The 40,731-nt window shown below is 42.4% G+C and carries 41 protein-coding genes (1 of these 41 cut by a window edge); 27 read left to right on the top strand and 14 right to left on the bottom strand.

The window, feature by feature from the left end:
* Nucleotides 1-12 precede the first annotated feature (12 nt).
* Nucleotides 13-198, bottom strand: a complete 186-nt coding sequence (locus AC4HAF_RS04115; protein WP_027976047.1) for a 4-oxalocrotonate tautomerase — start codon at nt 196-198, stop codon at nt 13-15.
* A 332-nt stretch (nt 199-530) separates the two neighbouring features.
* Here AC4HAF_RS04115 and AC4HAF_RS04110 point away from each other — a divergent pair, with 332 nt between their 5' ends.
* The 9 genes from AC4HAF_RS04110 (at nt 531) to AC4HAF_RS04070 (ending at nt 10,170) form a co-directional block, all read left to right on the top strand.
* The gene (locus AC4HAF_RS04110) at nt 531-1,112 is read left to right on the top strand and encodes a thymidine kinase (protein WP_491096785.1); all 582 of its coding nucleotides are present in this window, start codon (nt 531-533) and stop codon (nt 1,110-1,112) included.
* A gap of 219 nt (nt 1,113-1,331) precedes the next feature.
* Nucleotides 1,332-2,411: a peptide chain release factor 1 gene (gene prfA / locus AC4HAF_RS04105; RefSeq protein ID WP_491090404.1), complete on the top strand. Its 1,080-nt coding sequence runs from the start codon at nt 1,332-1,334 to the stop codon at nt 2,409-2,411.
* On the top strand, nt 2,411-3,241 hold the full coding sequence (gene prmC / locus AC4HAF_RS04100) for a peptide chain release factor N(5)-glutamine methyltransferase (protein WP_491096780.1): 831 nt from the start codon (nt 2,411-2,413) through the stop codon (nt 3,239-3,241). Before prfA ends, prmC begins: the two co-directional genes overlap by 1 nt.
* A complete protein-coding gene (locus AC4HAF_RS04095; protein WP_491096784.1) occupies nt 3,234-3,824 on the top strand; it encodes an L-threonylcarbamoyladenylate synthase in 591 nt (196 codons plus the stop codon). The genes prmC and AC4HAF_RS04095 overlap by 8 nt, the downstream gene beginning before the upstream one ends.
* Nucleotides 3,825-3,833: 9 nt before the next feature.
* Nucleotides 3,834-5,096 carry a serine hydroxymethyltransferase gene (gene glyA / locus AC4HAF_RS04090; RefSeq protein WP_491096779.1) on the top strand — a complete coding sequence of 421 codons (1,263 nt, stop codon included), beginning with the start codon at nt 3,834-3,836 and terminating at the stop codon, nt 5,094-5,096.
* Entirely contained in the window at nt 5,093-6,070 is a 978-nt protein-coding gene (locus AC4HAF_RS04085; RefSeq protein ID WP_491096778.1) for a nucleoid-associated protein, read from the top strand. The genes glyA and AC4HAF_RS04085 overlap by 4 nt, the downstream gene beginning before the upstream one ends.
* A 1-nt stretch (nt 6,071) precedes the next feature.
* Complete coding sequence (locus tag AC4HAF_RS04080; RefSeq protein ID WP_491096777.1) at nt 6,072-6,677, top strand: lysozyme family protein; 606 nt, start codon at nt 6,072-6,074, stop codon at nt 6,675-6,677.
* A 17-nt stretch (nt 6,678-6,694) separates the two neighbouring features.
* Entirely contained in the window at nt 6,695-8,428 is a 1,734-nt protein-coding gene (locus tag AC4HAF_RS04075) for an ABC transporter ATP-binding protein (protein WP_491096776.1), read from the top strand.
* Nucleotides 8,425-10,170: an ABC transporter ATP-binding protein gene (locus AC4HAF_RS04070; RefSeq protein WP_491096775.1), complete on the top strand. Its 1,746-nt coding sequence runs from the start codon at nt 8,425-8,427 to the stop codon at nt 10,168-10,170. Before AC4HAF_RS04075 ends, AC4HAF_RS04070 begins: the two co-directional genes overlap by 4 nt.
* A 60-nt stretch (nt 10,171-10,230) precedes the next feature.
* Here the strand turns inward: AC4HAF_RS04070 and AC4HAF_RS04065 are convergent, their stop codons facing one another.
* The 4 genes from AC4HAF_RS04065 to AC4HAF_RS04050 form a co-directional block, all read right to left on the bottom strand.
* Nucleotides 10,231-11,946, bottom strand: a complete 1,716-nt coding sequence (locus AC4HAF_RS04065) for a phospho-sugar mutase (protein ID WP_491096774.1) — start codon at nt 11,944-11,946, stop codon at nt 10,231-10,233.
* A 94-nt stretch (nt 11,947-12,040) separates the two neighbouring features.
* A complete protein-coding gene (locus tag AC4HAF_RS04060) occupies nt 12,041-12,613 on the bottom strand; it encodes an ECF transporter S component (protein ID WP_491096773.1) in 573 nt (190 codons plus the stop codon).
* A 75-nt stretch (nt 12,614-12,688) separates the two neighbouring features.
* Entirely contained in the window at nt 12,689-13,228 is a 540-nt protein-coding gene (coaC, locus tag AC4HAF_RS04055) for a phosphopantothenoylcysteine decarboxylase (RefSeq protein ID WP_491096772.1), read from the bottom strand.
* Nucleotides 13,221-13,907, bottom strand: coding sequence for a phosphopantothenate--cysteine ligase (locus AC4HAF_RS04050; RefSeq protein ID WP_491096771.1), 687 nt, complete (start codon nt 13,905-13,907; stop codon nt 13,221-13,223). Before AC4HAF_RS04050 ends, coaC begins: the two co-directional genes overlap by 8 nt.
* A 197-nt stretch (nt 13,908-14,104) precedes the next feature.
* Between AC4HAF_RS04050 and AC4HAF_RS04045 the strand changes: the two genes are divergently transcribed.
* The 3 genes from AC4HAF_RS04045 (at nt 14,105) to AC4HAF_RS04035 (ending at nt 18,108) form a co-directional block, all read left to right on the top strand.
* Nucleotides 14,105-15,775, top strand: coding sequence for a formate--tetrahydrofolate ligase (locus AC4HAF_RS04045; RefSeq protein ID WP_491096770.1), 1,671 nt, complete (start codon nt 14,105-14,107; stop codon nt 15,773-15,775).
* A gap of 189 nt (nt 15,776-15,964) precedes the next feature.
* Nucleotides 15,965-16,810, top strand: a complete 846-nt coding sequence (locus AC4HAF_RS04040) for an alpha/beta hydrolase (RefSeq protein ID WP_491096769.1) — start codon at nt 15,965-15,967, stop codon at nt 16,808-16,810.
* A 182-nt stretch (nt 16,811-16,992) separates the two neighbouring features.
* Complete coding sequence (locus AC4HAF_RS04035; RefSeq protein ID WP_491096768.1) at nt 16,993-18,108, top strand: 5-methyltetrahydropteroyltriglutamate--homocysteine S-methyltransferase; 1,116 nt, start codon at nt 16,993-16,995, stop codon at nt 18,106-18,108.
* 398 nt (nt 18,109-18,506) lie between these two features.
* On the opposite strand, the gene guaA is transcribed toward AC4HAF_RS04035, so the two are convergent.
* Nucleotides 18,507-20,060 carry a glutamine-hydrolyzing GMP synthase gene (guaA, locus tag AC4HAF_RS04030; RefSeq protein ID WP_491096767.1) on the bottom strand — a complete coding sequence of 518 codons (1,554 nt, stop codon included), beginning with the start codon at nt 20,058-20,060 and terminating at the stop codon, nt 18,507-18,509.
* Between the two features lie 199 nt (nt 20,061-20,259).
* Here guaA and AC4HAF_RS04025 point away from each other — a divergent pair, with 199 nt between their 5' ends.
* From AC4HAF_RS04025 to radC, 9 genes are all read left to right on the top strand, one after another.
* Entirely contained in the window at nt 20,260-20,958 is a 699-nt protein-coding gene (locus tag AC4HAF_RS04025) for a GntR family transcriptional regulator (RefSeq protein WP_491096766.1), read from the top strand.
* Between the two features lie 10 nt (nt 20,959-20,968).
* The gene (locus tag AC4HAF_RS04020; RefSeq protein ID WP_491096765.1) at nt 20,969-21,601 is read left to right on the top strand and encodes a GntR family transcriptional regulator; all 633 of its coding nucleotides are present in this window, start codon (nt 20,969-20,971) and stop codon (nt 21,599-21,601) included.
* A 122-nt stretch (nt 21,602-21,723) separates the two neighbouring features.
* Complete coding sequence (locus tag AC4HAF_RS04015; RefSeq protein WP_491090427.1) at nt 21,724-22,926, top strand: quaternary amine ABC transporter ATP-binding protein; 1,203 nt, start codon at nt 21,724-21,726, stop codon at nt 22,924-22,926.
* 2 nt (nt 22,927-22,928) lie between these two features.
* Nucleotides 22,929-24,659 carry an ABC transporter permease/substrate binding protein gene (locus AC4HAF_RS04010; protein ID WP_491096764.1) on the top strand — a complete coding sequence of 577 codons (1,731 nt, stop codon included), beginning with the start codon at nt 22,929-22,931 and terminating at the stop codon, nt 24,657-24,659.
* A 159-nt stretch (nt 24,660-24,818) separates the two neighbouring features.
* Nucleotides 24,819-25,151: a putative DNA-binding protein gene (locus AC4HAF_RS04005; protein ID WP_057490846.1), complete on the top strand. Its 333-nt coding sequence runs from the start codon at nt 24,819-24,821 to the stop codon at nt 25,149-25,151.
* A gap of 35 nt (nt 25,152-25,186) precedes the next feature.
* Complete coding sequence (ffh, locus tag AC4HAF_RS04000; RefSeq protein ID WP_491096763.1) at nt 25,187-26,734, top strand: signal recognition particle protein; 1,548 nt, start codon at nt 25,187-25,189, stop codon at nt 26,732-26,734.
* 134 nt (nt 26,735-26,868) lie between these two features.
* Entirely contained in the window at nt 26,869-27,555 is a 687-nt protein-coding gene (locus AC4HAF_RS03995; RefSeq protein ID WP_491096762.1) for a SatD family protein, read from the top strand.
* Nucleotides 27,542-28,273 carry a DUF3307 domain-containing protein gene (locus tag AC4HAF_RS03990; RefSeq protein WP_491096761.1) on the top strand — a complete coding sequence of 244 codons (732 nt, stop codon included), beginning with the start codon at nt 27,542-27,544 and terminating at the stop codon, nt 28,271-28,273. The genes AC4HAF_RS03995 and AC4HAF_RS03990 overlap by 14 nt, the downstream gene beginning before the upstream one ends.
* A gap of 96 nt (nt 28,274-28,369) precedes the next feature.
* Complete coding sequence (gene radC / locus AC4HAF_RS03985) at nt 28,370-29,050, top strand: RadC family protein (protein WP_491090433.1); 681 nt, start codon at nt 28,370-28,372, stop codon at nt 29,048-29,050.
* Here the strand turns inward: radC and AC4HAF_RS03980 are convergent.
* The 6 genes from AC4HAF_RS03980 to AC4HAF_RS03955 form a co-directional block, all read right to left on the bottom strand.
* Nucleotides 29,047-29,748 carry a gamma-glutamyl-gamma-aminobutyrate hydrolase family protein gene (locus AC4HAF_RS03980; protein WP_491096760.1) on the bottom strand — a complete coding sequence of 234 codons (702 nt, stop codon included), beginning with the start codon at nt 29,746-29,748 and terminating at the stop codon, nt 29,047-29,049. The two genes, radC and AC4HAF_RS03980, sit on opposite strands and share 4 nt — an antisense overlap.
* A gap of 17 nt (nt 29,749-29,765) precedes the next feature.
* The gene (locus AC4HAF_RS03975; protein ID WP_491090435.1) at nt 29,766-30,419 is read right to left on the bottom strand and encodes a redox-sensing transcriptional repressor Rex; all 654 of its coding nucleotides are present in this window, start codon (nt 30,417-30,419) and stop codon (nt 29,766-29,768) included.
* 234 nt (nt 30,420-30,653) lie between these two features.
* Complete coding sequence (locus AC4HAF_RS03970; protein ID WP_491090437.1) at nt 30,654-31,001, bottom strand: DUF1831 domain-containing protein; 348 nt, start codon at nt 30,999-31,001, stop codon at nt 30,654-30,656.
* A 1-nt stretch (nt 31,002) separates the two neighbouring features.
* Nucleotides 31,003-32,118, bottom strand: a complete 1,116-nt coding sequence (locus AC4HAF_RS03965; RefSeq protein ID WP_491096759.1) for a cysteine desulfurase family protein — start codon at nt 32,116-32,118, stop codon at nt 31,003-31,005.
* A gap of 2 nt (nt 32,119-32,120) precedes the next feature.
* Complete coding sequence (locus tag AC4HAF_RS03960) at nt 32,121-33,101, bottom strand: ribose-phosphate diphosphokinase (RefSeq protein WP_491090441.1); 981 nt, start codon at nt 33,099-33,101, stop codon at nt 32,121-32,123.
* Between the two features lie 91 nt (nt 33,102-33,192).
* On the bottom strand, nt 33,193-33,762 hold the full coding sequence (locus AC4HAF_RS03955) for a CYTH domain-containing protein (protein WP_491096758.1): 570 nt from the start codon (nt 33,760-33,762) through the stop codon (nt 33,193-33,195).
* A gap of 101 nt (nt 33,763-33,863) precedes the next feature.
* Here AC4HAF_RS03955 and yjbM point away from each other — a divergent pair, with 101 nt between their 5' ends.
* From yjbM to pta, 4 genes are read left to right on the top strand one after another with little or no spacing between them, the layout of a single operon-like run.
* Nucleotides 33,864-34,529, top strand: coding sequence for a GTP diphosphokinase (gene yjbM, locus AC4HAF_RS03950; protein WP_491090444.1), 666 nt, complete (start codon nt 33,864-33,866; stop codon nt 34,527-34,529).
* Nucleotides 34,504-35,340: an NAD kinase gene (locus AC4HAF_RS03945; protein WP_491090446.1), complete on the top strand. Its 837-nt coding sequence runs from the start codon at nt 34,504-34,506 to the stop codon at nt 35,338-35,340. Before yjbM ends, AC4HAF_RS03945 begins: the two co-directional genes overlap by 26 nt.
* A complete protein-coding gene (locus AC4HAF_RS03940) occupies nt 35,337-36,227 on the top strand; it encodes an RluA family pseudouridine synthase (RefSeq protein ID WP_491096757.1) in 891 nt (296 codons plus the stop codon). Before AC4HAF_RS03945 ends, AC4HAF_RS03940 begins: the two co-directional genes overlap by 4 nt.
* A 12-nt stretch (nt 36,228-36,239) precedes the next feature.
* The gene (gene pta / locus AC4HAF_RS03935) at nt 36,240-37,232 is read left to right on the top strand and encodes a phosphate acetyltransferase (protein WP_491096756.1); all 993 of its coding nucleotides are present in this window, start codon (nt 36,240-36,242) and stop codon (nt 37,230-37,232) included.
* 113 nt (nt 37,233-37,345) lie between these two features.
* On the opposite strand, the gene AC4HAF_RS03930 is transcribed toward pta, so the two are convergent.
* Entirely contained in the window at nt 37,346-38,956 is a 1,611-nt protein-coding gene (locus AC4HAF_RS03930) for an ABC transporter permease (RefSeq protein ID WP_491096755.1), read from the bottom strand.
* On the bottom strand, nt 38,953-39,699 hold the full coding sequence (locus AC4HAF_RS03925) for an ABC transporter ATP-binding protein (protein WP_491096754.1): 747 nt from the start codon (nt 39,697-39,699) through the stop codon (nt 38,953-38,955). Before AC4HAF_RS03925 ends, AC4HAF_RS03930 begins: the two co-directional genes overlap by 4 nt.
* A 159-nt stretch (nt 39,700-39,858) precedes the next feature.
* Here AC4HAF_RS03925 and AC4HAF_RS03920 point away from each other — a divergent pair, with 159 nt between their 5' ends.
* Complete coding sequence (locus AC4HAF_RS03920) at nt 39,859-40,617, top strand: SDR family oxidoreductase (protein WP_491096753.1); 759 nt, start codon at nt 39,859-39,861, stop codon at nt 40,615-40,617.
* Between the two features lie 20 nt (nt 40,618-40,637).
* Nucleotides 40,638-40,731 carry the start of a glycosyltransferase family 8 protein gene (locus tag AC4HAF_RS03915; RefSeq protein WP_491096752.1) on the top strand. 749 nt of this gene lie beyond the right edge of the window, so only the first 94 of its 843 coding nucleotides appear in the window; it begins with the start codon at nt 40,638-40,640; the stop codon falls past the right edge of the window.

Below are 40,731 nucleotides of genomic sequence, written 5' to 3'. Positions count from 1 at the left end.
TTAAGCGGGTGCTTAACTCTTTTTCTTCATCTCACCATGCGGGTAGTAGGTGCCTTCCGGCATATCATTTATAAAGACATGGATAGCTTCTTTAGGCGCTTTGGCAACACGGGAAACAACCTCGGTTACCTCACGGGCAAGTTCAATTTTTTGTTCTTCTGTGCGGCCTTCAAATAAATCAATTTTAACAAATGGCATAAGTTTTCTCCTTTATTTAAGATACAAAGGGCGTTAAGAAATCCGTATAAAAATAGGAAACGGACGCTGTGTCGCTAAGACACAAGGACGTTTATCTTTTTTACTAGGATTTTAGCCCGTGTTCAATTACTAAGATACAAAGGGCGTAAAGAAATCCGTATAAAAATAGGAAACGGACGCTGTGTTCAGTTAAGAATGGATACCTTTATTTTAACATAATTTTAAGAAATGGGCTGCCCCTAATTCTCTTTTTATTTGTGAAAACTCAGTGCGCCTTTTTTGCTTTTATGGTAAAATAGATGAGATATTAGTATGAGATGAGGTTGAAAATCTTGGCGCAGTTGTATTATAAATACGGGACCATGAATTCAGGAAAAACGATTGAAATTTTGAAAGTTGCTCATAATTATGAAGAGCAGGGTAAGCCCGTTGTTATAATGACCAGCAGTCTTGATACGCGCGATGAATTCGGTGTTGTCTCAAGCAGAATCGGCATGCGGCGCAAAGCAATTCCGATAACAGAGGACATGGATATTTTTGCCTATATTGACAGTCTGAAAGACAACCCCTACTGTATTTTGATCGATGAATGCCAGTTTTTAAGCAAAAAAAATGTCTATGATTTGGCTAAAATTGTTGATGAACTGGGCGTCCCGGTAATGGCTTTCGGTCTGAAGAATGATTTTCAGAATCATTTGTTTGAAGGCTCGCGCGAACTGCTGCTGATGGCAGATAAGATAGAAGAAATTAAGACAATCTGTCAGTTTTGTTCCAAAAAAGCTACAATGGTGCTGAGAACTCAGGACGGTAAGCCTGTTTATGAGGGTGAACAGATTCAGATTGGCGGCAACGAAACCTATATTCCTGTTTGCAGAAAGCATTATTTTCACCCGGTTACAGGTGATGGCTGCTAAAGCAGCTCAGCACCTGACGCCATTCCCTATGGGGCAATGCCTAAACCGTGCATTAGGCTGAAGCGAAACAAAAATTATCACTTGTCTCTTTTCAGCCGTCCACCCGGTTACAGGTGATGGCTGCTGAAGCAGCTCAGCACTTGATCATTTCTTGTCTTATGGAATACTGATGTGATAAACGATTATTTATGATGTTGAAAAGGAGAACTGTTTAAGAAGATGAATATTTACGACCAACTGCAGGCTGTTGAAGATCGTTACGAAGAGCTGGGGGAATTGCTGAGTGACCCGGATGTTGTCAGTGATACCAAGCGTTTTATGGAACTCTCCCGAGAAGAGGCATCTACTCGGGAAACTGTAGCGGTTTATCGTGAATACAAGCAAATTATTCAAAATATTGCTGATGCAGAAGAGATGATTAAAGATGCAGGCGGCGATCCTGAGCTTGAAGAAATGGCTAAAGAGGAGCTGAAAGAGTCCAAGGCCGCTAAGGAAGACTATGAAGAAAAACTCAAAATCCTCCTTTTGCCCAAAGATCCTAATGATGATAAAAATATTATTTTGGAAATCCGCGGGGCTGCAGGCGGTGATGAAGCTGCGCTTTTTGCCGGTGACCTGCTGAATATGTATCAGAAATATGCAGAAAGTCAGGGCTGGAAGTTTGAGGTCATGGAGGCTTCAATGAATGGTGTCGGCGGAATCAAAGAAGTCGTTGCCATGGTGTCCGGACAGTCTGTGTATTCTAAATTAAAATATGAATCCGGCGCTCACCGGGTTCAGCGGGTTCCTGTTACAGAAAGTCAAGGGCGTGTACACACTTCAACAGCAACAGTTCTTGTTATGCCTGAAGTGGAAGAAGTGGAATATGAAATTGACCCCAAAGATCTGCGTGTGGACATCTACCATGCTTCCGGTGCCGGCGGTCAGAATGTCAATAAGGTGGCAACAGCCGTTCGGATTATCCACCTGCCGACCAATATTAAGGTTGAAATGCAGGAGGAGCGGACCCAGCAAAAAAACCGTGACAAGGCCATGAAAATTATCCGTGCCCGCGTGGCAGACCATTTTGCTCAGATTGCTCAGGATGAGCAAGATGCCGAACGTAAATCTACAGTCGGTACAGGAGACCGCTCTGAGCGCATCAGGACCTATAATTTCCCGCAAAATCGTGTAACCGACCATCGAATCGGTCTGACCCTGCAAAAGTTAGATACCATTTTAGCCGGGAAATTAGATGAAGTAATTGATGCCTTGGTCCTTTATGACCAAACACAAAAACTGGAAGAGCTGGGCAACTAATGAACTACGCTCAGGCTTTTGCTCAGTATGAAGCGGACTTAATAGCTGTCGGTGAGGAAAAAGAAGCTCTGGCCTATGTTTTTAACGATTGGAAGCATTGGAGCAAACTGGATTTTATCCTCCATCAGTCTCAGGAAATACCAGACGCTGATCTCAGACAATTAGAGAGAATTGCAGAGCTTTTAAAGCAGCACCTACCTGCTCAGTACATCACTAAAAAAGCCTACTTTGCGGATTTGACACTGACTGTTGATGAACGTGTGCTCATCCCACGTCCTGAAACCGAGGAGCTGGTTAATGTGATTTTGAATGAAAATCAAGATAAACCGATATCTGTTTTGGATATTGGGACAGGCAGCGGGGCTATTGCTATTGCACTTGCCAAAGCCAGAGAAAACTGGCGGGTGAGTGCCGCTGATATTTCCGAAGAAGCTTTGATGCTGGCTCGGAATAATGCCAAAATCAATCAGACAAAAGTAAATTTTCTGCATTCAGATGTTTTTAGTCAGATTTCAGATAAATACGATATGATTGTGTCCAATCCGCCTTACATAGCATTTGAAGATAAGGATGAAGTTGGACAAAATGTCCTGCTGCACGAGCCGCACTTAGCACTGTTTGCTGACAATGATGGCTTAGCTGTTTATCAAAAGATTGCTGAAAGTGCCGGAAAACACTTGAAAACGAGAGGCAAGATTTATTTGGAAATCGGCTATAAACAAGGGCAGTCTGTCTCTAGGATCTTTCAGGCGCATTTTCCTGATAAGCGTGTCCGGCTGTTACAAGATGTGTTTGGCAGGGATAGAATGGTTGTGATTGATGATGGATAAGATTGAGCAAGCTCTTCTGGATGGACAGGCAGTTATCCTGCCAACAGAAACGGTTTACGGTCTGTTTGCCAGAGCTCTGGATCCCAAGGCCGTTGCAAATGTTTATGCTCTTAAAAAGCGCCCGCCGGAAAAGGCTATGAATCTGAATGTCTCATCTTTAGAGGAGATTCTGGCCTTTTCCAAGGAGCCTCCTGCGTATCTGAAAGAGCTCTATGAGGCCTTTTTGCCGGGACCTCTGACAATTATTCTAAAGGCTAATGAAAAAGTACCTGTTTGGGTCAATTCAGGTCTTCCAACAGTTGGCTTCAGAGTTCCCAGCCATCCTTTAACGCTGGCCTATATTAAGAAAACAGGTCCCTTGATTGGTCCTTCTGCCAATCTGTCCGGTCGAAATAGCGGTTCAGTTTACAAGGAGATTCAATCAACTTTTTCAAATCAGCTGTTAGGTGTTCAGGATGACAAGGCTATTGGAAAAGTCGATTCGACGATTTTAGATATTTCAGGTCCGACCGCTAAAATTTTACGTCAAGGAAATATCACACAGGCCGATATTGAGGCCCGTGTAAATGCTATTCAATTTTAAGGAGAAAAAATGATTTTTGATAACGACAATTATGAAGCGTATGATGCAGAAGTATGGGAAGCCATTCATGCAGAAGAAAAGCGACAGCAAAATAATATTGAACTGATTGCTTCTGAAAATGTGGTTTCCAAGGCTGTCATGAAAGCACAGGGCTCCATTTTAACGAATAAATATGCGGAAGGCTATCCGGGCCGCCGCTATTATGGCGGGACAGAATATGTTGATGTAGCTGAGGGTTTGGCTATTGAGCGGGCTAAAAAATTATTTGGTGCTCAATTTGCCAATGTTCAGCCGCATTCCGGCAGTCAGGCCAATGCTGCAGCCTATATGGCTCTTATTAAACCCGGTGATACTGTCATGGGGCTTGACTTAGCAGCCGGCGGACACTTGACACACGGATCCCCTGTCAGCTTTTCCGGTCAAACCTATAATTTTGTCGCTTACAATGTTGACCCTGAAACAGAAGTGTTGGATTATGACCAAATTTTAGAGCAGGCCAAAGAAGTTCAGCCCAAACTGATTGTTGCGGGGGCGTCTGCTTATTCACGTGTTATTGATTTTGCTAAATTCCGCGAGATTGCGGATCAAGTCGGAGCCAAACTCATGGTTGATATGGCACATATTGCGGGTCTGGTCGCAGCAGGTCTGCATCCCAGCCCTGTACCTTATGCCCATGTGACAACAACGACTACTCACAAGACGCTTCGCGGACCGCGCGGCGGCCTTGTTTTGACTAATGACGAGGATCTGGCTAAAAAGATCAATTCTGCTATTTTCCCTGGTTTGCAGGGAGGTCCTTTAGAGCATATCGTTGCTGCCAAGGCCATCACTTTCAAGGAAAATATGGATCCAGCCTTTAAAGTTTATGCGCAAAATATTTTGGAGAACTGCCAGGCTATGGTTGAAGTTTTCAATGCGCATGATAAGTTCCGTGTTATTTCAGGAGCCAGTGAAAATCATCTCTTCCTTGTTGATGTCACACAGGTCGTTGAAAACGGCAAAGTGGCGCAGAATATTTTGGACGATGTTCACATCACCTTAAATAAAAACTCTATTCCATTTGAAAAACTGTCGCCTTTTAAAACGTCAGGTATCCGTATCGGAACAGCAGCGGTAACAGCGCGCGGCTTTGGTCCTAAAGAATGCCGCAAGGTTGCAGAGCTTATTGTCAAGACCCTTGAAAATACCGATAACGAAACTGTCTTGGAAGAAGTCCGCCGGGAAGTGAAAGTGCTGACTGATGCCTTCCCGCTGTATGAGAGTCTGGCATGATGGATTTGTATCTAAAGAAGATAGCCATTCACCAATTCACGCCGGATGATCCAGAGCTTGTTTTTGCGGATAAACTTTTGACCATCACACCTAACTTAGATGAGTATTTTCGAAAGAAATTAAGCAGGGTCTTTTCAGATGAAGCTAAGCGGGGAAAATTTGACGCTGACAATGTTTTTCTCAGCTATCTGGGTGATGATTTTTTAGAGAGCTCAAAGAAAATAGCACAGCTGTGGAAAGAAGAATTTGTCATCAGTGACAATCAAAAAACCAATGATTTGATTTTTATACAGTTTGACAAAGAAGGAAGGGAGCATTTTGCCTTCTTGCGCGTCGCCTTAAAAGAAAGCCTGACGCATATTACAGATGGCAGCGACAGCCCTATCCGCTTAACGCAAAACAATCTGCCGGGCGCTGCTCAAGCGCCTGATGAAGCTCTTATCATCAATCAGCAAAACAAACAGTACTACCTCATTGAAAAGCGCATCAAGCACAACGGCTCCTTTGCCAATTATTTTTCTGAAAACCTGCTTCAGGTTGAGCCTGAACAGTCGGTTAAAAAATCCATCAAAATGATGGAAAAGACAGCACAAAAGGTAGCTGATGATTTCAATCAGGATGATTTTGCTTTTCAATCGAAAATGAAATCAGCTATCTATAAAAACTTAGAAGAAGATCAGGAGCTGTCGCCGGAAAAATTAGCTGATCAGCTCTTTGACAGTAATCTGACAGCCCGGCTCACCTTTGTTGATGAACTGAAAGACACGATTCCCCAGCCCATTAAAGTGGCTGATATTGACCATTCCCGCCAGATAAAAAAATTAGAAAGTCAAAAGCTGTCGCTCTCAAACGGGATTGAGCTTTTGGTGCCTAACAGTGTCTATCAGGATGCCGAAGCGGTTGAATTTATTCAAAATCAAAACGGAACCTATTCTATTTTGATCAAAAATATTGAAGATATACAAAGTAAGTAATATGAAAAAAAAACTACTGAAAATCATTCTTTTAGGTCTTTTGCTGTTTATCGGCTATCAGGCTTTTACGATCTATCAGAATGTCAAAAACGTTCTTGCTTATCGTCCTATGGTTCGGGAAATCTTGGACGAAAATGATACGAGAACCAATGAAAATTTGGTGCTGGCCATGATCTATACAGAAACCAAAGGACAAGAAGATGATCTGATGCAGTCCAGTGAAAGTTCAACCGGCATCGCCAACACTATTACAGACAGCCGTGAAAGCGTCAAACAGGGAGTAACCGTCTTGTCGGACAATTTGGAAGAAGCCCAAAAGAAAAAAACAGATGCCTGGACAGCTGTTCAAGCCTATAATTTTGGGAAGAACTATATTGCCTATGTGGCTAAAAACGGCGGTAAAAACACCATTAAACTGGCCAAACGCTACTCTAAAGATGTCGTTGCTCCGAGTCTGGGAAATAAAAGCGGAGAAACCTACCGTTACTACAATTTTGTCGCACTCTTTTACGGCGGCGGTGAACTCTATAAAGACGGCGGCAATATTTATTATGCCAAGCAGGTCAAGCTCAATCTTGCTTTGATCAAGTTTGTCAGTGCCCTTTAAAGGAAAGTGAGCTGAGGATGAAACAGTTATTGATTTATTTTAAAGGCTACCTCAAAGAAACCATTTTGGGTCCTCTTTTTAAATTGCTGGAGGCTTCTTTTGAGCTTTTGGTTCCCTTAGTTATCGCCAGAATGGTGGACAGCTACATCCCTCATAATGACAAAAATCATCTTTATTTGATGATTTTCTTCCTTGTCTTACTGGCCCTTTCCAATATTATGGTAGCTATCATTGCCCAATTTTATTCTGCCAAGGCAGCTGTGGGCTATACCAAGCAGCTCAGCCGCAGCTTATTTGAAAAAATTATGCGTCTGCCCAAGGAAAATCGGGATCAGCTGACAACTTCAAGTCTGGTAACACGGCTGGTCAGTGATACCTTTCAGATTCAGACAGGGATTAATCAGTTTTTACGCCTTTTTCTGAGAGCACCGATTATCGTTTTCGGTTCTGTTTTAATGGCCTTTTTTATCAGCCCGAGAATTACCCTTTGGTTTTTCCTCATGGTTGTTGTGCTTTTTGTATTGGTCTATTTAATGTCTGTTGTGGTAAATCCCCTGTATGACAAGATTCGGCGCTTAACGGATAAAATAGTCGGACTGACACGCGAACAATTAGAAGGCAGCCGCGTTATCCGTGCTTTTGGCCAGATAGAAGCAGAAGAACAGCATTTTCAAGAGACCAACCAAGCTTATACGGATTGGCAGATTAAGACAGGCTATATTGCAACTTTAATAACACCTTTGACCTACCTGGCAGTCAATGCAACCTTGATTGTTGTAATCTGGCAGGGACAGATAGCTATTGCAGATCATCATTTGAGCCAAGGGATGCTCATTGCCTTAGTTAATTACCTGCTGCAAATTTTAGTTGAGCTTTTGAAGCTGACTATGCTGGTTTCTTCTTTAAATCAAAGTTTTATCAGTGCCCAAAGGATTGCTCAGGTTTTTGAACAAAAGGATGAAGACATAACAGCACCTTTGCCCGTTGAGTCAGCAGATGATGCTACCCTTGTCAAGGTTAATAAAATGACTTTTTCTTATCCTCAGGCAGCCAAAGCAGCCTTAAGGGATATTTCCTTTACCATTAACAAACAGGAATTTTTCGGTATTATCGGCGGAACAGGTTCCGGCAAGTCCAGTCTGATTCAGCTCTTGCTGCGTCTTTATTCGCCTCAGCAGGGTCAGGTTGCTGTTTTTAATGACGGCAGAAGCGCTCATACCATTAAAGAGTGGCGGGATTGGATCAGTCTTGTTCCGCAAAAAGCTGAACTGTTTAAGGGAAGCATCCGTTCCAATCTGACACTCGGTCTGGATAAAAAAGTAGATGACAAGGAGCTCTGGAAGGCGCTTGATATGGCACAGGCGAGTGACTTTGTCCGCCAAAAATCAGGTCAGCTGGATGCTCAGGTAGAGGCTTTCGGCCGAAATTTTTCTGGCGGCCAGCGGCAGCGGCTGACCATTGCCCGAGCTTTGCTGCATGACAGGCCCTTGCTTATTTTAGACGATGCTACCTCAGCTCTTGATTATCTGACAGAAGCAAAGCTCCTAGCTGCCATTAAAAAAAATCTGCAGCAAACAACTTTGATTATGGTTTCTCAAAGGACCAACAGTCTTTCAAAAGCAGATCATATTTTGGTACTGGATCAAGGTGAGCAGGTGGCTCTTGCCAGCCATGAAAAGCTTCTGGAAACCAGTCCGCTTTATCAGGAGATTCACTATTCACAGCATCCAAAAGAGGAGGGGCTTCAATGAAAGCAAGAAACAACAGAGATACCCTCAAACGTTTGACAGCCGGCATGCTGCAGCAAAAACTGCTGGTTGCTGCCGCCTTGCTTGGTACCTTTGTCCAAGTAGGCTTAACCGTTTATCTGCCGGTGCTAATCGGGCAGGCAGTTGATGCTGTCGTTGCTGAAAATGTCCACGAGCTTCTGCCGATGATTCTTGGCAAAATGATTTTGGTAGTTGCTCTGAACACTTTGATTCAGTGGTTCAATCCCCTTATTTACAATCGACTGGTCTTTACCTACAGTCAAAAATTGCGGCAAGAACTGATTGAAAAGCTCTACCGCCTTCCCCTGTCTTATCTGGACAGCCACTCTGCTGGTGATCTGGTCAGCCGAATGACGACAGATGTCGAGCAGCTCTCAAACGGCCTGTTGATGGTCTTTAATCAGTTTTTTGTCGGACTTCTGACAATTTTGCTGACAATTTTGACTATGGCTGAGCTGGACCTTTTCATGATGGTTCTGGTATTGGCACTGACGCCGCTTTCTTTGTTTGTGGCTCGGTTTATTGCTCAAAAAAGTTATCGCCTTTATCAAAGTCAAACAAGAGCCAGAGGCGCTTTTACGCAGCATATTGAAGAAAGCCTGCGGCAGGAAAGTTTAATTCAGACCTTTAATGCCCAAGAACAGTTCATTGAGACCTTTACGGAGCTCAATGAGAAATATGCTAACTATTCACAGGGTGCTATTTTCTATTCGTCGACAGTCAATCCCTCAACCCGCTTTATCAATGCCCTGATTTATGCGCTGTTAGCCGGTATTGGAGCTCTGCGGATTATCAGCGGAAATTTCACCGTTGGGCAGTTAACCACTTTTTTGAATTATGTCACTCAATATACTAAGCCCTTTAATGATATTTCTTCTGTGATGTCAGAATTGCAGAGCGCTCTGGCCTGTGCTGAACGTCTGTATATGATACTGGATGAAGAAGAAGCCAGAGATGAAGGACAAAAAGAATTAGAAAGTCAGTCTGTCAAGGGAGCTATCGCCTTTGATAATATCAGTTTTGGTTACAATAGCAGGCAGACCTTGATTAAAAATTTATCTGTTAGTATTCCTCAGGGCTCCAAGGTAGCAATCGTTGGACCGACAGGAGCCGGCAAATCAACCTTGATCAACTTGCTGATGCGTTTTTATGATTTGCAAAAGGGTCAGATTCTCTTAGACGATGTGCCGATAACAGCCTACAGTAAAGCTTCTTATCGGCAGCAAATCGGTATGGTTTTGCAGGAAACATGGCTGAAAACGGCGACTGTCCTTGAAAATATCGCCTTTGGCTATCCTGAGGCCAGCAGTGAACAGGTCATTGCTGCAGCCAAAGCGGCCAATGCTGATTTCTTTATCAAGCAGCTCCCCCAAGGTTATGATACCTATCTGGCAGATGCCGGGGAGTCGCTGTCACAAGGACAGCGTCAGCTTTTGACCATAGCACGGATTTTTGTCCATATCCCTAAAATCCTGATTTTAGATGAAGCAACATCCTCTATTGACACACGTACAGAAATTTTAGTTCAAGAAGCCTTTAAAAAATTGATGAAAAATCGAACCAGCTTTATCATTGCTCACCGCTTATCAACCATCCAAAGTGCGGATCTTATCTTGGTTATGGTAGAGGGTGATATTGTTGAACAAGGTACTCACAAGGACCTGATGAAGCAGCACGGTGTCTATTATCAGATGCAGACTGCCCAAGAGCATATTAGTAATTAGTAAAAGTACCCGAGAGTTAGACTCTCAGGTACTTTTTGTTTTCGTTATAATGACTGGCAATTAGCCGATAAAAGCGTTGATTTCGTTTTCAATAGCAGCAATTTTATTTTCAGCATCTGCCAATGAGCTGCCGACAGTTGCAATATAGAACTTAATTTTTGGTTCTGTTCCTGATGGACGCACAGCAATCCAAGAATCATCTGTCAAAGTATATTTGAGCACATTGCTTGGAGGTGTTGTCAGCTTTTCAACACCGGCAGCAGTGGTTGCTGTCTGTGCTTGGAAATCTTCTGTTTTGGCAATAGCAGTTGCGTTAAATTGACTAGGACCGTTATCACGGAATTTATCCATAATCTTTTTAATTTCAGCAGCCCCGTCAACACCGGACAAAGTAACTGAAATGGTCTTTTCGGCAAAGTAGCCGTACTCCTTGTAAATTTCCTCGATACCATCAGCCAAGGTCAAACCGCGGGAGCGGTAGTAGGCAGCAATTTCCGCAACGATAAGAACAGCCTGAATTGCATCTTTGTCTCGTACAAACGGCTTGATGAGATAACCGAAGCTTTCTTCAAAACCAAACATGTAGGTATGATTGTGGTGGTCCTCAAATTCCTGAATTTTTTCAGCGATAAATTTAAAGCCGGTCAGGACATTAAACATCGTCGCACCGTAGCTTTCAGCAATTTTAGTGACTAATTCGGTTGATACGATAGACTTGCAAAGTGCAGCATTGGCAGGCAGAGTGCCGGCTGTTTTATGCGCTTCAAGGATATATTTAGCAATAATAGCACCAATTTGGTTGCCGGAGAGGTTCTTGTAAGAACCGTCGGCCTGGCGGATTTCGACGCCGAGACGGTCAGCATCCGGGTCAGTTGCAACGAGGACATCGGCATCAACCTGACGTCCGAGTTCTTCGGCCAGAGAGAAAGCTTCTTGATTTTCTGGATTTGGAGACTTGACGGTTGAAAAATCAGCATCCGGAACAGCTTGCGCCTCGACAACCTGAACGGATTCAAAACCAGCTTGAGCTAAGGCACGGCGAGCCAGCATTTCGCCTGTACCGTGAAGCGGCGTATAGACAATTTTCATATCTTTGCCGTAGTCATCAATCAATTTCTGGTTGATGTTAACATCCTTAACTTCCTTCAGGTATTCAAGGTCAACAGCTTCTCCGATAACTTCAATAAGACCGGAAGCCTTACTTGCTTCTAAGTCAGCCAACTCGATTGTGAACGGATCGTCAATAGCACGAATGAAATCGGTTAGAGCATCAGCATCAGCAGGGGGCATTTGACCGCCGTCTTCACCATAGACCTTGTAGCCGTTAAATGGTGCAGGATTATGACTGGCTGTAACCATGATACCTGCAAATGTACCTAAGTGGCGCACAGCAAAGGACAGCTCTGGTGTAGGACGCAGAGATTCAAAAACATAAGCCTTGATGCTGTGCTGAGCTAAAACCTGTGCTGATTCAAAGGCAAATTCCGGAGAAAAATGGCGAGAATCATAGGCGATAGCGACACCGCGCTTTTTAACAGCTTCACCTTTGGTCTCGATTAATTTTGCCAATCCTTCGGTTGCTTGGCGGACAACATAAATATTAATGCGATTAGTACCGGCACCAATAAGCCCGCGCATACCTGCCGTGCCAAATTCAAGATTTGTATAGAAAGCATCTTCTTTGGTTTTTTCATCCATTGCAGCCAGCTCTTCGCGAAGATAGGCAGGAAGATCAGCGTAATCGAACCATTTTTGATAAGTTTCTTGATAAGCCATAATAATGCAAAGCTCCTTTTTGAAAATTTCCGTTAAATTGTTTAACCGCTTTCATTATACCACTTTCACTAAAAAAAATCACGTTTTCACGTGATTATTTTTTCAGTTTTAGCAATCGGGGAACAATAATAACGCTCAAGGCTGCAGAGATGATTAATTCAATAATCGAGTTTGCAGAAACAATGCCGGCCAGCATCGTTTGAATGTTGCCGCCATAGACAGAAGCAAAGAAAATGAAAATTCCGGTAAGGACGAAAACAGTATTGGTCGCTGAACCGACAGCACCGGCTAAGATGAGGCCGAGCTTATTTTTCAGCAGTTTATAGACGAAATAAGGGAAAATACCGATGAGAATTCTGGGCACCAAAGCCACAATCAGAGACTTGAAATTGCCGTGTTCCACAAAAGGTGAAAAAAGATAACTGGTCGGCAGCAAAATAATACTGTTATTGACAACACTGATAAGTCCCATCAGACCGCCTAAAATAGCTCCGATGCGGGGACCGTAGACGATAGAAGCGATAATAACCGGAATATGAACAATGGTTGGTTTAATGGGAACCGGCCACAAATTAAAAATAAAGCTGGAAAGCAAGTGAATAATCAGCATTACTGCAAAAAAGATGGCAATAACGGCGATATCAGATGAACTTCTTTTTTTAGTCATAGATTCTCCTTGAAAGCATAAAGTATTTTTAGTATACAGGTTTACTGTCAATCTGACAAGCTTTTCAATGACGTCTTATAAAGTGTTTTCCGCCTTTTGGATGATGGTGTCGAGATCTGCCAGAGCACCGCGTCCGACATCACCGCAAGCCAGAAGACTGGAACGAGGTTCGATTTCTTCATAGCCGAACTGCCTAAGCATGTCCATGTTATGCTGCGTGGCAGGATCGTCATACATCTTGGTATTCATTGCAGGAGCAAAGAGTTTTGGAACCTCCTGCGGCAGAGCCAAGGCAACACTGGTCACCATATTATCAGCAAAGCCGTGGGCTAAATGAGCTATCGTATTGGCAGATGCCGGTGCCAGTAAGAATAAGTCGGCTTTTTTGGCCAGTTCAATATGATTAACAGCCTGTGGATCATTCTCTTGCATCACATCCGTATGGACAGGATTTTTTGATAAAACCTGCAGCGTTAAAGGTGTGATAAACTGAGTTGCAGCTTTTGTCATTAAAACATTGACATTGTAGCCTGATTTTGTCAGCCGGCTGGTTAAATCAGCAGCTTTATAAGCCGAGATGCTGCCGGAAACAGCCAGCAATATAGTCTTAGTCATTTTCAGTCACCTTCTCAAAAATTAAATCAGCAATTTCAGCCTTTGTCTGCGCTTTGTAAGCCGCAGTCTTATCCAAGAGATAGGCTGTGTGCCGCTCAGCTGAAATTTGAGTTAAATCATTTGCCAGAACATAATCCATTTGATTACGGTCTAGGCTGGTGCGCGCTACCTGAAAGAGCTCTTTTTTATCGACATTTACCAACAGTTTAAATCCAATTAATTTTATGGCCGGATTCCACTGTTTGACCAAACCGATAACTTTGGGAGTCTTCTTCAAAAAAAGCACCTGATAGTCTGCCTGGGATGAGATTTTGGTCTGTGTATTTTTCTTGGTCAAAAACTGCTTCAGATTGTCGGCAAGTTCGACTTCTTCCAAATCTGTCATATAAACAGGCGTATAGTCAGATACTGCCATGCTGTGAATTAGGACATCATGTGTTTTAACTAAGGGTTCCAAAGTGTCAATCAAACTGGCAACTGTGGAGACTTCCAGAATCGAAAGTCTTTCTTGTTTAGGAGGCTTTACGGCAGAAGCAGTAGTCACCAAGGTGACTTGGTGATCTGCTGCCAAAAAACGCTCTGCTATCTGTTTTCCCAGACGGCCTGTTGAGTGGTTGGTAATTCCCCTTACTTGGTCAATTTTTTCCGTTGTTCCGCCGGATGTAATCAAAATTTTCATAGTGTTATTTTACTGTAAATTTAAGATTTAGTAAATTAAAAAAGATTGTGAGAGAAATTCTGCTCAAAACCGATTGACAGCTGGAGTATTTTTTGAAATCAATATAAAATCCGAACATTATTAATTATCTATCTAAATAAAGTGCGTTTTTTATTATTCTTTGTTATAATAAAGAAAAAATATAAATGGGAGCTATCATGAAAACGGATATTGAAATCGCACAGAGTGCTGAACTTAAGCCCATCGCTGAAGTGGTTAAACCACTGGGAATTGACTTTGACGACCTCGAACTTTACGGCAAATATAAGGCTAAATTGACCTTTGACAAAATTAAAGCAGTTGAGAAAAACACGCCGGGGAAACTAATCCTGGTGACTGCTATCAACCCAACTCCAGCCGGTGAAGGGAAGTCAACTGTAACTATCGGACTTGCGGATGCTCTCAATAAAATCGGCAAAAAAGCGATGATTGCCATTCGTGAACCTTCTTTAGGGCCGGTCATGGGAATCAAGGGCGGTGCTGCCGGCGGCGGCTATGCTCAAGTCCTGCCCATGGAAGATATTAATCTGCATTTCACAGGTGATATGCATGCTATAACAACCGCTAATAACGCTTTAGCAGCATTCATTGACAACCATCTGCATCAAGGAAATGAATTGGGAATTGATCAGCGCCGCATTATTTGGAAACGCGTCCTCGACCTCAATGACCGTGCCCTGCGCCATGTGACTGTAGGATTGGGCAGTCCGGTCAACGGCATTCCGCGCGAAGATGGTTTTGACATTACGGTTGCCTCTGAAATCATGGCTATTCTTTGTCTGGCAACAGACCTTGAAAATCTTAAAAAGCGTCTGTCCAATATTATGATCGGTTACCGCTATGACAGAACACCCGTTTACGTCCGCGATCTGAAAGTGCAAGGGGCACTGGCTCTGATTCTGAAAGATGCTATCAAGCCTAATTTAGTCCAAACTATTTACGGAACGCCGGCCTTTGTTCACGGCGGCCCATTTGCCAATATCGCTCATGGCTGCAACTCTGTTCTGGCAACTGCGACAGCTCTGCGTTTGGCTGACTATACGGTAACAGAGGCCGGATTCGGTGCTGACCTTGGTGCTGAAAAATTCCTTGATATCAAAACGCCTAATCTGCCTGCAAGTCCGGATGCTGTTGTTATTGTCGCTACAATTCGCGCACTTAAAATGAATGGCGGCCTTGCTAAGGATGCTTTAAGTGAAGAAAATACAGCAGCTGTTAAAGCAGGTTTTGCCAATTTGGCCCGCCATGTTGAAAATATCCGCAAGTACGGTATTCCTGCGGTTGTAGCTATCAATGAATTTGTAACGGATACCGCAGAAGAAATTGCTCTTTTGCGGGAACTGTGCGCTGAAATTGATGTTCCTGTCGAGCTGGCAAGTGTCTGGGCCAAGGGAGCCGAAGGCGGCGTCGAGCTGGCAGAAACGATTGTCAAAACAATTGATGAGAAACCGGCTGACTATATACGTTTGTATGACAATGATTTAACCATTGAAGAAAAAATCACTAAGATTGCCCGTGAGATTTACCGGGCTGACAAGGTTGTCTTTGAAAAGAAAGCTAAAACTCAGATTGCACAAATTGTTAAAAACGGCTGGGACAAGCTGCCGATTTGCATGGCTAAAACGCAGTACAGTTTTTCTGATGACCCTAGTCTTTTAGGCGCACCGACCGGCTTTGATATCACCATTCGTGAATTAGTTCCTAAATTAGGTGCCGGATTTATTGTAGCCCTGACAGGTGATGTGATGACTATGCCGGGTCTTCCTAAAAAGCCGGCAGCGCTCAACATGGATGTCGCTGCTGACGGAACGGCGCTTGGATTGTTTTAAGGGAAAGTGGGTAACATTTCATTTAAGAAAAGCGAATTGAAATAAAATTCAGTTCGCTTTTCTTTGCCCTTTTGAAAGTATGCTGTCAATTATTTTCTTGATTTTAAAAAACTTGAAACATAATTTTCCCCTATTTTTCCGAAAAATATGATAGAATAACGGTTCAAGTTAATAAAGAAAGTACTGCAAATGAAAAAGAAACTGTTGCTTATCGGTCTGATAACAGCTTTTGCTGGGGCCTTGACCTTTTTTTACTATCAAAGCCAGGCTAATGCTCTAAATAAAGTGAATTATATTCAATCACAGACGCCGACAATTTTCTTTCATGGCTATGGAAGCAGTGCCCATGCGGAAACGCATATGGTAGAAGCTGCCAAAAGTGCCGGTGTCACAAAAACGGTTATCCTTGCCAATGTTGATCGAAAAGGAAAGGTTACTTTAGCTGGAGACATCCCTAAAAATGCTGTCAATCCGATTGTTAAGGTCAATTTTGCAGATAATCGCAACACCGATTATGCAGTTGATGGCGGCTATGCTAAAGCAGTTGTCAGTAAGCTCCAGGCTGTTTATCATTTTAAGAAAATGAACATGGTAGGGCATTCCATGGGCAATATGGCTATTCATTTTTACCTGCTGGCTAACGCTCAAAATAAAAAACTTCCTCAGCTGCAAAAACAAGTCGATATTGCCGGACATTTTGATGGTATTAGAGGCTATGAGCTGCCAGAAGGGCTGACCGTAGACAGCAAAACAGGACGTCCCAATAAGATGACCTCAGCATATCAGCGTTTGCTGAAACTGCGCAGGCGTTATCCCAAAAACCAAGTGCATGTTTTGAATCTCTACGGTGACATAGGTGATGGTTCTGATGGTTTAGTTACCAATGAGTCTTCTCGCACACTGAAATACCTCATTGCTGACCGAGCAAAATCATATAAAGAGCATCGCTTTACCGGCGAGTTAGCAAGTCACAGTAAATTACATGAAAATCCTCAATTGGATAAGCTTCTTATTGATTTCCTCTGGGGAAAATAGTTTTTTAATTACTGGAAAAGAAACGCACCAACTTGATGATTACTCTCGTTGGTGTTTTTTCATGGGGCAAGCAGGAGCACTTGCTATAGTTATTAGCTATATATCTGTATGAGAAAAATATAATTTACAACTATATAGTCCCTTGGTAAAATAGCCTTATCAAAACAAACGAGGTTAATAAAATGACGAAAAAATATTTTGAACATGTCGGTTCTTTTCTTCGCCCGGCTGAATTAAAAGAAGCCCGCCAAGCATTTGAAAGCGGAAAAATTTCCCGAGAAGAATTGACGGCCATAGAAGATCGCTTAATCACAGATTTAGTGGATAAAGAAGTCGCTGCCGGACTTGAAAAAGTGACAGATGGAGAATTTCGGCGTGCGAACTGGCATGTGGACTTTTTCTGGGGATTTGACGGTATTGAACGTTCTCAGTATGGCCAAGGGCTCTTGTTTCAAGGGGTTGAAACCAACGACGACTCGGCAGTTGTCAGTGGAAAAATCCGTTTTGTAAAAGATCACCATCCATTTATCCAGCATTATCAATTTTTAAAGAAACTGGCAGACGAACGCGGTGTAGAGGCTAAAATAACCATACCCGCTCCCGCTCAGTGTTTAGTCGAATTGCAAAGGGGTAAAAATATCGAACAAGCTTTGGCTGTCTATCCTGACCAGCAAGAACTCATTGAGGATTTAGCAACAGCTTATCATCAGGCTATCCTCGCTTTTTATGAAGAAGGTGCCCGAACTGTCCAATTAGATGACTGCACCTGGGGTATCATCATGGATGATGAGTTTTATAAGACGGTTACCAAAGGAGAAGTAGACAAGGACGCTATTCGCGAAGGCCTTCTTTACATCAATAATAAGGCTTTGGAAAATCTTCCGGATGATTTGACCATCAACACTCATATTTGCCGCGGCAATTATCAATCAACTTATGCGACCAGCGGTCCTTATACAGCTGTTGCTGAAACACTGTTTGGACGTGAAAATGCCACATCCTATTTTCTGGAATATGATACTGATCGAGCTGGCGGATTTGAACCTTTAGCAGCTTTTAAAAATCCTGATAAGGTGGCTGTACTGGGACTTATTACTACCAAAGACGGCCAATTGGAAGATAAGGAGGCTATCATCAAACGCATTCGCGAAGCTCAAAAGGTTTTGCCGCTGGACCAACTTTGGCTGGCCACACAGTGCGGCTTCGCTTCAACCCAAGAAGGTAACCTTATCACCGAACAGGATCAGTGGAAGAAGCTGGCTCTGGTAAAGGAAATTCTCGACGAAGTTTGGGGATGACAGCCTACTGCGAACTGATACATATCCGATAAGACATGAGAAGTACCCTCTGAAAAATTTTCAGAGGGTCTTTGGTTATGATTTGCAGCCATATGGTAACAACAGTCTGAATTTAGCGGATGTCAGGTTTGGGTTTGAAATCCTTATTTTAGGACTTTCCGATAATTTATCATACGAAAAATCATCAAACAGCACTTGCTAAAAAAGTTCGCAAATATATGACAAAACTGGCTAGCTATCAAGTTTTAGTGGACTAAGAGCATGTTAAAACCCCATCAGAAATAATTTTCTGATGGGGTTTTAACGGGGGACCAAATCAATTTAGTTCTATTTTCACATTTTATAACACTTAGAAATGCTGTTAAACCAACCATTTCATTTCAAATTAGTTTAGCCATTTATTCCCATTCAACCGTTGCCGGCGGTTTGCTGGTGATATCGTAAACGATGCGGTTGACGTGGTCAACTTCATTGACAATGCGAACAGAAATTTTTTGAAGAACATCCCAAGGGATACGGGCGAAGTCCGCTGTCATACCATCGATAGACGTAATAGCCCGAATGGCGATAGTATAGTCATAAGTGCGGCCGTCTCCCATAACACCGACCGAACGGACACCTGTATTGACTGTGAAATACTGCCAGATGTCTCTGCTCAAACCTGCTGCAGCAATTTCTTCGCGGAGAATAGCATCGGATTCACGGACGGTTTCTAATTTTTCTGCGGTGATTTCTCCCATGACACGGATAGCAAGACCCGGTCCCGGGAAAGGCTGGCGCCAGACAATTTCATCAGGCATACCAAGGGCAGTGCCAAGTGCCCGGACTTCATCTTTGAAGAGTGTGTTCAAAGGTTCAATCAGCTCAAACTGCATATCATCCGGCAGACCGCCGACATTGTGGTGTGATTTGATGGTTTGAGCAGTTTCGGTCCCTGATTCGATAACGTCTGTGTAGAGTGTTCCCTGAGCTAGGAAATCAACACCTTTGAGTTTGCTGGCTTCATCATCAAAGACATAGACAAATTCATTGCCGATGATTTTTCGTTTCTTTTCGGGATCTTCCACACCGGCTAAAAGGTCTAAAAAGCGGTTTGAAGCGTCAACTCGGATGATATTGAGACCGAATTTGCCGCCGAGCATTTCCATAACTTGGTCGCCTTCACCTTTGCGAAGCAAGCCGTGATCAACAAAAATACAGGTCAGCTGATCACCGATAGCCCGCTGCAAAAGAACGCCGACAACTGATGAGTCAACTCCGCCCGAAAGTCCCAAAAGAACCTTGCGGCTGCCGACTTGCTCACGGATTTTTTGAATTTCCATGTCAATGAAATTATCCATGGACCAATCTCCTTTGCCGCCGCAGATATTAAGAGCAAAATTGCGCAGGATGTCATTGCCGTAAACGGAATGACGGACTTCAGGGTGAAACTGGATGCCAAAAATTTTCTTGTCGGTATTTTCAATAGCCGCATAAGGGCAGTCTGTAGAATCACCGATAAGCTCAAATCCCTGTGGAATCTCGGTAACAGCATCGCCGTGGCTCATTAAAACAGTCTGCTCTTTAGGTGTTCCATTAAAGAGCTCTGAATCAGCTGCTAAACGAAGAAGCGACTGACCGTATTCGCTGTTTCCGGTCTGACCGGCCGGAAGGACCTTACCGCCGAGTTTATCTGTCAGCAGCTGCATGCCGTAGCAGATTCCAAGAATGGGAATGCCGAGTTCAAAAATACCTTCATCAATTCCAAAAGCGTCATCAGCATAAACAGAATTCGGTCCCCCGGATAGGATAATACCGATGGGGTTAATAGCCCGAACTTCATCAGCTGTGATTCGGTGGTTTCTCAGCTCTGAGAAGACACCGAACTCGCGGATGCGGCGGGCAATAAGCTGATTGTACTGGCTGCCGTAGTCAAGTACAATGATTTTTTGAATGTCTTTAATGTCAGTCATTGTCTCCCTTTCTTTCACTGTTTCACTAGGCCAGCTAGCAAAGACATAATCACTTTATTTTAGCACAATTTGCAGAATTTGACAGCAGATTTTCAGGAAAACCTGGCCAGAAAGCTCAGTCAGCAGTCAGGAGCTTTTGCAAAAGGTCTGTAAATTTGGTACTATAAATACAAAACCGTTTTATTGACAAGGAGAAAGGATGCTACCAGCTTATATTCGGATCCATGATCAGATTAAAAAGGAGATTGATGAAGGTCTGTGGAAAATCGGTACCCGCCTGCCCAGTGAGCGCGATCTGGCAGACCGCTTTGAAGTCAGTCGGATGACACTCAGACAGGCTATAACGCTGCTTGTTGAGGAGGGGATTTTAGAGCGCCGTGTGGGAAGCGGTACTTATGTTGCCAGCAGCCGTGTCCAAGAAAAGATGCGGGGAACAACCAGCTTTACTGAAATTGTCAAATCACAAGGCAAAACACCTTCAACGAAAGTCGTTTCCTATAAGCGGGTACACCCGAGCGAGCAGGAAATTAAATTTTTGGACGTTAAGCCCAACGCCTACGTGATTCGGATGGAGCGTGTGCGGTATGCGGACGACATTCCCGTTGTTTTTGAAGTAGCAGCGATCCCTGAAAAAATTATAAAGAATTTCAAAAAAGAAGATATTACCAAACATTTCTTTCAGACCCTGACAGATAACGGCTTTGTCATCGGTAAGAGCCAGCAGACTATTTCGGCCAGCAATGCCAGCGAAACGACTGCGGATTATCTGGCGATTTCGCGCGGTCATGCGGTTTTAAGCCTGACACAGATTTCCTTTTTTGAAGATGGCAGGCCGTTTGAGTATGTCCGCAGCCAGTATGTCGGCGATCGTTTTGAATTTTATCTAGAGAATAAGTAGAGTAAGTATAATGGCAGCAAAAGAAAAAATGGTCAGCAATCCTCGCTATCAAAAAGTAGCTATCGGAATTGCTCAACGTATTGTTGATGGTAAATTTCCTCTGGGGCAAAAATTAAAATCCCGTTCAACCCTTTCCAGCTATTTCAATGTTTCTCCTGAGACTGCCCGAAAGGCAATCAATGTACTGGCTGATTTAGATATCGTTTCAGTCAAGCAGGGAAGCGGGGTTATTGTTGTTTCCAGGGACAAGGCAATTGAATTTTTAGAGCAGTTTGAGGCCACTTCAGGCTTACGGGAAATTAAGCAGAATATTCAGGCCAGTTTAACAAGACAAAAAGAAGAGCTGGAAGCGATGAATGAGATGGTTGAAGTATTTTTATCACAGGCCAGTCTGATTCGCAAGAAATTTCCCTTTGAACCGTTTGAATTGGTTCTTGATAGTAACAGCTCTAACCTTGATAAAAGCTTAGTGGATTTGAATTTGTGGCATCAGACGGGAGCAACAGTAGTAGCTCTTAAAAGTCAAGGAGAGCTGCTTTTATCGCCGGGACCCTATGCTACCGTCAGAAAAGGCGATACTCTTTATTTTGTCGGTGATGACCGCTCTTTTTCTCGGATGAAAAATCTTTTTGACATTTTATGACACAATAATTTAATAAATATTGCAGGCGTCTGCCTGCCTTTCTCTTTGACATACTGACCATATAATTATATAATAGTGTGGTCAGTTGATTTTTGGAAATAGATTAGAAATGAGGGATATACTTGAACAAACTTGAAGTCAAGCATCTCACCAAAATTTTTGGTAAAAAGCAAAAAGCAGCGCTTGAGATGATCAAAAAACAAAAAAGCAAGACAGAAATTTTAGAACAAACAGGCGCTACAGTAGGTGTCTATGATGTCAGTTTTGATGTCAAAGAAGGTGAGGTTTTTGTCATTATGGGACTTTCCGGCTCAGGGAAGTCAACCCTGATTCGGCTTTTAAACCGCTTAATTGAACCTTCCTCAGGAGATATCTACATCAACGGCAGTGATATATCTAAGATGAATGCCGAAGAACTCCGTGAAGTCAGACGGCATACACTGAATATGGTGTTCCAAAATTTCGGACTCTTTCCTCACAAAACCATTTTAGAAAACACGGAATTTGGTTTGGAGCTGAGAGGCGTTCCTAAAGAAGAACGGGTTGAACTGGCTGAACGTGCTCTTGACAATTCGAATCTGCTGGCTTTTAAAGATCAGTATCCGAATCAGCTTTCCGGCGGTATGCAGCAGCGTGTTGGTTTAGCGCGTGCTCTGGCTAATGATCCTGAGATTCTTTTGATGGACGAAGCTTTCTCGGCTTTGGATCCGTTGATCCGTAAGGAAATGCAGGATGAACTGCTGGACTTGCAAGAAAAGGTTCAAAAGACAATTATCTTCATTACTCACGATCTGAATGAAGCGCTGAGAATCGGCGATCGTATTGCCCTGATGAAGGATGGGCAAATCATGCAGATTGGTACCGGTGAAGAAATTTTGACCAAACCGGCTAATGATTTTGTCCGCGAATTTGTTGAAGATGTTGACCGTTCTAAAGTGTTAACAGCTCAAAATATCATGATCAAACCGCTGACAACAGCTATTGAAGTTGACGGTCCTCAGGTGGCTCTGACAAGAATGCACAATGAAGAAGTCAGCATGCTGATGGCTACTGACCGCCGCCGTCAATTAGTAGGATCGGTCACTGCAGAAGCTGCTATCGAAGCAAGACGCAAAGGACTTTCTTTGGCCGATGTCGTTGACCGCGATGTGCGAACAGTTTCTAAAGATACTGTTATTACAGATATTATGCCTCTGATTTATGACTCAGCTGCACCAATCGCAGTTACGGATGATAATAACCGGCTTTTAGGTGTCATTATCAAGGGCCGTGTTATCGAAGCTCTCGCTAACACCAGAGATGATGCAGAAGGAGGGGAAGAATAGTTTTGAATGTACTTTTGATAGGAAAATTACCTGTTGCTGATTGGATTGAAGGATTCACCAACTGGCTGACACACACCTTTTCTGGTTTATTTAACTTAATCCAGTCGGTCGGGAACTTTATCATGGATGGGATTACCAATACCCTGTCATTTATTAATCCTTTGCTCTTAATTGTTTTAGTGACCGCTGCCGCCTTTTTCTTAGCTGGAAAGAAGTGGACACTGCCGTCATTTACCCTGCTCGGCCTGCTCTTTATCTATAATCAAGGCCTGTGGGGAGATTTGATCAATACGTTCACCTTAGTTCTGGTATCCAGTTTTGTTTCCATTGTTATCGGGATTCCTTTGGGAATTTGGATGGCAAAGAATGATACCGTTAAACAAGTGATCAACCCTATTTTGGACTTCATGCAGACCATGCCTGCCTTTGTTTACCTGATACCGGCTGTTGCTTTCTTTGGTATCGGTATTGTTCCGGGGGTATTTGCTTCTGTTATCTTTGCCTTGCCTCCGACTGTTCGGTTTACCAATCTTGCTATTCGCGAAATTCCGACAGAGCTGATTGAAGCAGCGGATGCTTTTGGCAGCACTCCAAGGCAAAAATTGTTCAAGGTTGAGCTGCCCTTAGCCAAAAATACAATTATGGCCGGTGTTAACCAGACGATTATGCTGGCGCTTTCCATGGTTGTTACAGGTTCTATGATCGGAGCACCCGGTCTTGGCCGCGGTGTCCTGTCTGCCCTGCAGCATGCTGACATCGGTTCAGGTTTCGTCAATGGACTGGCTTTGGTTATCTTAGCAATTATCATTGACCGCTTCAGTCAGACTGCCAACCAAAAAGTCACAGATGCTAAGAAGAAATCTTCAAAAGCAAATACTTACATTGCTGTCGCAGCTCTTGCATTATTTGTTTTTTCTGCCCTTGCCCGTGTATTTGTGCAAGGCAACTCAGCAGGTGCCGGACAGACAGTCAAGCTGACCTATGTTGAATGGGATTCAGAAGTTGCTTCTACCAACGTATTAGCTCAGGTTTTGGAAAAACAGGGGTATAAAGTAGAAATGACGCCGCTTGACAATGCTGTTATGTGGCAGTCAATCGCTAAAGGTGAAACCGATGCTACCGTCAGCGCTTGGCTGCCAAATACGCATGCAGACCAATACAAGAAGTATAAGCAGGATGTTGTTGATCTAGGATCAAATCTTAAAGGTGTTAAGCTGGGTCTTGCTGTACCAACTTATATGAAAAATGTCAACAGCATTGAAGATTTAAGCGACCAAGCCGATAAAAAAATTACAGGTATTGAGCCTGGTGCCGGTATCATGAAATCTGCTCAAAAGGCACAAAAAGCCTATAATAATCTGTCTGGCTGGGAAGTCGTGTCTTCTTCAACAGGAGCTATGACGACCAGTTTGGATCAAGCGTATAACAGTAAAAAAGAAATTGTTGTTACCGCTTGGTCGCCTCACTGGATATTTGCCAAGTATAAGTTAAAATACTTAAAGGATCCTGAAAAATCCTTCGGCAGCAGCGAAAGTATTCATTCAATTACCCGCAAGGGGCTGAAAAAGGATATGCCTGAGGTTAATAAAATTATCGACAGCTTTAATTGGTCGCAGAGCGATATGGAATCGGTCATGCTCGATATCAGTAACGGTACTTCTCCTGAGAAAGCTGCTAAAAAATGGATAAAAAATCATCCTAAAAAAGTTGCTTCTTGGACAGACAGTAAATAAAATGATTTGCCGTATATAAAAATATAATGAGGTTAGGAATGAACTGCAGCCTCGATCGTTAGATTTTCTGTCTGACTTTTGAGGCGTCGTTCGGCTCTAATCTCATTTTATTTTCTTCACCGGATGATTTTAGGGCTCAAATATGATAAAATAAAGCTTATGGAAATTGAAAAAACCAATCGTATGAATGCCCTTTTTGAGTTTTATGCAGCGCTGCTGACAGATAAGCAGATGAACTACATTGAGCTCTATTACGCTGATGATTACAGTCTGGCTGAAATTGCCGAAGAATTCAAGGTCAGCCGCCAGGCAGTCTACGATAATATTAAGCGGACTGAAAAAATTTTAGAGGATTACGAGATGAAACTGCATATGTATTCTGATTATATTGTTCGCAGTGAAATTTTTGATGATCTTTTGGATAAGTATCCCGAGGACGCTTATCTGCAGGAAAAAATTTCTGTTCTCATCAGTATTGACAATCGAGATTAATGTTCTAGTATTTCCAATAATAAGGAGAAAAATAAATGGCTTTTGAAAGTTTAACAGAACGCCTGCAAGGTGTTTTTAAAAATCTACGCGGCAAGAGAAAACTCTCAGAAAAAGATGTTCAGGAAGTCACCAAAGAAATCCGTCTGGCCCTTCTTGAAGCTGACGTTGCTCTTCCGGTTGTAAAAGATTTTATCAAGCGTGTGCGTGAGCGTGCTATCGGACATGAAGTCATCGATACATTAGATCCGTCGCAGCAAATTATCAAAATTGTTGACGAAGAGCTGACGGCAATTTTGGGGTCTGAAACAGCTGAACTTGAAAAATCCCCTAAGATTCCGACAATCATTATGATGGCCGGACTTCAAGGGGCAGGTAAGACCACCTTTGCCGGAAAACTGGCTAATAAGCTGGTCAAAGAAGAAAATGCCCGGCCGCTGATGATTGCTGCTGATATTTACCGGCCGGCTGCCATTGACCAATTAAAAACGCTCGGGCAGCAAATTAATGTACCTGTTTTTGAAATGGGAACAGATCACACGGCAGTTGAGATTGTAAGGGAAGGTCTGGCTCAGGCTAAAGAAAATCGCAATGACTATGTCTTAATTGATACAGCAGGGCGGCTGCAAATTGATGAAAAGCTTATGGCTGAACTGAGAGATGTCAAAGCCTTGGCCGATCCCAATGAAATTCTCTTAGTTGTCGACAGTATGATCGGGCAGGAAGCTGCCAATGTAGCTCGAGAGTTTAACAATCAGCTGGAAATAACCGGTCTTGTTCTGACTAAGATTGACGGCGATACACGCGGCGGTGCAGCGCTTTCTATCCGGCAAATTACCGGCAAACCGATTAAATTTACAGGTACCGGAGAAAAGATTACTGACATTGAAACCTTCCATCCGGATCGGATGTCTTCGCGTATTCTGGGTATGGGAGACCTTCTGACCCTGATCGAAAAGGCCAGTCAGGACTATGACGAGCAAAAATCAGCAGAACTTGCTGAAAAAATGCGCGAAAACACCTTTGATTTCAATGATTTCATTGATCAGTTAGACCAAGTGCAAAATATGGGGCCGATGGAAGATATTCTTAAAATGATTCCGGGAATGGCTAATAATCCTGCACTTGCTAATGTTAAGGTTGATGAGCGTGATATTGCCAGAAAACGAGCTATGGTATCATCAATGACTCCTGCTGAACGTGAAAATCCGGATCTTTTGAATCCCAGCCGGCGGCGGCGGATTGCAGCAGGATCGGGCAACACCTTTGTTGATGTTAACAAGTTTATCAAAGACTTCAATCAGGCCAAAAAAATGATGCAGGGCGTTTTGTCTGGCGATATGAATAAAATGATGAAGCAAATGGGTCTTAATCCTAATAATATGCCTAAAAATATGGATGCATCTGCCCTTGACGGAATGATGGGGCAGGGCGGAATGCCTGATATGTCAGCTCTCGGCGGCAACATGGATATGGGTCAGATGTTTGGCGGTGGCTTCAAAGGCAAAGTCGGAGAATTTGCCATGAAGCAATCTATGAAAAAGATGGCTAAAAAAATGAAGAAGGCCAAGAAAAGAAGAAGATAGCAGTCACAAGGATTCTTGCCATTTGATAGTGTCTTTGCCGGAATTGTCACTGAGACAGACATTTTATAAAATTTCCGTTATAATAGACATTTTATAAAATTTCCGTTATAATAGACATTATAAGGAGGAATAAAATGACCCATATTGCGATTATTGGAGATATTATTGCTTCGCGAGAAATAAAAGATCGGCCTGAAAGTCAAGAAAAACTTCAGGAAATTTTAAATCAGATCAATTCCCGCTATCAAGCTGTGCTGGAATCTCCCTTTACCATAACGACAGGGGATGAATTTCAAGCTTTGCTGTGCCCCAATACACAGATTTTCCAGATTATTGATGATATTGCGATGGGGTTTCAGCCCTACCAAATCAGGTTTGGAATTGGAGCGGGCAGTATGCTGACAGCTGTTAATCCTAAGCAAAGCATCGGTTCGGACGGTCCTGCCTACTGGCATGCCAGAGCTGCCATTGATTATATCCATGATAAGAACGACTATGGCAGCAATCATTTGGCGGTAGCTCTGGATGATACCTTTGCTGCCCGGCAAATCAATGCTGTCTTAGCTGCCTGTGAATTTATTAAGTCAAAATGGACGGCTACTCAGGCTGAGCTGCTTATCGGTCTGCTGCGCAAAGGAATTTATGAAGAAAAGTTTTCTCACAAGGAGATGGCCGAGCTGCTTCAGTTAAGCCCGAGCAGTTTTAACAAACGTCTCAAATCCGGCGGTTTAAAAATTTACCTGAGAAATAAAAAAGCAGCTGTCGATTTATTGCTAAGTGCTATTGAAACTAAAGGAGAAGCGGCAGATGATTCATTTTAATCTTGTATCTCACTTTCTGTCGCATAACCCTATGCTGACAGTGTTCCTCATTGCCCATTTTTTAGCTGATTTTCAATGGCAAAGCCAAAAAATGGCAGATTTGAAGTCTTATGATTGGCGGTATTTGTGTAAGCATCTTTGCATTGTTGCTCTGCCTTTGATTGTTATCAGTCTTTGTGTCCCGCACGCTTTTGCTATGGCACTGCTGGTTTTTGCCAGCCATGCGGTGATTGACAGTGCTAAATTTTTGTTCTATCCTTTTTACCATAAGCGGCAGTTGGATAAGGCTGCTTTTCTTCTTGATCAGGCGATGCATCTTTTGGCGATTACCACGATTTATCTGTTTAGTGAACCGATCACTGTTGAATGGGTAAGCGATATGCAGCACGGTCTTAAGCTGATTTTGTTTGTGGTTCTTATTACCAAACCGATTAATATCATCTTTAAGCTGTTTTTCAGCAAGTATCAGGTAAAAAATACCAATGATGATGAAACCATTACAGGAGCAGGGGCAACCATCGGTTTGTTGGAACGTTTGATTATGGGAATATTTCTTCTATTTGGCCAGTTTGCCTCTATCGGTCTGGTTTTTACGGCCAAGTCAATTGCCCGTTATGATAAAATTTCTAAAAATCAGGCTTTTGCAGAATACTATCTCATAGGCTCCCTCTTCAGTATTATCAGTGTTTTGGCAGTCTATGCCCTTTGCCTAATATGATTAAATGGCTTCTACCGGGTACCGGTAGAAGCCTCTTTGATTTTTACTGAGAAAATATAGGAACAAATACGAATAGTAGTAGTGGAGGGTAAATGAATGTACAGTATAGAATTTACAAAAGAAGCTCTGCTGCCGCGGGAGCGCCTACTGACTTATGGTCCTGAAAGCCTCAGCAATCAGGAGCTGTTGGCGATTATACTAAGGACCGGTAACAGAAAAGACCATGTTTTAAATTTGTCCAACAACATTTTAGAGCGTTTGGACAGCATAGCTGATTTTCGCACCTTATCAATTGAGGAACTGCAGACGATTGCAGGTATCAGTCAGTTGAAGTCAATAGAAATCAAGGCCATTCTGGAATTTTCGAAGAGAATTAATCAATCAGAATATAGTTTTAAAGAACGCATTTTAAGCAGCGAACGCTTAGCAAAAGTCATGATGGCCGAACTGGGCGATAAAAGACAGGAACATCTGGTTGCCATTTATCTTGATACACAGAACCGTATTATCAAAAAGAAAATCATTTTTATCGGCAGCGTCAGGCGTTCTGTTGCCGAACCCAGGGAAATTCTGCACTATGCCTGCAAAAGTATGGCAACCTCGCTTATCGTTGTCCATAACCATCCTTCAGGTTCAACCTATCCCAGTGAAAATGACTTGGCGTTTACAGAAAAAATAAAACGATCCTGTGATGATTTAGGAATCGTTTTTTTGGATCATATTATAGTCGGGAAGAAGGAATATTACAGTTTCCGTGAAGAGACGGATCTTATTTAAAGTTCATTAACGACGTAGTCAAAAAGTTTTTGATCTTCTTCTCGTGACTCAAACAACAGTTCAGGGTGCCATTGAACCCCCAAAAAATTAATATCGGGATTAGTAGATGTTACTGCTTCAATAGTGTCATCAGCAGGATCATAGGCAATGACTTCTAAGTCATCGGCCAGCCGTTTGATGCTCTGATGATGAAAGGAATTAATAGAGGCAGAAGTACCGTAAATTTTTTCCAAGGCAGTATCAGCCTTTATCAGCATGTTTTGGCTGAGATAGTCACTCGGTTCGTCTTGCCAGTGGTCTTCTATATCTTGGTTGAGTGTTCCTCCCAAAGCAATATTCATCAGCTGTGTGCCCCTGCAGACAGAGAAAATCGGTTTTTCCTGTTTAATGGCTTCTTCAACAAGAGCAAATTCGAACAAATCACGCGCTAAATAAAAATCATCGTCGCTGGTATCCTTATCTTCCCCATAAAAAACAGGGTCGACATTTTGACCGCCTGTTAAAATAAGCTTGTCAACCATGGAAACATAAGATGCGGCAAGATCCGGCTCACTGACAGGAATCACGAGCGGAAGACCGCCGGCTTTCTGTACTCCCTTAACATAGCCGGATGGTGTATAGGACCACAGTATATCAGGAAATTTTGCGTGTGGTCTTTCATTACCCGAAATACCGATAATTGGTCTGGATTTGGTCATAGACCCTCCTTACTTTGTCAATTCTTCGAATTTTTTTCTTGATTCATAAAATATAATAGCGTCTGTAATTCGCTGGTTAAATCAACATACTGAGCAACAACTCCCTTTGGAAGTGACAGGTGAACCGGTGAAAAGCACAAAATTCCTTTGATACCGGCTTCAACCAACGTATCAGCAACTTCCTGGGCTTTGCTGCTGGGAACAGTCAAAATTGCTGTTTTAACATCTGTTCCGGCTAATTTTTCCTTGATACTGGAAATACCGTAAATGGGGACACCGTCATCAGTGAGCTGGCCAACCTGCTCATTGTCGTCGGTGTCAAAAGCCATAGCTATTTTCATCTTATTGCGCTCATGAAAACGATAATGGAGAAGAGCACGGCCGATATTGCCGACCCCGACAAGCAACACATTAGTCGTAGAAGTGTCGTTGAGAATATCTGCAAAAAAATTCATTAATTTTTTGACATCATAGCCAAAACCGCGGCGTCCCAGCTCGCCAAAATAAGAAAAATCACGGCGAACGGTTGCTGAATCAATACCAATCGCTTCAGCAATCTGCTTAGAGCTTGCCTTTTCAATATTTTCCGAATGGAATCGTTTAAAAATACGATAATAAAGTGATAGGCGCTTCGCTGTCGCTTTGGGAATAGATTTGTCAAGAGTAACCATACTTATCTCCTTTGCTATGTACTACTATTTTAAAAAAAGATTGTGAAAATTGCAACATCTTTTCTTTGAAGTGGGCATAAGTTTTTCTTATAAAAGGATTTCAGTTTTACTTATACACGTAAAAAGAAGGAAGCTGGAACTCCGAAAAGCTATCGAAGTTTCAGCCCACCCTCTCCCTTGTTTTATTAAAAATATGTTTTCAGCAGGCAGCAGAAGCACTGTGCTGAAGTCAGCTTAATTTTCCTTTTTCACAAAGATGTCACGCTCAGCCAAACTGTTCATCAAGAAATAAAACTTATCCTGGATGATTTGGTTTTTCTCGGATTTAAAGATATTAACGGGTCGCAGTCCGGATTTGTCTGTAATGGTCAGTTTAAAGCCGGTCAAATCTTTGTTAATGGTAATTTTCAGAGAAAAGCCGTCGCCGCTGTTGGGGACCTTTTCTAAAAGGCGGCTGAGTTCATAATTTCCCAGCTTGTTTTGAGTAAAGGCAGTGTCCCGCAGAGTGAATCTTTTTACGCTGGGACTGATGGTATAGCTGTATTTACAATCAGGTAAATTTACTGTTTTTTCAAAAGCCATTTTATTTTCCTACAATCTCCTTTATTTTTGCGGATAGAGCTTTGGCCTCATCTGGTTGGTTCAAATCTGAAAAACTGATACGAACAGATTCTTGCAGACGGGGGGACTCCGATCCGTATTTTGCTGCTAAAACATGACTGGGATCAACAGTGCCGGCTGTGCAGGCAGAACCTGTTGAAATCGCAAAACCAGCCAAATCTAACTGAGTCAGCAGAATTCCGTTGTTATATCCGGGAAATCCGATATTAATCACATAAGGCAAGGCATCTTCGTTTGAATTGAGATAATAATCAACTCCCTCTAAGCCCTCTAAGAATATCTTTTTGAGCTTGCTGACATCTTCCAGATGTTTTTGTTGATGAGCTTGGGCATCGACTAAAGCCTGCGTCAGACCTGCAATACTGATAAGATTTTCCGTGCTGGCCCGACGTTTTTCCTCCTGTTCACCGCCATGAAGGAGACTGTCAAAATGAAGATCATCAGCATAGAGGATGCCAACTCCTTTAGGACCGTGAAATTTGTGGGCAGAGGCTGACAGAAAATCAATGTTTAAATCCTTAGGATGAATAGGAATCTTGCCTGCAGCTTGGACAGCATCAACATGAAAGACAGCTTGATGGTCTTTAAGAAGGCTGCCGATCTCTTCGATTGGCAGCACATCTCCTGTTTCATTATTAGCAAACATAACCGATACTAAAACAGTGTCCTCACGCAAAGCATCTCTAACCTGCCGGGCAGAAATGCAGCCGTCAACAGGATTCAAATAGGTCACTTCAAAACCGAAACGCTTTTCCAAATAATGAAGACTGTTTAAAACAGAATGATGTTCAATAGCTGTTGAAATAATATGTTTTCCTTGATCCTGATGAGCAAGAGCATAACCTTTGAGTGCAGTGTTGTTGCTTTCTGTTCCGCCGGACGTAAAAATAATATTTCTTGATGGAACCTCAAACACCTGAGCAACACTTTGCCGGCATTCCCGCAGCAGTTTGCCGGCAGCCCTGCCGTAAGAGTGAATGCTGGAAGGATTGCCAAAGGTATCGGTCATCACTTCAGTCATAGCCTGAACAACAGAAGGTGTCAGAGGAGTAGTTGCAGCGTTATCAAAATAAATCAAATTTAGGATTCATCTCCTTTACGGTCATAAGCAAACAAAGGACTGACAGGCCGTCTTTCGTGAATACGGATAATGGCATCTGCAATCAGTTCGCTGGCAGAAAGATAATGCAAATTATCAGGTAACTTTTGATCAGTGTAAACAGAATCTGTAATCAAAATATCTTTAATTGGAGCAGCCTGCAAAATTTCTGTGGCTCCGCTGGCGAACAATCCATGGCTGGCGACAGCATAGATTTCAGTAGCGCCTCCGCGTTCAACGATTTTAGCAGACTCTGCAAATGTTTTTCCGGTATTTAGAATATCATCAATGAGAATGGCTTTCTTGCCTGCAACGTCACCGATAATATAACCTTCTTCACGCGAGGAATCATCATCCTGAGCGTAATCAATGATAGCAATCGGAGCATCCAAATACTGAGCTAAACTGCGGGCGCGCTTGATGCCTGAATTTTTAGGACTGACAACTACAATGTCCTCCCCATATAAACCCAATTTAGTATAATGTTCAGCAAACAAAGGAGTAGTGAACAGATTATCAACCGGAATATCAAAGAAGCCCTGTACCTGAACAGCGTGCAGGTCTAAGGTCAAAACACGGTCAACTCCGGCCTTAACCAGCATATTGGCTACTAATTTAGCAGTAATCGGTTCACGGGCAGCAGCAATGCGGTCCTGACGTGAGTAGCCAAAATAAGGGATAACAACATTGACGCTGTTAGCACTGGCACGTTTGCAGGCATCTACCATAATCAAGAGTTCCCAGAGATGGTCGTTAACAGGGTAGCTGGTAGATTGAATGACATAAATATCATCTCCCCGGACACTTTCTTCGATGTTAATCATAATCTCACCGTCAGAAAACTTGCGAGAAGACAATTTCCCTAACGGTAGTCCGGCAGCCTTAGAAATTTTTTCGGCGATGTCGGTGTTTGACGTTAGGGAAAAAAGTTTAATTTGTTTGTCGGCGTAACGTTCTGCCATGGTATTTTGGTGCTCCTTTACATTAGTATCTTTATTTTACCAAATATTATGAGAAATTTCAGGTGATTTTAATAATTTCTGCTCCTGAACTTTATTTTTTCGGCAGAGTCTGGCTGAAGCGAGCCACCTTGCTTTTGGCGTATTTGAACTGAATACGGTTCGTTTTGAGAAAAGTTTCAAAATCGGCCTTTCCTTTTTGAGCTTGGGAAACTTCCAGTTCGAGTTCATAGTCTTCAATCCCAGCATAACGATTATGATCCAAAGCCATCAGTCCGATTTTAGTGGCAATTTCACGGCGTACTGTTGTCAGACTTCCAAGAACTTTCAAATCATTTAAATCAATACCGGCTTGACAGATTAACTGTTTAATCTCACTGTCCGGGAGCTGTAGCTTGCAGATTATCTTTTCGGCTTCATCCAGCAGCAGCGTGTGATTATACTCCAAATTACCAACTTCTTGAGGTACTTTGAGAGTTAATTCAGCCTTATCAGCAAAGGTTCTGATACGCAGTGACATTTTATTGGCTTTTAAGTCAAAGTTATCCGTATCAAAGTAATAGTTTGTCTGTTTGATTGCTTCAATTTGCGGCATTTGGGCTTTGATACGATCAAATTCTTCTTTGGTCAGCAGCGTCTTATATTCAATTTCGAGATGATTCATTCTTTTTTCCTTTGTTAAGCGTATTATGGTATAATAAGATATTAGTTTAATTCTATAAAAAAGTCTAATTTTTGACAAGGAAGGAGGCAGCGTTTATGGACATGGACTGGGAGGAATTTCTGGATCCTTATATTCAGGCAGTAGGAGAATTAAAGATTAAATTCAGAGGAATCCGCAAACAGTTTCGTAAGCAAAACCGCCATTCGCCAATCGAATTTGTGACCGGTCGTGTCAAACCGATTGAAAGCATCAAAGAAAAAATGGCTTTGCGTGGAATAAGGCGGGAAAATCTTGCTCAGGATATGCAGGATATCGCAGGCCTGCGAATCATGGTTCAGTTTGTCGATGACGTTGATGATGTATTGGAGCTTCTGCGTCAGCGCAAAGATATGAAAATCGTACAGGAAAGGGATTATATCAATAATTTAAAGCCCAGCGGCTACCGGTCCTATCATGTTGTTATTGAGTATCCGGTTGATACCATCAGCGGTCAGAAAATTATCCTCGCTGAGATTCAAATCAGAACACTGGCCATGAATTTTTGGGCGACTATTGAACATTCTCTGAATTATAAATACCATGGAGAATTTCCGGATGATATCAAAAAGCGTTTAGAGCTGACTGCCAAAATTGCTTTTCAGCTGGATGAAGAAATGCGGCAGATCCGCGATGATATTAAAGAAGCTCAGCTATTATTTGATGCGGAAAAAAGAAAACTAAATGATGGTGTAGGAAATAGTGATGACACAGATGAACTTTACCGATAAGATAACGAAAGTTGCCATAATCGCAAATGGAAAATATCAAAGCAAGAGAGTCGCAAGCAAGCTCTTTTCGGCATTAAGAGATGATGATGATTTTTATCTGACTAAGAAAAATCCCGATATCGTTATTACTATCGGCGGAGACGGTATGCTTTTGTCCGCTTTTCACATGTATGAAAAGCATCTGGATACTGTTCGCTTTGTCGGTATCCATACAGGACATTTGGGCTTTTATACGGATTATCGCGATTTTGAAGTTGATAAATTGCTGGATAATCTGCATTCAGATAAGGGCGAGAAGGTTTCTTACCCGATTTTAAAAGTTACACTTACGTTAAGTGACGGTCGTCAGCTGACTTCCAGGGCTCTTAATGAGGCAACGATTAAAAGATTTGAAAAAACAATGGTCGCAGATGTCATCATTAACCATGTTCAGTTTGAACGCTTTCGCGGAGACGGTATCTCAGTTTCGACACCAACCGGCAGCACTGCCTACAATAAATCTTTAGGCGGAGCTGTCTTGCATCCGACCATCGAAGCATTACAGCTGACAGAAATCTCCAGTCTCAACAACCGTGTTTTCAGAACCTTGGGAAGTTCTATTATTGTTCCTAAGAAGGATAAGATCGAAATTATTCCGAAACGCTTGGGATCCTACATCCTGTCTGTCGATAATAAAACCTATACGCACCGAAATGTTGCTAAGATTGAGTATGAAATTGATCATAAGACAATCAGCTTTGTTGCAACGCCAAGCCATACCAGCTTTTGGGAGCGGGTTAAGGATTCTTTCATCGGAGACTGCGATTCATGAGATTTGAATTTGCTGCCGATCGGCAGACAAAGGTTAAGACATTTTTAAAAGGTCATGACATCTCCAAAGCTTTGCTGGCTAAAATTAAATTCAAAGGCGGTTCTATACTGGTCAACGGCAAAGAAGAAAATGCCATTTATCTGCTCAGCAAAGGAGATCAAGTCGTCATTGATATTCCTGATGAAGAATCTCATGACAGTTTGAAACCAATCAAACACGACCTTAATATTGTTCATGAGGATGATCATTTTTTAATTTTAGATAAACCGGCTGGCTATGCCAGCATTCCCAGCATACTGCATTCAAATACCATGGCCAATTTTGTTAAGGGCTACTATCTGGAAAATAACTACCCAAATAAACAGATTCACATTGTCACTAGGCTGGATAAAGACACGAGCGGACTCATGCTGTTTGCCAAACACGGTTATGCTCACGCGCGGATGGACAAACAGCTTCAGAGAAAAAGCATCGAAAAACGCTATTATGCCCTGGTATCCGGCCACGGAAAGCTCTCTGAAAAGGGGGAGATTATTGCGCCTATCGCCAGAAATGATAGCAGTATTATTACACGGTGTGTCCATCCTTCCGGCAAATATGCACATACCAGCTATGAAATTATAGCAAGTTATGGAGATGTCCACTTAGTCGATATCCGCCTGCATACCGGCCGCACCCATCAGATACGTGTCCATTTTGCCCATATCGGTTTTCCTCTTTTAGGTGATGATCTGTACGGCGGTGATATGAGTTATGGCCTCAAAAGACAAGCGCTTCACTGTCATTACCTGGCCTTTGAAGATCCTTTTTCAAAAGAACACAAGGAGTACAATAGTTTCTTGACAGATGACTTTGATAGCGTTATCATAGATTTAAAAAATAGATAGAGGGTTTATATAATGAGTATTCGTTCTTTATTTGGCGGTTTGCGGGAAAAAATTGTTGGTAAAAATATCAAAATCGTCTTCCCGGAAGGAAATGATGAGCGCGTTGTGCGTGCAGCTGCCCGCCTTAAATTTGAAGGTTTGGTTGAGCCGATTATTTTGGGAAATGAAGCTGATGTCCGCGGCCTGCTGACAAAACTGGGCTTTGCTGATCAAAATTATACGGTTATCAATCCTGAGGATTATCCCGATTTCGAAAAGATGAAAGAAGAATTTGTGGAAATTCGCAAAGGGAAAGCAACGCTTGAAGATGCTGACAAACTTCTTAAAGACGTTAACTATTTTGGTGTTATGCTGGTCAAGCTAGGCTTAGCTGACGGCATGGTATCAGGGGCTGTTCATTCGACGGCTGATACTGTTCGTCCGGCTCTGCAAATTGTCAAAACCAAACCGGGAATTTCACGGACGTCAGGTGTTTTCCTGATGAACCGCGAAAACACTGAACAGCGTTTAATTTTTGCCGACTGTGCCATCAATATTGATCCTAATGAGCAGGAATTAGCTGAGATTGCTGTCAATACAGCGGATACAGCAAAAATTTTTGACATCGACCCTAAAATTGCTATGCTCAGCTTTTCAACCAAGGGAAGTGCTAAGGCACCTCAGGTGGAAAAAGTTCAAGAAGCAACCCGTATTGCTAAGGAACTTCGTCCGGACATTGCGCTGGACGGCGAACTTCAGTTTGATGCAGCATTTGTGCCTGATACAGCAGCCATCAAAGCGCCGGGCAGTGATGTTGCAGGACATGCCAATGTTTTCATTTTTCCGGATTTGCAATCTGGCAATATCGGCTATAAGATTGCTCAGCGTTTGGGAATGTTTGAAGCCATCGGACCGATTCTGCAAGGGCTTAACAGTCCGGTAAATGATCTTTCGCGAGGCTCCAGTGCTGAGGATATTTATAAACTTGCTATCATTACCGCTGCACAGACTATTGAAAATGATTAATGACATAAAAAGTGAGACAAAGCAGTTGTTTCACTTTTTTTATGTGAGCTTTAATCCATTTTGAACTTTTAACTGCAAACAAATAAACCACCCGTTTGATGGGTGGCTATGATCTAATCTATTTTTTTCCAAAAGCGCTGCTGAATATAATAATGAAGTATTCCCAATACTGCAAGTGAAAGCAGCGTCAGTCCGATTCCTACCCCTAAAACAGATGTTTTTAAAGAAACGATAACAGCTAAAGCAACTAAGAAACCGCCAAAAATCAAACTGCCAAAAACGATTCCTATATAGAGCCATTGTCCGCCTCCTCTTGAAAACAGCTGTGCTACGTTTTGCCAATTGAGGGTTAAAAGACGGTAGTCGCGCCAATACATCAATTCACCGATAACAACGGTTGACAGTACCATTCCGAAAAGAAAGCTCAATAGCAAAGCCAAGGGAACTTTCAGTACAGTAAGTCCTAAAACAAAGTAAATCAAAATCGGCAAGCTGAGTTGCATGAAGACAAGGCAGTAGAATTTTTGCCGCAAAAAACGCTTAAAAGAAATGGGTAAGGTTTTTATAAAGGTATAGTTATTTTTTTCTAAGGAAATACCGACTCCTAAAAAGCTGCTGGGGCTGGCAGTGAAGTTTCCCAAAATACTACCGATGAGCAGTGCAACACCAAAGAAACGTGAATCAAGGTTTGCCATGAAAGAATCTCCCGAAGAAAGGTTAGGACCGATAAAAGCCACAGCAAAGACTAAGGGCATCAAATAGTTCTCAACAATCAGGGGTGCATTTTTAAGCGTATTTAAATGATGTTTGATCAGTGTTTGTCTGAGGCTGCCGTTGGATGTCTTCTTGGAGATTTTTCTTTCCGCCGGCTGAGTTGTCTGAATGGATAAGAATTGTCTGAAATAATTGGAGATAATGCTGCGCCAAATGAAGACTAAGAGGATAGCAGTTATGGCAATACCCAGCCAAAAGTTTAAGAGACTGGCTGTTGAAAAAGGAGAGCGGATAACATCGTAGAATCCTCTAAAATAAGGAAGATCTGCCATTTCAGCAACGCTGCCGCTTTCGTTCACTGAATTGCTGGTAAACTGCAGGTAAAATATAGTCCCTACCGCAGCTACCGTTGAAATGACCATAAGTACTGTCGAAATCGTTTTTTTATGTGAACTTTTGACCAAAACCTGTCCGATAAAATAGATTAAAATAATACTGATTGTATTGATGGCAAGCAGCAAAATCAAAAAATTAATAATAACTGCAGCAGCAGTAACTATCACAGAGTGGGTAAGCTGCCAGTAAGTGATGGCAAAAAGGGAAACCACCGGCATAAGAAACGGCAGATACCCACCCTGAGAGGAAATGAGTTTAGCAAAATAAACCTCTTTTTCCTTAACCGGCAGCGGAAGATAGAGTTTTGTATCATCGCTATCATAAAAGACGGCAAACAGCATCGAAAATTCTGAAATGACAGCAACAATGCTAAAAAGGGCTACCTGAAAAGAAAAGTATCCGCTCGCTTTAGAATAATCGATAACCAAAAAGAGGCTAAGGTAGATTAATAAAAACAAGACAACCAATAAAATCTGCTGAAACAGAACTGTTTTGTAAGCCGAAAAGTGTTTGTCAGGATACTTTTCCCGTTTTTTCTGTATATTGGTTAAAGTTTGAGGATTAGAATAAAGGATATTGATTTTGATCATTTCCCAGATATTTCTGTAGTTCATAGCTCATCACCTGCCTTTGAGCTGTCTTTGCGTCCGGCTAATTGCAGGTAGATACTTTCCAGGTCTTGATCCAGGTAATTGGCTTTTAATTCATCCAAAGTCCCGACAAAAATGAGTTTTCCCTGACGCAAAATGCCAATACGGTCGCAGAGCTGTTCAGCAACAGAGAGAACATGGGTTGAAAAAAGGACAGTATTTCCCTTATGAGCATGCTCTTTCATCATTTCCTTTAAATCAAATGAAGCCTGAGGATCAAGTCCGGTCAGCGGTTCATCTAAAATCCAGATATCAGGGTTAGGAATAAGAGCACCGATAACAACTGCTTTCTGACGCATCCCGTGAGAAAAGCTCTCAATCGTTTCAAAGCGCCGGTCAAAAATATCGAAGAGACCGGCCAGCTTAGCAATGCGGTCCTCAGCAGTTTTAGAGTCTACACCATAAATTTTCGCCAAAAACAGCCAGTATTCCTGTGCTGTCAGATTAAGGAAGATGTCAGGAGAATCAGGTACATAGGCGATTCGCCTTTTAATGTCATCACGATGATCTGTCAATTTTAAATCATCAACAAAAATATCACCGTAGCTGGCATTGATAATCGATGTCAGCATATTGATGGTAGTTGTTTTACCGGCACCGTTATGACCGATTAGACCGAAAATTTCACCGTTTTCAATCGTCAGGTTCAAATCGCTCAATGCTCGGGTCTCCCCATATAGTTTGGAAACATGTTCAAATCTAATCATAAAAATCCCTCCTTAATTACAAACTATTATACTACTAAAGTCATACAAACGAAACCCCTATTTTTGAAAAAATGCAGCAAAGATTTCCAAGCACTGATATTTTCCCAGAAAAAAGGTATAATATGCTATGACAAGACTAAAAAATAAAGGAGATTGAAAATGGCAGAAGTAGTATTGATTACAGGCGCTTCAGCGGGATTTGGCAAGGCAATGGCTGAAACCTTTGTCAAAGAAGGATATCGTGTTATTGGGGCCGCCAGACGTCTGGAAAAGTTAAACGACCTTAAAACAGTCCTAGGAGAAAATTTTTATCCCTTACAAATGGATATGACAGATACAGCATCTATCGATAAGGCTTTGGCAAGCCTTCCTCAAGAATGGTCGCAAATTGAACTTTTAATCAACAATGCCGGTTTAGCATTGGGGCTTGATAAAGCTTACGAAGCTAATTTCAAAGACTGGGAGACAATGATTGCTACCAATATTATCGGTTTAACTTATTTGACACGCCAAGTATTGCCGGCTATGGTAGAGCGAAAATCAGGCTATATCATCAACATCGGATCGATTGCCGGAACCTATCCATATCCCGGCGGAAATGTTTACGGGGCCAGCAAAGCCTTTGTCAAACAATTCAGCCTTAATCTCCGGGCAGACCTGGCCGGAACCAAGGTGCGTGTCACCAATATCGAACCCGGTCTTTGCGGCGGAACAGAATTTTCAAATGTGCGCTTTAAAGGGGATGATGAGCGTGCCGATCAGCTCTATCAAGGTGCTCACAGTATTCAGCCGGAGGACATAGCAAATACTGTTCTCTGGGTTTATCAGCAGCCTAAACACATCAATATTAACCGCATTGAAATGATGCCAACATCACAAAGTTTTGGCCCTCAGCCGGTTGACAGAGATTTGAATTAGAAAGAAGCGTCTTAATCCTTATGGAGGAATCAGAAAATATCAATCTTTTATTCGCGATTAATGACCGATTTGTAGATCAATTTAAGGTGACCCTTTATTCTTTATATATCAACA

Source organism: Streptococcus sp. ELY_90 (genome assembly GCF_058314475.1).
The sequence above is the reverse complement of the archived record's forward strand: the minus strand, read 5'-3'. Positions and strand labels throughout refer to the sequence as shown.

What these genes read in the sequence shown, in the direction of transcription:
- AC4HAF_RS04115 (WP_027976047.1), bottom strand. Translation starts at nt 198, where the DNA reads ATGCCATTTGTTAAAATTGATTTATTTGAAGGCCGCACAGAAGAACAA.
- prfA (WP_491090404.1), top strand. Translation starts at nt 1,332, where the DNA reads ATGAATATTTACGACCAACTGCAGGCTGTTGAAGATCGTTACGAAGAG.
- prmC (WP_491096780.1), top strand. Translation starts at nt 2,411, where the DNA reads ATGAACTACGCTCAGGCTTTTGCTCAGTATGAAGCGGACTTAATAGCT.
- AC4HAF_RS04095 (WP_491096784.1), top strand. Translation starts at nt 3,234, where the DNA reads ATGGATAAGATTGAGCAAGCTCTTCTGGATGGACAGGCAGTTATCCTG.
- glyA (WP_491096779.1), top strand. Translation starts at nt 3,834, where the DNA reads ATGATTTTTGATAACGACAATTATGAAGCGTATGATGCAGAAGTATGG.
- AC4HAF_RS04085 (WP_491096778.1), top strand. Translation starts at nt 5,093, where the DNA reads ATGATGGATTTGTATCTAAAGAAGATAGCCATTCACCAATTCACGCCG.
- AC4HAF_RS04080 (WP_491096777.1), top strand. Translation starts at nt 6,072, where the DNA reads ATGAAAAAAAAACTACTGAAAATCATTCTTTTAGGTCTTTTGCTGTTT.
- AC4HAF_RS04075 (WP_491096776.1), top strand. Translation starts at nt 6,695, where the DNA reads ATGAAACAGTTATTGATTTATTTTAAAGGCTACCTCAAAGAAACCATT.
- AC4HAF_RS04070 (WP_491096775.1), top strand. Translation starts at nt 8,425, where the DNA reads ATGAAAGCAAGAAACAACAGAGATACCCTCAAACGTTTGACAGCCGGC.
- AC4HAF_RS04065 (WP_491096774.1), bottom strand. Translation starts at nt 11,946, where the DNA reads ATGGCTTATCAAGAAACTTATCAAAAATGGTTCGATTACGCTGATCTT.
- AC4HAF_RS04060 (WP_491096773.1), bottom strand. Translation starts at nt 12,613, where the DNA reads ATGACTAAAAAAAGAAGTTCATCTGATATCGCCGTTATTGCCATCTTT.
- coaC (WP_491096772.1), bottom strand. Translation starts at nt 13,228, where the DNA reads ATGACTAAGACTATATTGCTGGCTGTTTCCGGCAGCATCTCGGCTTAT.
- AC4HAF_RS04050 (WP_491096771.1), bottom strand. Translation starts at nt 13,907, where the DNA reads ATGAAAATTTTGATTACATCCGGCGGAACAACGGAAAAAATTGACCAA.
- AC4HAF_RS04045 (WP_491096770.1), top strand. Translation starts at nt 14,105, where the DNA reads ATGAAAACGGATATTGAAATCGCACAGAGTGCTGAACTTAAGCCCATC.
- AC4HAF_RS04040 (WP_491096769.1), top strand. Translation starts at nt 15,965, where the DNA reads ATGAAAAAGAAACTGTTGCTTATCGGTCTGATAACAGCTTTTGCTGGG.
- AC4HAF_RS04035 (WP_491096768.1), top strand. Translation starts at nt 16,993, where the DNA reads ATGACGAAAAAATATTTTGAACATGTCGGTTCTTTTCTTCGCCCGGCT.
- guaA (WP_491096767.1), bottom strand. Translation starts at nt 20,060, where the DNA reads ATGACTGACATTAAAGACATTCAAAAAATCATTGTACTTGACTACGGC.
- AC4HAF_RS04025 (WP_491096766.1), top strand. Translation starts at nt 20,260, where the DNA reads ATGCTACCAGCTTATATTCGGATCCATGATCAGATTAAAAAGGAGATT.
- AC4HAF_RS04020 (WP_491096765.1), top strand. Translation starts at nt 20,969, where the DNA reads ATGGCAGCAAAAGAAAAAATGGTCAGCAATCCTCGCTATCAAAAAGTA.
- AC4HAF_RS04005 (WP_057490846.1), top strand. Translation starts at nt 24,819, where the DNA reads ATGGAAATTGAAAAAACCAATCGTATGAATGCCCTTTTTGAGTTTTAT.
- ffh (WP_491096763.1), top strand. Translation starts at nt 25,187, where the DNA reads ATGGCTTTTGAAAGTTTAACAGAACGCCTGCAAGGTGTTTTTAAAAAT.
- AC4HAF_RS03995 (WP_491096762.1), top strand. Translation starts at nt 26,869, where the DNA reads ATGACCCATATTGCGATTATTGGAGATATTATTGCTTCGCGAGAAATA.
- AC4HAF_RS03990 (WP_491096761.1), top strand. Translation starts at nt 27,542, where the DNA reads ATGATTCATTTTAATCTTGTATCTCACTTTCTGTCGCATAACCCTATG.
- radC (WP_491090433.1), top strand. Translation starts at nt 28,370, where the DNA reads ATGTACAGTATAGAATTTACAAAAGAAGCTCTGCTGCCGCGGGAGCGC.
- AC4HAF_RS03980 (WP_491096760.1), bottom strand. Translation starts at nt 29,748, where the DNA reads ATGACCAAATCCAGACCAATTATCGGTATTTCGGGTAATGAAAGACCA.
- AC4HAF_RS03975 (WP_491090435.1), bottom strand. Translation starts at nt 30,419, where the DNA reads ATGGTTACTCTTGACAAATCTATTCCCAAAGCGACAGCGAAGCGCCTA.
- AC4HAF_RS03970 (WP_491090437.1), bottom strand. Translation starts at nt 31,001, where the DNA reads ATGGCTTTTGAAAAAACAGTAAATTTACCTGATTGTAAATACAGCTAT.
- AC4HAF_RS03960 (WP_491090441.1), bottom strand. Translation starts at nt 33,101, where the DNA reads ATGGCAGAACGTTACGCCGACAAACAAATTAAACTTTTTTCCCTAACG.
- AC4HAF_RS03955 (WP_491096758.1), bottom strand. Translation starts at nt 33,762, where the DNA reads ATGAATCATCTCGAAATTGAATATAAGACGCTGCTGACCAAAGAAGAA.
- yjbM (WP_491090444.1), top strand. Translation starts at nt 33,864, where the DNA reads ATGGACTGGGAGGAATTTCTGGATCCTTATATTCAGGCAGTAGGAGAA.
- AC4HAF_RS03945 (WP_491090446.1), top strand. Translation starts at nt 34,504, where the DNA reads ATGACACAGATGAACTTTACCGATAAGATAACGAAAGTTGCCATAATC.
- AC4HAF_RS03940 (WP_491096757.1), top strand. Translation starts at nt 35,337, where the DNA reads ATGAGATTTGAATTTGCTGCCGATCGGCAGACAAAGGTTAAGACATTT.
- pta (WP_491096756.1), top strand. Translation starts at nt 36,240, where the DNA reads ATGAGTATTCGTTCTTTATTTGGCGGTTTGCGGGAAAAAATTGTTGGT.
- AC4HAF_RS03930 (WP_491096755.1), bottom strand. Translation starts at nt 38,956, where the DNA reads ATGAACTACAGAAATATCTGGGAAATGATCAAAATCAATATCCTTTAT.
- AC4HAF_RS03925 (WP_491096754.1), bottom strand. Translation starts at nt 39,699, where the DNA reads ATGATTAGATTTGAACATGTTTCCAAACTATATGGGGAGACCCGAGCA.
- AC4HAF_RS03920 (WP_491096753.1), top strand. Translation starts at nt 39,859, where the DNA reads ATGGCAGAAGTAGTATTGATTACAGGCGCTTCAGCGGGATTTGGCAAG.